The organism is Pseudoalteromonas sp. BMB (genome assembly GCF_001709235.1).
Lineage (GTDB): Bacteria > Pseudomonadota > Gammaproteobacteria > Enterobacterales > Alteromonadaceae > Pseudoalteromonas > Pseudoalteromonas maricaloris.
In genome coordinates this window covers 1-46860 of the sequence record NZ_MBQA01000202.1, presented here as the reverse complement: position 1 = coordinate 46860, position 46860 = coordinate 1, and the positions used below count along the sequence as shown (strand labels likewise).

At 43.9% G+C, this 46860-nt stretch carries 36 protein-coding genes and 4 tRNA genes; 27 read left to right on the top strand and 13 right to left on the bottom strand.

Features of this window, described 5'->3' with window-relative positions; translation table 11 throughout:
• Positions 1-142 precede the first annotated feature (142 nt).
• Positions 143-1309, bottom strand: coding sequence for an FAD-dependent oxidoreductase (locus BB427_RS20480; protein ID WP_069022928.1), 1167 nt, complete (start codon positions 1307-1309; stop codon positions 143-145).
• 230 nt (positions 1310-1539) lie between these two features.
• On the opposite strand from BB427_RS20480, the gene miaB reads away from it, so the two are divergent.
• Genes miaB through lnt form a run of 5 tightly spaced genes read left to right on the top strand, consistent with a single transcriptional unit; the run spans position 1540 to position 6980 of the window.
• A complete protein-coding gene (gene miaB, locus BB427_RS20475) occupies positions 1540-2973 on the top strand; it encodes a tRNA (N6-isopentenyl adenosine(37)-C2)-methylthiotransferase MiaB (protein ID WP_010607359.1) in 1434 nt (477 codons plus the stop codon).
• Between the two features lie 54 nt (positions 2974-3027).
• Complete coding sequence (locus tag BB427_RS20470) at positions 3028-4062, top strand: PhoH family protein (protein ID WP_010370423.1); 1035 nt, start codon at positions 3028-3030, stop codon at positions 4060-4062.
• A 3-nt stretch (positions 4063-4065) separates the two neighbouring features.
• Positions 4066-4524 (top strand): rRNA maturation RNase YbeY, encoded by a 459-nt coding sequence (gene ybeY, locus BB427_RS20465; RefSeq protein ID WP_069022926.1) that lies wholly within the window; start codon positions 4066-4068, stop codon positions 4522-4524.
• Positions 4525-4546: 22 nt separating this feature from the next.
• Positions 4547-5425 (top strand): CNNM family magnesium/cobalt transport protein CorC, encoded by an 879-nt coding sequence (gene corC, locus BB427_RS20460; protein ID WP_010370418.1) that lies wholly within the window; start codon positions 4547-4549, stop codon positions 5423-5425.
• Positions 5403-6980, top strand: coding sequence for an apolipoprotein N-acyltransferase (gene lnt / locus BB427_RS20455; protein WP_069022924.1), 1578 nt, complete (start codon positions 5403-5405; stop codon positions 6978-6980). The genes corC and lnt overlap by 23 nt, the downstream gene beginning before the upstream one ends.
• Before the next feature lie 354 nt (positions 6981-7334).
• Here the strand turns inward: lnt and BB427_RS20450 are convergent, their stop codons facing one another.
• Positions 7335-9491 (bottom strand): tetratricopeptide repeat protein, encoded by a 2157-nt coding sequence (locus tag BB427_RS20450; protein WP_069022922.1) that lies wholly within the window; start codon positions 9489-9491, stop codon positions 7335-7337.
• 101 nt (positions 9492-9592) lie between these two features.
• On the opposite strand from BB427_RS20450, the gene BB427_RS20445 reads away from it, so the two are divergent.
• Entirely contained in the window at positions 9593-10252 is a 660-nt protein-coding gene (locus BB427_RS20445; protein WP_069022921.1) for a hypothetical protein, read from the top strand.
• Between the two features lie 18 nt (positions 10253-10270).
• Here the strand turns inward: BB427_RS20445 and BB427_RS20440 are convergent, their stop codons facing one another.
• Together BB427_RS20440 and BB427_RS20435 are read right to left on the bottom strand one after the other, a co-directional pair.
• Positions 10271-10999 (bottom strand): SIR2 family NAD-dependent protein deacylase, encoded by a 729-nt coding sequence (locus tag BB427_RS20440; RefSeq protein ID WP_039491926.1) that lies wholly within the window; start codon positions 10997-10999, stop codon positions 10271-10273.
• 29 nt (positions 11000-11028) lie between these two features.
• Entirely contained in the window at positions 11029-11547 is a 519-nt protein-coding gene (locus BB427_RS20435; protein ID WP_069022919.1) for a winged helix-turn-helix domain-containing protein, read from the bottom strand.
• Positions 11548-11809: 262 nt separating this feature from the next.
• Here BB427_RS20435 and BB427_RS20430 point away from each other — a divergent pair, with 262 nt between their 5' ends.
• Complete coding sequence (locus tag BB427_RS20430) at positions 11810-12181, top strand: hypothetical protein (protein WP_069022917.1); 372 nt, start codon at positions 11810-11812, stop codon at positions 12179-12181.
• A gap of 333 nt (positions 12182-12514) precedes the next feature.
• On the top strand, positions 12515-13108 hold the full coding sequence (locus BB427_RS20425; RefSeq protein WP_069022915.1) for a porin family protein: 594 nt from the start codon (positions 12515-12517) through the stop codon (positions 13106-13108).
• A gap of 64 nt (positions 13109-13172) precedes the next feature.
• Here BB427_RS20425 and uvrB read toward each other — a convergent pair whose 3' ends face one another.
• Together uvrB and BB427_RS20415 are read right to left on the bottom strand one after the other, a co-directional pair.
• Entirely contained in the window at positions 13173-15176 is a 2004-nt protein-coding gene (gene uvrB, locus BB427_RS20420; RefSeq protein WP_069022914.1) for an excinuclease ABC subunit UvrB, read from the bottom strand.
• Positions 15176-16552 carry an MATE family efflux transporter gene (locus BB427_RS20415; protein ID WP_045965927.1) on the bottom strand — a complete coding sequence of 459 codons (1377 nt, stop codon included), beginning with the start codon at positions 16550-16552 and terminating at the stop codon, positions 15176-15178. Before BB427_RS20415 ends, uvrB begins: the two co-directional genes overlap by 1 nt.
• 1261 nt (positions 16553-17813) lie before the next feature.
• Between BB427_RS20415 and BB427_RS20410 the strand changes: the two genes are divergently transcribed.
• The 12 genes from BB427_RS20410 (at position 17814) to nth (ending at position 28048) form a co-directional block, all read left to right on the top strand.
• Positions 17814-17890 (top strand) — tRNA-Asn (locus BB427_RS20410).
• 19 nt (positions 17891-17909) lie between these two features.
• Positions 17910-17986: transfer RNA gene (locus tag BB427_RS20405), tRNA-Asn, on the top strand.
• Positions 17987-18020: 34 nt separating this feature from the next.
• Positions 18021-18097, top strand: a tRNA-Asn gene (locus BB427_RS20400).
• Between the two features lie 48 nt (positions 18098-18145).
• Positions 18146-18222 (top strand) — tRNA-Asn (locus BB427_RS20395).
• 187 nt (positions 18223-18409) lie between these two features.
• Positions 18410-20353: an EAL domain-containing protein gene (locus tag BB427_RS20390; RefSeq protein ID WP_010370387.1), complete on the top strand. Its 1944-nt coding sequence runs from the start codon at positions 18410-18412 to the stop codon at positions 20351-20353.
• Positions 20354-20951: 598 nt separating this feature from the next.
• Complete coding sequence (rsxA, locus tag BB427_RS20385) at positions 20952-21533, top strand: electron transport complex subunit RsxA (protein WP_010370383.1); 582 nt, start codon at positions 20952-20954, stop codon at positions 21531-21533.
• Positions 21534-21535: 2 nt separating this feature from the next.
• Positions 21536-22090, top strand: coding sequence for an electron transport complex subunit RsxB (rsxB, locus tag BB427_RS20380; RefSeq protein ID WP_010370380.1), 555 nt, complete (start codon positions 21536-21538; stop codon positions 22088-22090).
• A gap of 9 nt (positions 22091-22099) precedes the next feature.
• Positions 22100-24928, top strand: a complete 2829-nt coding sequence (rsxC, locus tag BB427_RS20375) for an electron transport complex subunit RsxC (RefSeq protein WP_069022912.1) — start codon at positions 22100-22102, stop codon at positions 24926-24928.
• Positions 24925-25986 (top strand): electron transport complex subunit RsxD, encoded by a 1062-nt coding sequence (rsxD, locus tag BB427_RS20370; protein WP_069022911.1) that lies wholly within the window; start codon positions 24925-24927, stop codon positions 25984-25986. The genes rsxC and rsxD overlap by 4 nt, the downstream gene beginning before the upstream one ends.
• Positions 25983-26618, top strand: a complete 636-nt coding sequence (rsxG, locus tag BB427_RS20365; RefSeq protein WP_069022909.1) for an electron transport complex subunit RsxG — start codon at positions 25983-25985, stop codon at positions 26616-26618. Before rsxD ends, rsxG begins: the two co-directional genes overlap by 4 nt.
• On the top strand, positions 26615-27313 hold the full coding sequence (locus BB427_RS20360; protein ID WP_010370368.1) for an electron transport complex subunit E: 699 nt from the start codon (positions 26615-26617) through the stop codon (positions 27311-27313). Before rsxG ends, BB427_RS20360 begins: the two co-directional genes overlap by 4 nt.
• 99 nt (positions 27314-27412) lie before the next feature.
• Positions 27413-28048 carry an endonuclease III gene (gene nth, locus BB427_RS20355; RefSeq protein WP_069022907.1) on the top strand — a complete coding sequence of 212 codons (636 nt, stop codon included), beginning with the start codon at positions 27413-27415 and terminating at the stop codon, positions 28046-28048.
• Positions 28049-28185: 137 nt separating this feature from the next.
• Here nth and BB427_RS20350 read toward each other — a convergent pair whose 3' ends face one another.
• A complete protein-coding gene (locus tag BB427_RS20350; RefSeq protein WP_069022905.1) occupies positions 28186-29181 on the bottom strand; it encodes a YncE family protein in 996 nt (331 codons plus the stop codon).
• Positions 29182-29481: 300 nt separating this feature from the next.
• Here BB427_RS20350 and BB427_RS20345 point away from each other — a divergent pair, with 300 nt between their 5' ends.
• The gene (locus tag BB427_RS20345) at positions 29482-31386 is read left to right on the top strand and encodes an aminotransferase class V-fold PLP-dependent enzyme (RefSeq protein ID WP_069022903.1); all 1905 of its coding nucleotides are present in this window, start codon (positions 29482-29484) and stop codon (positions 31384-31386) included.
• Between the two features lie 101 nt (positions 31387-31487).
• Here BB427_RS20345 and BB427_RS20340 read toward each other — a convergent pair whose 3' ends face one another.
• Positions 31488-32462, bottom strand: coding sequence for a PD40 domain-containing protein (locus BB427_RS20340; RefSeq protein ID WP_069022901.1), 975 nt, complete (start codon positions 32460-32462; stop codon positions 31488-31490).
• 421 nt (positions 32463-32883) lie between these two features.
• Between BB427_RS20340 and BB427_RS20335 the strand changes: the two genes are divergently transcribed.
• The 3 genes from BB427_RS20335 to BB427_RS20325 all read left to right on the top strand — a co-directional run bounded on the left by BB427_RS20335 (position 32884) and on the right by BB427_RS20325 (position 35246).
• Positions 32884-33474, top strand: a complete 591-nt coding sequence (locus BB427_RS20335; protein ID WP_010605979.1) for a DUF2726 domain-containing protein — start codon at positions 32884-32886, stop codon at positions 33472-33474.
• Positions 33475-33582: 108 nt separating this feature from the next.
• On the top strand, positions 33583-34290 hold the full coding sequence (gene mtnN, locus BB427_RS20330; protein ID WP_069022899.1) for a 5'-methylthioadenosine/S-adenosylhomocysteine nucleosidase: 708 nt from the start codon (positions 33583-33585) through the stop codon (positions 34288-34290).
• Positions 34290-35246 carry a cobalamin biosynthesis protein gene (locus tag BB427_RS20325; RefSeq protein ID WP_069022897.1) on the top strand — a complete coding sequence of 319 codons (957 nt, stop codon included), beginning with the start codon at positions 34290-34292 and terminating at the stop codon, positions 35244-35246. Before mtnN ends, BB427_RS20325 begins: the two co-directional genes overlap by 1 nt.
• Positions 35247-35531: 285 nt before the next feature.
• Here BB427_RS20325 and lpdA read toward each other — a convergent pair whose 3' ends face one another.
• The 4 genes from lpdA to pdhR all read right to left on the bottom strand — a co-directional run bounded on the left by lpdA (position 35532) and on the right by pdhR (position 42558).
• Complete coding sequence (gene lpdA, locus BB427_RS20320) at positions 35532-36956, bottom strand: dihydrolipoyl dehydrogenase (RefSeq protein ID WP_010607389.1); 1425 nt, start codon at positions 36954-36956, stop codon at positions 35532-35534.
• A 211-nt stretch (positions 36957-37167) separates the two neighbouring features.
• Positions 37168-39060: a pyruvate dehydrogenase complex dihydrolipoyllysine-residue acetyltransferase gene (aceF, locus tag BB427_RS20315; protein WP_069022895.1), complete on the bottom strand. Its 1893-nt coding sequence runs from the start codon at positions 39058-39060 to the stop codon at positions 37168-37170.
• An 11-nt stretch (positions 39061-39071) separates the two neighbouring features.
• The gene (gene aceE / locus BB427_RS20310; RefSeq protein WP_069022893.1) at positions 39072-41738 is read right to left on the bottom strand and encodes a pyruvate dehydrogenase (acetyl-transferring), homodimeric type; all 2667 of its coding nucleotides are present in this window, start codon (positions 41736-41738) and stop codon (positions 39072-39074) included.
• Between the two features lie 70 nt (positions 41739-41808).
• Positions 41809-42558: a pyruvate dehydrogenase complex transcriptional repressor PdhR gene (pdhR, locus tag BB427_RS20305; protein ID WP_010370324.1), complete on the bottom strand. Its 750-nt coding sequence runs from the start codon at positions 42556-42558 to the stop codon at positions 41809-41811.
• A 237-nt stretch (positions 42559-42795) separates the two neighbouring features.
• Here pdhR and BB427_RS24540 point away from each other — a divergent pair, with 237 nt between their 5' ends.
• Entirely contained in the window at positions 42796-42939 is a 144-nt protein-coding gene (locus BB427_RS24540) for a hypothetical protein (RefSeq protein ID WP_165384109.1), read from the top strand.
• Positions 42940-43131: 192 nt separating this feature from the next.
• Here the strand turns inward: BB427_RS24540 and BB427_RS20300 are convergent, their stop codons facing one another.
• Entirely contained in the window at positions 43132-43884 is a 753-nt protein-coding gene (locus BB427_RS20300; RefSeq protein WP_069022891.1) for a substrate-binding periplasmic protein, read from the bottom strand.
• A 229-nt stretch (positions 43885-44113) separates the two neighbouring features.
• Here BB427_RS20300 and BB427_RS20295 point away from each other — a divergent pair, with 229 nt between their 5' ends.
• Together BB427_RS20295 and BB427_RS20290 are read left to right on the top strand one after the other, a co-directional pair.
• A complete protein-coding gene (locus tag BB427_RS20295) occupies positions 44114-45232 on the top strand; it encodes a DUF1570 domain-containing protein (RefSeq protein ID WP_069022889.1) in 1119 nt (372 codons plus the stop codon).
• A 638-nt stretch (positions 45233-45870) separates the two neighbouring features.
• A partial coding sequence (locus tag BB427_RS20290) for an IS110 family transposase (protein WP_069022887.1) occupies positions 45871-46860 on the top strand: 990 nt, incomplete at its 3' end.

The window sequence follows — 46860 nt, the reverse complement described above, 5'->3', positions numbered from 1 at the left end:
ATTCGCCTTGTTTTCCCTAAATCTTGCTGGCTAGACAAGGAAAAAACTAAGTTGTGCTTTAGCAACAATGAGTTGGAACATTCCTTATCCAAACCTCAGGTTAAGTAAATTGGTGTAACACGCTCAGTGTAGAGAACAAAGATTAAAAACCAACTCCTCCCATGGCGTGCTTAAGCACTTCTTTTTTTAACGGTCCAGCTTTATTCGCCACATTCAGCGCCAGATTTCTCAAATGCTTTAACGGTGTTACTTGATTCGAAAAGCCAAAATAACACGCATCCATCATACTCATCATCAAGAGGTTGTCTTTCCTACGCTTTGACTCGTAATGATGTAGTGCGCTGCTATCACCAATATCTTCTTTTGCCTCAATCGCTTCAGCAAGTGCCGCTACGTCTTTAAAGCCAAGATTTACTCCCTGCCCTGCTAACGGATTAATGGTATGAGCTGCATCTCCTACTAATACCACTCGTTCGCTCACGTATTGGTTAGCATGTTGCCTTGCTAAAGGAAAAACCGCCACTTCTTCAATCTCAAAGTCACCGGGTAGCTCAAAAAATGCAGCTTTTACTTCTTGTTTTAGCGCCTGCTTATCTAGTTGCTTAAGTAAATTGAGTTTATTGCCGTTGTCATACCAAATCAGATTGGCATACGGATACTGCATAGGTAAAAAGGCAATGGGACCTGATGGCTTAAATTGCTGCCATGTTTTTTCTTGCTGCGGCGCGTCGAGTTTAATCAGCAGCCCCATACAATGTTGCTCATATTGCCAACCAGTCACGCCTATGCCACTCATTTGTCTGACGATAGAACGGCCACCATCAGCAGCAATTAACAAATCAGCGGTAAAGGATGCTGCTTGATACTCAATCGTCACGGAATCCTCATTATGAACAATGCGCTTTGGGATCCCCTCTGGTGAAACCACTTTGATATCAAATTCCTCAAACTGTTGCCACAATGTAGCTTGGATGAGGTTATTCTCAATTAAGTGGCCTAAGTGCGAGGCGTTTAGCGCTTCACAATCAAATATCAATTGTCCTGGCTTATCCTCATAGGCTTCTAGCTGCTTGTAAACCGCGGCTCTGGTGCTTCTTAACACAGGCATAGCACCAAGCTCATCTAGTAACTGCTCGGAAAAGCGATTGATAGCAGAAACGCGAATATCTACCTTATCACTTGCGAGTATTGCATCAGCTGAGATGGGAGAATGTTCAATAATGGTTACGTCAACACCTTGCTTCGCTAGCTTAACAGCACACGCTGCACCAACCATGCCACCACCGACTATCAGAGCCTTGTTTTTCATGCCATATTCCACTTAATTGAGTCTTTGCGCATTGTAACGCATATAAAAACAGATGTTTGCTTAAAACACCCTGTATTGATCCACATTTTGAAAGTTAAAATCTATACTTGGCTAGACAAGATAGGTCATATAAAATACGCGTCCTTTAGGCATAATGATATCAATTCAGCATCGCCTGCACGAGAAACGCGTAGTGCTAAACACCGAGTTGTAAACGAGGCAATATTTAAATGAGTAAAAAACTGCATATTAAAACCTGGGGTTGTCAGATGAACGAGTATGACTCCCAGAAAATGGCGGATCTTTTGGATTCAACAAATGGCTATCAGCTTACAGAAGAAGCTGAGCAAGCTGATGTGATCCTACTCAATACTTGCTCGATTCGTGAGAAGGCACAGGAAAAAGTATTCCACCAACTTGGTCGTTGGAAACTACTAAAAGACACAAACCCTGATCTTGTTATCGGTGTTGGTGGCTGCGTAGCATCACAAGAAGGCGACACCATTCGTCAGCGCGCTCCATTTGTTGATATCGTGTTTGGCCCACAAACATTGCACCGCCTACCAGAGATGATCAAGCAGGTGCAAAGCAAAGAAGGTGCTGTCGTTGATATTTCATTCCCTGAAATTGAAAAATTTGACCGTCTCCCTGAACCAAAGGCTGAAGGCCCGAGTGCATTTGTTTCAATTATGGAAGGTTGCTCTAAGTACTGTACGTTCTGTGTAGTACCGTACACGCGTGGCGAAGAAGTAAGCCGTCCTTTAGATGATGTGATCCTTGAAGTTGCTCAGCTTGCGGAGCAAGGTGTGCGTGAAGTGAACTTACTCGGTCAGAACGTAAATGCTTACCGTGGTGAAATGCACGATGGTGAGATTTGTTACTTCTCTGACTTAATTCGCTACGTTGCAGCAATTGACGGTATTGACCGTATTCGTTATACAACATCTCACCCGGTTGAGTTTACACCAGATATTATTGAAGCCTATGCGGATGTGCCAGAGCTTGTTGACCATTTACACCTACCGGTACAAAGTGGTTCAGACCGTATTCTAAACCTGATGAAACGCGGTCATACTGCGCTTGAGTACAAGTCAACGATCCGCAAGCTACGTAAGATCCGCCCAAACCTAAGCATGTCTTCAGATTTCATCATTGGTTTCCCAGGCGAATCAAACGCAGACTTTGAAGCAACGATGAACCTGATTAATGATATCGGCTTTGATATGAGCTTTAGTTTCATCTACTCGGCGCGACCTGGCACGCCAGCAGCAGACTTACCTGACGATGTGGCAGAATCAGAAAAGAAAGAACGCCTGTATCTGCTACAGAACCGTATCAACCAAATGGCGCAGGATATCAGCCGCAAGATGCACGATACCGAGCAGCGTATTTTGGTTGAGGGACCATCGAAGAAAAACCCAATGGAACTGCGTGGTAGAACCGAAAATAACCGCGTTGTAAACTTTGAAGGTCCACACTCAGTGATCGGCCAATTCGTCGATGTACGTATTACTGAGGCGTTACCAAACTCGTTACGTGGTGAACTTATCCGTACTGAAGCAGAAATGGATTTACGTCGTGACGTAAAACCGTCGGATATCTTAAATAAAGCACCTCAAGAACCTGAAATTAATGAATTAGGTGTTGGTACTTTTACCCCCTAGCATTTTTAAATTGTGCGCTAGCTTCGGCTAGCGTCATTTTTATAGGAAGACATTTTGAGTAATCAGATAAAGAATATAGAAATTTACTTAGAACCCGCAGATAACCACCGCCTTTCTTCACTTTGTGGTCCGTTCGACGAAAATCTAAAACAAATAGAACGTCGCCTTGGAGTTGAAATCGCGCACCGTGACAATTGGTTTAAAGTGACCGGACAAGCGGTAACGGCAAAAGCAGCTGTGGATATTCTAAAGTCTCTATATGTTGATACTCAGCCTGTGAAAGGAAAAATGACAGAAATCGAACCGGATCAGGTTCATCTGGCCATCACAGAAGCGAACGTACTTGAACAAGACGCCCCAACCGTGTGGGACAAAGAAGTCTATATTAAGACTCGTCGCGGTGTGGTTAAGCCTCGTAACCCAAATCAGAGCCAATATGTCGCTAATATCTTAACTCACGATATTACCTTTGGTGTTGGTCCTGCGGGTACAGGTAAAACCTATCTTGCTGTTGCAGCAGCGGTTGATGCGCTAGAACGTCAAGAAATACGTCGCATCCTCCTCACTCGTCCAGCGGTTGAAGCTGGTGAAAAGCTGGGCTTCTTGCCGGGTGATTTAACACAAAAAATCGACCCTTACCTTCGTCCACTTTATGACGCCCTATTCGAGATGCTTGGTTTTGAAAAAGTTGAGCGCTTAATCGAAAAAAATGTCATCGAAGTTGCACCGTTGGCGTATATGCGCGGTCGAACACTCAATGACGCGTTTATTATCTTGGACGAAAGCCAAAATACCACGACTGAACAAATGAAGATGTTTCTTACCCGGATTGGCTTTAATTCAAAAGCGGTGATCACCGGTGATATCACCCAAATCGATTTACCTCGTGGTGCGCGCTCTGGACTTCGTCATGCGATAGAAGTGCTCAATGATGTAGAAGAAATTTCATTTAACTTCTTTAAATCTCACGATGTAGTTAGACACCCTGTGGTTGCTCGTATCGTCGAAGCATACGAGAAGAAAGAAGAACAAGAGCGTCTCGCTAAAGCTGAAAAGCATCAGGCGAAACAGCAACCTTCTGAGGAATAAACCATGGACTTAATGCTAGATTTGCAATTGGCTTGTGAGTTTGAAAACTTGCCTTCCGAAGCACAATTTCAATTATGGGCAGAACATGCATTAACGCAATTTCGCGAAGAAGCGGAATTAACGATTCGCATCGCTGACGAGCACGAAAGCCAAGAGCTCAATAGCCAGTACAGGGGCAAAGACAAGCCAACCAACGTGTTGTCTTTCCCATTTGATGCGCCACCGGGGATTGAGTTGCCACTTATTGGTGATTTAATTATCTGTCCCCAAGTGGTATACCAAGAATCCGTAGAGCAAGAAAAGACCTTTCATGACCACTTCGCCCATATGGTTATCCATGGTTGCTTGCATTTACTTGGATTTGACCATATAAATGAACAAGACGCGGTAGAAATGGAAACAATAGAGAAGCACATTCTCGCTTCTTTGAATATCGCAGATCCTTACAGAGACGATTGTTAAATTAACGGAGCAGACACAACTAATGAGCGACGATAACTCGCAAAGTAGTCAGGGTTCTTCTAGCAAGACCTGGCTGGGACGCATCACACAGATGCTGCAAGGGGAACCCCAAAATAAAGAAGAACTGGCTGAAGTCATCGCTGATGCGCAAGAGCGCCAGCTGATTGATCCAGAAACCAAAGATATGATGGAAGGTGTACTCAGCGTTTCAGAGCTGAAAGTACGTGACATCATGATCCCACGTTCGCAAATGATTACACTTGATGTAGATGAGCCGCTCAGTGCTCAACTCCCTATGATGGTAGAATCTTCACACTCGCGTTTCCCTGTGATTTGTGAAGACAAAGACCACGTAGAAGGCATCTTACTTGCCAAAGATCTCTTACCTTTGATTTTGCGCGAAGAGAGCGATTTGCCAAGTATCCGCGAATATCTTCGTCCCGCTGTGGTCGTGCCTGAAAGTAAGCGTGTCGATACCCTGCTCAACGAATTCCGTCAAAAACGTTACCATATGGCTATCGTGATTGATGAATACGGCGGTGTATCTGGACTGGTTACTATCGAAGATATTCTCGAAACCATTGTTGGTGAAATCGAAGATGAACATGATGACGACGAAGAACAACAAGATATTCGTCAGCTGTCTAAACATGTTTATACTGTGCAAGCACTCACGCCCTTGGATGAATTCAACGAATTCTTCAAAACCAACTACGACACCCAAGAAGCAGATACCATTGGCGGTATTATTCTTCATGCATTTGGCCATATGCCAAGCCGTGGTGAAACTATAGATATAGATCCCCTTCAGTTTAAGGTAACTAACTCCGATAACCGGAGGATCTTACAAATTCAAGTAAGTGTACCTAAATCTGAACATGTTGAAGACTCTAGTATCTAACCTGAGTAACCTCGCAAAAGATAAGTTTGCATGGCTGGCACTCATTTCTGGCTGTGCGCTTACTTTTGCTTATTCCCCTTTTGGTTTTTGGCCTATCGCGTTTGTCAGCTTGATTATAGCGACTTGGCTTACCGATAAACCTAGTCCAAAGCTCGCGGCTAAATATGGCTTTTTATTTGGCTTTGGCTGGTTTGCCCTTGGCATAAGCTGGGTGCATGTCTCTATCGCTGAATTTGGTGGTTTGCCCTTACCTGTCTCGGTGCTGCTGATGGCATTACTATGTGCTTACCTTGCCATCTACCCGACATTGGCATTTGCTTTTGCCAGCTACTTTACTCGCACACCGTGGCAACGGGTGCTGGCACTTGTTGCGGGGTTTGCCATTACCGAGTGGCTGCGAGGCCATATGCTCACAGGCTTCCCTTGGCTTAGCTTTGGTTACACGTTAACTGACTCGCCATTGAGCAGTTTAGCCCCTTGGATCGGTGAATTTGGCTTAACGTTGCTAGTTATTCTAGCGACAACAAGCCTTTACTATCTACTTAAACAACGTGCGATTTATCTCACCATAGTCAGCTTTGCCGGCATTGCCGGTCTATACAGTGTGCCAATCATTCAAGGCCCACTAAAATACTCGGGAGATGAAATCACCACCTTACTTGTACAAGGTAATATCAAGCAGAGTCTGCGCTGGGAGCCTGAGCAATTTTGGCCTACCATGTCTAAATATCGAGATATGACCAGACCTAACTGGCAAGGCGTTGATTTAGTGGTGTGGCCGGAAGCCGCTATTCCTGAATTTGAAGATATCGCCTACCCATTTTTAGAAGGGCTGGACAAAGCCGCCGCGTTTAATGGCACGGCGCTGATAACGGGCATTCCCGATTATCAGTTTGATACCAGAACCGCGTACAACACGCTGATCACGCTTGGTAAAAAGGAAAAAGAAGACAGCGAAGGGCAATATCACTATCTGCACAAAAACCGCTACCAGAAGCACCAATTGTTGCCTATTGGTGAGTTTGTACCGTTCGAAGACCTATTGCGTCCTATAGCCCCTCTTTTTAACTTAGCGATGTCGTCATTTACTCGAGGTGATGCGGTACAACCAAACCTACTTGCGAACGGTTTGCATGTGTTACCCGCTATTTGCTACGAAATCGCGTTTAGCGAGCTTGTCAGAGGTAACTTTACCTCTGAGTCAGATATTCTTTTTACTGTGAGCAACGACGCTTGGTTTGGAGATTCCCACGGCCCGCATCAGCATATGCAGATCGCTCGCATGCGTGCCTTAGAATTACAGCGCCCATTAATTCGAGTAACGAATAATGGTATCACTGGTGTTTACGATCCACTTAGCAAAATTCAGCATGCCATTCCACAATTCAAAGCCAACATACTGAAAAGTGATGTAAAACTCATTAGTGGAATAAGCTGGTATGCAGAGCATGGTAATCGCCCCATCTGGTTTATTGTCGCTTTTACTATGCTGATACTCACCGCTGCAAAGGTAAAGCCCATAGTGCTTAAGCGATTTGAACGCAACTTTTTGTAGTTGCGGTGTTGTACCTATCGCGATGTGAAATCGCTCCTACATGCTATAAGTAACCTCTGATGGGAGCCGTTCTACGCGGCGATTTTTTACTATATCGCGATGTAAAATAACACCTACATGCAATAAGTAACCTCTGGTGGGAGCCGCTTTACGCTGCGATTTTTTACCATATCGCTATGTAAAATAGCACCTACACACAATATATAACGTCTGGTAGGAGCCACTTTACGCGGCGATTTTTTACCATATCGCGATGTAAGATCGCTCCTACATGCAATATATAACGTCTGGTAGGAGCCGCTTTACGCGGCGATATCTAATGCCATATCGCGATGTAAAAGCAGGTTTGTGTTATTACTCACAAGGTATAATAACACTCACTTTCAACCCACCTAATTCGCTATGCGCGACGGCAATGCTGCCACCATGCAATTCAACCAGTTTTTGACAAATAGATAAACCTAAGCCGGAGCCACCAAGATCTCGGCTACGTGATTTATCACAGCGGAACAAACGTTCAAACAATCTCCCTAAAGCTTCATCGCCCACACCTGGGCTTGAATCTTCAATAACACATTGGATTTGCTGGCTTTGGTAGCTAATATCCACGCAGACTTCTCCTGGCTTGTCGGTATAATTCACACTATTACGAGCCAAATTATTGAATACCTGAGCAAATCTAGTTACATCAATATCGATTTCCAGTTCATCTGGTAATTCTATATTGGCATTAAACTCAAGCCCTTCATCCGTCACAAAGTCATCAATATCTTCAACAAGACCAATAAACGCTTGTTTGGCATTGACACGCTCTAACGCCAAGTTAAGGCTGCCAGTATCTGCCTGCGCGAGTTCATAGATATCTTTAATTAATGTGTTAAGAGTATCGAGACGGCGGTTAAGCACTTTGTAGCTCTGCTTTGGATTTTCCACCAAATTATGTTCCAGAGATTCAATATGCAGCTTTAGTACGGTAAGCGGTGTTCTTAATTCATGAGAAATATCTGCAAGTAGTTGCTGCTTTAAATCCAAAGTTTTGTTGAGAAGCTGCTTCTCGAGTTCAAGTGCCCGACGTTTGTTTCTCGCAAGTAATAAGAACGCGCTCAGTAGAACGACCAAAACTCCCACCACTGCTGCCGTTACTATTTGTTCTACGCGCTGTTCAGCCAGTTCTACATCACGCTGTGTTTTTAGACTTTGTAGCTCATATTGATTTTTCTGGTACTCGGTATCCATCTGATAAGCCAAGGCTTTTTGACTGGCTTCTTTTTCAAGCTGAGAAACCTTAGATTCCGCATATTGCAAGTGATAATTAAGCGCAGACTCAAAGTCACCTTTCGCGCTATAGGCGTCCTTTAACACTCGTAATGCGGTTTCCTTGAGGCCAAGATAAACCTCATCTTGAGCAATAATTTGCTCCATACTTTGAATAAAAAAATCAGCTCGTTCAGGTAAAACAATTTGCGCATAGGTAGTCATCGTCTCTTGATAAAGCACTTTACTTTGTACCGGATCAATTAACTCTAACGCCTGTTCAACATACTCTTTAGCCTTAGCTTTTTCATTTGCTTTTAATTTAACTTCAGCCAAATTGCTCAGCGCCCAGCCCTGATTTCTGGTGTGCTCATTCTCCTCAAAAATCGTAAATGCTTTTTCAAATGACGCTTGTGCATTGTCATATTGGCTGAGTTTCATTTGTTCACGACCAATGCGGATCAACGTGTAAGCTGAATAAACGATATTGCCCGCTTTAATGTCATAGTCATATGCGGTTTGATAGGCTTCAAGCGACTTTTCATGGTCGCCAATCACTTGATGTGCACCACCTAGGTTATAGTAAACTTGTCCAAGTAAAACCGTATTTTCCTGTTTTTGGCTTTTTAGTACAGCTATCGATTGCTGCAGTAATTCAAGTGCCTTGTCCGGTAATGAAAGATCCGAGTAAACATCTGCTAACTGAGTGATCGCAGACACTTGCAAATCTGGGAGTTCATACTTCTTTGCCACTTCAATTGAGAGTTCATAACTCTCTATCGAGTCTTTATAACTGCCATTGCTTTTGTAAGCAGCAGCCCGAAAGCGATAGGCGTGGCTTAACAATCGATGCATATCAAGCGCAGATAGCTGAGATACGGCTAGGTTTAAATAACTAATCGCGTCGCTAAATCTCCCCTCTTTGAGCATGAGGTCACCATACGTTAAAGAGTATTTAGCTTCATATTCGGGTAAATGATGCGAGAGTAATACCTGTTTAAAGCGCTCCGCCCATTTATATGCCTCTTCGAGCTGGAAACCGTTTTTTAATGCAACCGTGGTCTTATGGTGAACGTCTGCAATTTCTTCCGGCGTTAAGCCCGACTCTAATACTTGGTCGACTTTTTGAAGTGCGCTATCACGTGTTTCTTGTTGCTGAATTTCTTTAATAAAAGCATCGTATAAACGCTCATTGGCATAAACTAGGGGGCTTAATAGTAGGCAACAAGTAAGCAGTATTATCTTAAAGTGCAACACGTAATCGTCTCTTTGTTATTATCGTTATAAATTGAGCAAAACAGCAGGCGAATAGGCTATCATATTGCGTGAGCATTAAATAATAAATTGTGGTTCTATGTATGTCGAATAATAGTCTAACTCAGTTTTTGCTAGCGTTAAAAAGCGCGGATATAGAAAAAATAAAAACCGTGTACGCACACGCTCCCAAAGACGAGCAGATTGAAGTCCTCAAGTTTCTTTTTCAAAGTGCGCAGAGTAACACTACACTCTATGGCCACTATCAAGATATAGCGAGTATTTGCTTACAAGCAGCATGCTTTCCAGAAGCGATGATAGCTGCGATTAACTCTTTAGAGAAGTTTGCCTTTTTCTCCACACCTTTGATCCAAGCTGAGCAAATCAATAACCTTAACCCGCAAGGAAATAACATACTACATATTCTTTTATCGCAAATGCCTGCGAAAGATAACGGTCTAAATTATCTTAGAACCTTATTGCACTTTGAAAGCAAAGAGCTACTTCAAAATGCACTGAGTCAAAGAAACGCAAAAAAGTTAACACCTCTAGAATGCTACTTAGCTTTTAATAGCCATACTGCGCCACTGAGTATTCAAGAATTAAGCGCTTTACTTGGCTTGATGGAAATCGAAAGGCGACATACAAGCGCAGTGGAAAGCCACAACGCCAAAGTGATTGAATCACACCTCCTACAACAACACCGGCTCAGTGAATATAAACAATTTCTGCTAGCCACTTACTATCAAAGCAATGCAGGCTAACTTTCCTCAGGCTTTAAATTAAGAGGTTGGCAAACTGGCGATATATTCTCTTGCCGTCATGCGGTGATAGGTGACTTGTTCGTAAAGTAAGTGCGCAGGGTTTGGGTCAACCACTTCTATCGGAATTGCTTTGTGCCTTGCTATTTCCAAGGCCATTTGAGTGATATTGACACTAAAGGAAGTGCCCATAAAAACTATTCGATCCGCGGCATACATTCGTGACTGTGCTTCGCTAATACGATACAGATCGGTGTAGTATTCGTCGAATAACAATACATATGGCTTAAGTGACACGCCTTTTTCAGGCCCGCGTCGAGCAATCTTGAAAAGTGCTAACAACGACTCAGCTAATCGACTTTCATCTACCTCATCCCAAGGGGCAGTAAAGCACTCCGTGGGCTCACCTTGGGTATGAAAGGGAGTCACCTGATCAACACGTCCATGGATCGCAATAAAGTGGTTATTACCCGCTTTACCATCTAAACCGTCAATATTTTGCGTGATCACATTTTTATCACTAAGCCATTGATGAACTTGATTGGGGCCGTGATTACGATAAGTCACAAAACGATGGTAATACCATTTTAAGAATTCTGCCGGTTGCGATTTATACATTGCGCGCGTTGCCATTTCTTGAGGAGTGTAATTAGCCGAACCTATCGTCCAAAAGCCATCCTCTCCCCGAAAAGTTGGAATACCACTTTCGGCACTCACCCCTGCACCTGTGATATACAACGTTTGCAACATGACACAACCTCAACTCAAGTAAATTTGACTCACGATAACGTAAAGTAGATACCCAAGGCTAGCAACACAAGTGCACCCGCAAGCCCAAACATAGGCAGTTTGCGACCAATAGATTCTGGTCTTTCGAGCACTTCAGAAGGCGATTCAGTCACTACAGCCTCGTCCTCCTCCGGTTGTACACCCACTTTGGTCGACTCATTGGTCGCTGTTTGAGGTGAAGCCTGCGATGAAGCCTGAGCTTCCGCGGTCCCTTCAAAAGCCGTACAAGGGATCTGCCATTGATATCCTTTTCGTGAAAAGGTTTTGATGGCATCATCGCCGAACAAAGCTCGTAAATGGCCAATATTTTGAAATACGACCTGATCTGTGACTTTTCGATCTGGCCATACTTTCTCTAAGATGTCTTCTTTACTGTGGATAGTTTGAGGAGCGGATAAAAATAGCTCCAATATCTGAGCAGGTTTTTGTTTTAAATTTAGCTTTCTGTCGTCTTTATAAAGCTTTAGCTCTTTGCTATCAAACAAAAAATCCTTAAAAGCGAATTTCATTTCCCTAGTTCCCAACTTGGTCTTAATTACTATAATAATTATTGTTTTATTCGAATTTACTACGACATAACATTGCATTTATAGCGAAACATGCCGCGAAAATATAGGGCAATGTTACATCGGTTTACAAACTATTGATAAAATCGGCTTTTAGTATAGAGCGATCACTCAGAAAATCACTACCTAATCCTTAGAATAATTCGAATAGACTCAAAACCTAAGCGTATATAAACTGCGTTTTCCGTAATTGTTAGGCAGGCTCATGTTACTTGCTTTTATCTACTCCATGGTGTTGATAAAAACCTCATTACTCGGGTTAGGAGTAGTCAGTATTGTGCTCTCGGTAGCCTTTATCGTCGCGTTACGCCTCAACCTCCCAGCCCTGCCAGTCAATGCAAAAAGCAAATTTATTAAATCCTTTAAGTTTGTTCTCTTCGCGCACCAGCTCGGTTACTCGCTACTAGTGAGTAAACTTTTGTTAATTGATGGTTGGCAAGACGTGCCAATGTTCATTGCAAGTCATTTGATCATGCATCACATATGGAGTGGGCTTATTGCTGCGATTTTGACATTGACGACCATACTAAAATACCAAACGTTCATTGCAAAACCTAAGACAGCTAAAAGCACTTAGCAAGTGCAACTATTTAACCTGAGGTTTGGATAAGAAATGTTCCAACTCATTGTTGCTAAAGCACAACTTAGTTTTTTCCTTGTCTAGCCAGCAAGTTTTAGGGAAAACACCGCTTCCGCGTCCTGCTCTCGCTGAGGTACCTACATCCTGTAGGCAAGGCGCTAAAACTGGCTGCTAGAAAGACATTAATTATCCGCAGCTCAGGTTATTTATATTTGTAAAATAATAAGAACCAAATTCGACGCCTTCTTACACTTTATGACAGCCCCCCAACAGACCTTGACACCCCCGCTATTTATACTGTTCTCAAGTTAACCACAACGGACATTGATTATGAAAATTAAAGCGCTCTTATCTCTTGCATTACTCACAACAAGTTTATCGTCTTTTGCAGAACAAAATAATGAGACGCATCGCGTTGGTTTAGACATCTCTGGCGGTGGCGCTTCTTATAAAAGCTCAAGTAAAGATGGTGATGGTGTAGGCCAAGCCTACCTGTATTACAACTATCACTTTACACCAATTTTGGCACTTGAATTAGGTTATAACAGCGGTGAAGACTTAGATGATTGGAAGTGTGAAGACGAAAATGACCGCAAGTTTACCTGTACGCAAAACAACAAAACCTTGTTTGGCCTTGGTGCTAATAACTTAGAATTTGATAACTTTGTCGTTGCGGCAAAAGGCTACTATCAAATTTCCGACAACAGCTACTTTTACGGCAAATTAGGGGCGAACTACTACGATTACGAAATCACTCGTGGCCGCAGCAAATTAGTTACCGACGACGGTATCGGCTTTGTCGCTGAAGCCGGTTGGCAATATGACTGGGATAACGGTATGGCAGTCAACCTTGGCTACAAGTACCTTGATATGGGTGACTTGGATACATCGAGCCTATCTCTAGGTGTCAGCTACCGCTTCTAAAGCGACCTCCCCAACCAATAAAAAAGCATGTGGCCTACACATGCTTTTTTATTCTTTAAATCCTCTAGGCTTTAATCAAACGCTTTTGTAAGATCTGAACTTGATCGCGCGCTTGAGCTGCTTTTTCAAACTCAAGCTCTTTGGCAAACTTCATCATTTGTGCTTCAAGTCGGTCTATTTCTTTGGCAATTTCTTTCGCATCCATTGCAGGCATACCTGGTTTAAATTTGGCATCGATATCAACCACTTTGTCATCAGCCACTTCCTCACCGAGATCCATTACATCCGTGATCTTCTTATTGAGCGCCGTTGGTGTAATGCCGTTAGCCTCATTATACGCCTCTTGCTTTTCTCTACGTCTTTGCGTTTCATCTATAGCTTGGCGCATCGAGTTGGTCACCCTATCACCATATAAAATAGCTTTACCATGTAAGTGACGTGCCGCCCGGCCAATTGTCTGAATTAGAGAGCGAGTCGAGCGTAAGAAGCCTTCTTTATCTGCATCAAGTATGGCAACCAATGAAACCTCAGGCATATCCAAGCCCTCTCGTAACAAGTTGATGCCGACTAGTACATCAAAAACGCCTTTGCGTAGGTCTCGAATGATCTCCATACGCTCAACGGTATCGATGTCAGAGTGTAAGTAACGCACCTTAACGTTATGATCGTTAAGATAATCGGTCAGATCTTCTGACATGCGTTTTGTTAGCGTAGTAACCAACACACGCTCATTCACTTCCACCCGTTTGTAGATCTCAGAGAGCAAATCGTCAACTTGAGTTGCAACTGGACGCACTTCTACTTCTGGATCTAATAGCCCTGTTGGGCGGATCACTTGCTCAGCAACATCACCCGCTGATTTATTCAATTCATAATCACCGGGTGTCGCCGAAACATAAATGGTCTGCGGCGAAATCGCTTCGAACTCTTCAAACTTTAGTGGCCTATTATCTAGCGCAGACGGTAATCTAAAACCATATTCAACTAAGTTTTCTTTACGACTGCGATCGCCTTTGTACATTGCCCCCACCTGCGAAACGGTAACGTGAGACTCGTCGATGATCATAAGCGCATCATCCGGCAAATAATCTAACAAAGTTGGTGGAGGCTCACCTGGTGCACGTCCAGATAAATATCGACTGTAATTTTCAATACCAGAGCAATAGCCAAGCTCGGTCATCATTTCAATATCGTACTGTGTACGTTGAGCGATGCGCTGCTCTTCGACTAAGCGATTTTTATCCAATAATTGATTACGACGATCTTTAAGTTCCATCTTAATGCGCTCAATGGCATCAAGGATCTTTTCTCTTGGCGTTACATAGTGAGTTTTTGGATAAATAGTCGCGCGAACCAGGTGTTTTTCAACGGCGCCAGTCAAGGGATCAAATAAACTGATCCGCTCTATTTCATCGTCAAACATCTCAACCCGTACCGCAATGGTTTCCGATTCCGCAGGAAAAATATCAATAACTTCACCGCGAACTCGGTAGGTACCACGACTAAAGTCCATATCATTACGCGTGTATTGTAGTTCTGCCAAGCGCCTTAACATGTCGCGCTGATCAATGGTTTCACCGACTTTCAATAACAGCATCATTTTCATGTAAGAGTCGGGATCACCAAGGCCATAAATCGCTGAAACAGAGGCGACGATGATAGTGTCTCTGCGCTCAAGCAACGCTTTGGTCGCAGATAAACGCATTTGTTCTATGTGATCGTTGATAGACGCGTCTTTCTCAATAAAAGTGTCGCTGGCAACGACATAGGCTTCGGGTTGATAATAGTCATAATAAGAGACGAAATACTCAATCGCATTATGAGGAAAGAACTCTTTCATTTCGCCATACAATTGCGCCGCCAGCGTTTTGTTATGCGCCATAATAATCGTTGGGCGGTTAAGGTTATTAATGATGTTGGCCATGGTAAAGGTTTTACCCGTCCCTGTAGCCCCCAGCAAGGTTTGATGTGCAAGGCCTGATTCTAAACCATCGCACAGCTGAGCAATCGCTGTTGGTTGATCACCGTTTGGCTGAAACTCAGAAACTAGCTGAAACTTATCTTCCATTACGCCTCCTTTTGAACCTCGCTTGCTGCAATTTCATTAATGACTTTCTTAAACCAATTGTAAGCAATGGCTGCGGTAAATAAATTCCCCAAAGCAGCGCCTGCAAATAGCCCTGGCAACCCAGCCAACTGTGAGCCTATATAAGCAATAGGTACATAAAATATGAACAGTCGGATCACACTTAGAATGAGCGCATTCATCGGTTTATGCAACGCATTAAATGATGAATTAGTTAATATGATCACACCTTGAAGACCGTATCCAAGCGGCATGATATAAATAAATAGCTGTATGGTTTCAACAACAGCAGGCTCATTACCAAAAGTATGACTGATGTAGTAAGCGCTCAATACCAGTAATAAGTAGACAGCAAATTGAAAACCAAGCACAAATTTAAGTGTTTGGGTATAGGCATCAGACACACGCTGGTATTGTTTTGCACCAAAGTTCTGACTTACAAAAGGAGGCAAAGTCATAGAAAGCGCCAAAACCACGAGACTTGCGATAGACTCGATACGGCTCCCAACGCCAAATGCGGCCACAGCTTCTGGTCCATAACTGGCAATAAGTGCGGTCATTACCGCCATTGCCAACGGCGTCAGCATATTTGCGCCAGCTGCAGGCAGGCCGATGGTGAGAATTTTTTTTGCCGCATTTGTGAAGCTGGTGTATTTTGCAGACAGTGAGATAAGACGTTTTTTAACTATCAGCAAATATAAAATAATAGTTACCCCAAGACTCCAAGATAACACACTGGCCACTGCAGCCCCTTTTACACCCATTGCATCAATTGGCCCAAATCCGAAGATTAATATCGGGTCCAGCACCGCATTTACTAATCCCCCGAGTCCCATGACTAAACTTGGCGTTTTGGTATCACCACTGGCACGCAGCACTGAATTACCAATCATCGGCGTTATCAATAAAATCGAACCAATGAACCACACCGACATATAGTCGTGGATAAATGGCATAACCGCTTCACCAGCACCGAGGAGAATAAAGATCTCATCGACAAAAATGAAACCAAGAATAGACAGTAATGAAACGAATATCGCAGAGATAATAATAGCTACTGCGGCATCAAATTTGGCTTCATCGAGCAAATTGCTACCCAAGGCCTTCGCGATAACGGCGGATGTGCCAATACCTAACCCGATGGCTAAGCTAATTACAGTAAAGGTAACAGGAAAGGTGAAGCTGATTGCTGCGAGCGGCTCGGTGCCAAGCATACTAATAAAGAAAGTATCAACGAGATTAAACATCATCAGCGTGATCATCCCGAATATCATGGGGATCGTCATTCGCTTTAAAGTCGCCCCAATATCACCAAAAAGGATATCGTTGCCATTGGAATTTGACTTAGCTTGAGTCATAACAACCTATTTCTGATACTTTAAGCGGCTCATTGTATGCTATTCAAGATGTTGACGCTATGCGGTAAACGTTAAGAGTCGTTATAAAGTCTAAATTAGCAACAGTTACCTATAAAAAGCTTGTATTACGCTACAGGATTAAGGTTTAGTGTTGAAAATAACGATTCAGTATGTTTTGACAAAAAAGTTACAATCCAGCTTGCAAAGTAGCATGTTTTTTGCACAGCCCAAATGGTAAAAAGTTCATAAAAGCTTCACACTGAACAACAAATAAACAAAAATAATCAACCAAATATAAACCATTGATATTATTGAAATTAAATATTTATCGAATTTTACTTGAAACGGCTGCAGCGCCCTAATTTCATAGTCTTGCAATACTTCTCAAATAATAATAAACAATGTTATCCACAGATTCCGTGGATAAGTCGCTCCAAGCCAATAGAATAAAGGTTTTCAGCTTGGAGTAATTTTGATCAATAGCGTGTTTAGTGTGATCATTCTTAAAACAACAACTGGATCAATTTAGATCTCTAGACTAACCTTGCTTCTGGAAGTAAAAAGCATCTAACGACTAAAAATAACAAGGAACACATACCCAACTGTTTTAATTCAACTTTTTATTAAATCATTGATTATCGCTTTAATGATAGTAACTACTTACTGTTTGTCACGCCGCGTTTAAATAGAGATTATCAATACCACACTATTTATGCTCATTGATCTCATTCACGTGATAATTGCAATGATTTAAAGATCTCAAGAAAACATCATAAAATGAGCAGTTAGGGATATAATTCAAACAAAACGTTCAAAAAATACATTAAGCAGAATATAGCACTGTATAGATAAACAGTAAATACTGTATATGTTAATTTTATTCGACATCCCTACACGATGATTTAGGTATTTTATACAACAGCCCTATCTTTCATATTTTGCAGATCTTCATCATGTAGGCATATTGAAATCAAAACTCACTAAGAGTCATTATATGAACGATGGATAAATTACGTATTGCTCAACTTTTGCTTAGATTACTAGGCGGCAAGTCGAGCGCCGCGATCAAAACCCACTCAGGGGAACCAAAATCAAACAGCAAAGGTCAACAGGCCCTATATCAAGAATTCAAAACTAGCTAAAAAGCCAACAAATAGCGCATTAATTCATCGCTTAGTAGAGTTTTTTACGTTTCTGTGATTTTAGTGGTTGACACCTTGCAATGTCGTCATTAATATTTCGCCCCGTTGAGAGATACGCTTCCCCCTTAGCTCAGTTGGTTAGAGCGACGGACTGTTAATCCGCAGGTCCCCCGTTCGAGTCGGGGAGGGGGAGCCAAATTCTCACACTTGACTATTCCCCCTTAGCTCAGTTGGTTAGAGCGACGGACTGTTAATCCGCAGGTCCCCCGTTCGAGTCGGGGAGGGGGAGCCACTCCTTTATCGGAAAGTCAAAACCTTATTGTAGTTCCCCCTTAGCTCAGTTGGTTAGAGCGACGGACTGTTAATCCGCAGGTCCCCCGTTCGAGTCGGGGAGGGGGAGCCAATCAATAAGATATTGCTCAAAAAGAGCATTCTCAAAGTTCAAAATTGTTCCCCCTTAGCTCAGTTGGTTAGAGCGACGGACTGTTAATCCGCAGGTCCCCCGTTCGAGTCGGGGAGGGGGAGCCAATTCCACGAAAGCATTAGACTTTTTCCAGTATTTACACTACTCTACAAGCAATATTCTCACTGCATTTGCTCAAATAACAACCTTCTCTGTAATTTATCGACCAGACAAAAATCAAACCGATGAATTTGATAAAGAAATTGGCAATGCACCCGATACTATGGAATAACCCTCTTTAAGAAGCGTACTATGGCTGGTTTTAAAAAACTTATCGTACTCCAAGTCACCTCTTGGCTATTATTTTCTTTGATTGGTAGCTTTTTTTTCGCAACAAGTTTTGACTCTGCAATCAACAAGGCACAACAAAGTGCCCACACCATGGTGACAGAGTATATAAAGGATAAGAAACTCACTGAAGTTACTCCTGAACATATCCGCCAAGCTTTAAATAGCGGAGATGTTTTCTCAACTTTTATTGTACGAGACTTTGACGGTCAAACCGTTTTGCAAGTCAATACACCGAGCAACCTCCCCTTTATCGCCGAACTCATAGAATCAAATATCAATGCTATTCGCCCCCAATTTGCTGTTAACGATAGCAAAGACATCAAAATCGAATTCTTGATCAATGCACAAAGTCAGGCACAATTACTACAACAAGCCCTACTGCTACTTATCATTATTTCAGCGTTAGTTGCCTTTATTCCTGTTTTCTTTATGCAAGGCGTGTATAAAAAGCTGAATCGCAACGTTAGTATGACAGTGGCCAATGCGGTAGATTCATATATCACTCAAAATCAAGTTACCGACAATATTGAATTTGACTTTAACGATGGCAAAGTTGCAGAACTCGGCCAAGATTTAATCCCCTCTTTTAAACGCTTAGCCAGCTTTTTAAAGTCAAAGCAAGAAGACATCAAAAATGCCGCCCACTCTATCAAGCAAGAAGCGTATAAAGATGTGGTCACCGATCTTGGCAACCGTAATATGTTTGTTGAGTACTACGAGCAATATATCGAGTCGTCTGCCAAAAAGGCATTTGGCTCACTGGCGATGATCCGCTGTTCTGAATTGCAGGTCATTAACCAAACCCGCGGCTATCAAAAAGGCGATGAATACATTAAGTCAGTATCGGATATCATCAAGCACGTCACCGGCACTTATGCTGGCAGCCAGGTGTTCCGTTTAAATAGCTCGGATTTTGCAGTGATATTACCCAATGTGCCAAGTAAGGAAGCGGAAGAGTTTGGTGAAACACTGCAAGCCCGCTTTACTCAGTTCCAGCAAAACCAAGAACTATCATCGGTTGCAAACACTGGGATCGTGCCTTATGAGAACGGTAAACCACTTGGAGAACTACTCTCGGTCGTCGATAATGCGATGAGCATGGCGCAAAGCAAACAAGCCAATGCTTGGCATATTCAACGTGAGTCTGACTTAGTGAATAATGTCAGTGCTGGATTTGGCAATCAAAACTGGCGTCGCGTGATCCGCGATGTGATCAACAGCAAGCGTGTTAGCTTGATGATGCAAAATATCATGCCAATTGGTAAAAACTCTAAGGCCTATGCAGAGATCCAATCCCGCTTCAAAACCGAAGAAGGACAAATGCTACCAACAGCGTCCTTCCTTGCCATGGCGGAAAAGCTAGAAATGGCCATCGAGATTGATCAGCTGATCATCGACACCTCGCTAGAACTTATCAAAACGCGTAACTTTAATGAAAAGTATTTTGGGATCAACGTTACCGCATCGAGTGCTCATAATGATCAATTTGTGATCTGGTTAGAACGCCGTTTGTTAAAAGAAACCAATTTAGCCTCTAAACTGGTATTTGAAGTTAGCGAGTTTGGCTTACAGCAAAATATTAAAGCCAGTAAGCGCTTTATTGATATGGTTCATCGTGCCGGCGCTCGTATCACCGTTGAGCGTTTTGGCGTGGGTTTGACGTCGTTTAAGTTCTTTAGAGACTTAAAGCCTGACTATATCAAAATGGATGCAAGCTATACTCGTGGTCTTGAAGAAGACAAGAATAATCAATATTTTATGCGTTTAATGGTAGACCTTGCGCACCGCATCGGTGTCAATGTATTTGCCGAAGGTATCGAGAGCCAAGAAGAGAAACATATAGTCGAGACGCTCTGTTTGGACGGTGTACAAGGCTATTACATCGAAAAACCAAAAGAAATTTAGGAAACCTGAGCTTGGATAATTCTCCCCTTATCCAAGTTCAACGAAAGTGCCAAGGGCAACTGGTTTGCCCTTCCCTTTCCCGCAGCCATTGCGCTGACTTTCGTACACTATCATTTGCCACACCAGTTACAATCTGTGTTACTATTGGCAGGAATTATCATTCAAATTTATCCATGTGATCTAAGAAGTTCACAAAGATAAGCTTGAAGATTATTTCGGCGCTAGCGGTAATCCAAGATCTAGCAATAAACATCACTCTATCACCATGATTTTATTGCTAAAAGCTCATATATTTAGCCTGATAAGCAAACTCTGAATTTGGATTACTTGCTAATAACTGAATGAAAACTGTCAGCATTACATGACAAGCTACAGCCTCACACTATTTGAGAGGCTAGCTTAAATGATAGCAAGGCACATGTTTTCACTTAAAAAATTCAAAGCGGAACGGTGCTATCGGTTTAATTCTACTAAAAAGTATTTTTAGCAGAATTAAATCCAGTCAAAACTTGCACCTAGTAAGTTCTTTAATACAGTTAACTATCACCTCGATTTGACGGGAAAACCCGCATAAAGTGAATAAGTTATAGAGGCAGGAATGACCGAATACATTTTGTTGCTCATTGGCACAGTGCTGGTGAATAACTTCGTTTTAGTCCAATTTTTGGGCTTATGTCCATTCATGGGGGTATCTGGAAAATTGGATACCGCAGTGGGAATGTCGTTAGCGACCACCTTTGTTCTTACGCTAGCCTCAGTCACCAGCTACTTGGTCAATCAGTATATTTTATTGCCTCTCGACCTCACTTTTTTAAGAACGATGAGCTTTATTTTGGTTATCGCGGTAGTGGTACAATTTACGGAAATGGTGGTGCGTAAAACCAGTCCAACCTTGTATCGGTTACTGGGGATTTTCTTACCTTTGATCACCACCAACTGCGCTGTACTAGGCGTCGCACTACTTAATATCAAAAAAGACCACACCTTTTTAGAGTCTGCAGTCTATGGTTTTGGCGCTGCGGTTGGCTTTTCTATGGTTTTGGTGCTATTTGCCGCTTTGCGTGAGCGTTTAGCCGTCGCTGACGTGCCGACACCGTTTAAAGGTGCATCGATAGCAATGATCACCGCAGGACTTATGTCGCTTGCGTTTATGGGCTTTTCTGGATTGGTTAAGTTTTAGATATGACATTACTTTACGCATTACTTGCGCTGGGTGCGCTGGCGCTTATTTTTGGTATTGTGCTTGGCTATGCCGCAGTGAAATACCGAGTTGAAAGCAACCCAATTGTTGAACAGATAGACGCCATTCTGCCACAAACTCAATGCGGCCAGTGTGGCTATCCCGGCTGTCGACCCTACGCTGAAGCGATTGCGAATGGCGATGACGTAAATAAATGCCCTCCCGGCGGTGAAGCAACAGTGAAAAAACTGGCGGACTTAATGGGCGTAGAAGCAAAGCCACTAGCTGGCGGAGAAGACGCAGAGCCGGTCAAGAAGGTGGCTTACATTCGTGAAGACGAATGTATTGGCTGTACCAAATGCATTCAAGCTTGCCCCGTTGATGCCATTGTTGGTGCAACCAGACAAATGCACACCGTGCTCATCGACGAGTGCACAGGCTGCGATCTGTGTGTCGAGCCCTGCCCGGTCGATTGTATTGATATGATCCCGGTTGCACAGACCAAGCAAACGTGGAAGTGGCAGCTAGACGCCATTCCTGTGACACAGATTGATTAAGAGGTTTAAGTGGAAACATTACTTGAACAAATAGAAAGCGGAAAACTGTGGCAGTTCCCAGGTGGCATCCATCCACCAGAGCAAAAGACATTATCCAACCAGCAACCGATTGCTCGTTTACCTTTGCCTGATAAACTAATCCTGCCACTAAAGCAGCACATTGGTGCCAATGGTAGCCTGTTAGTTAACTCTGGCGAGCACGTGCTTAAAGGGCAAGCATTGACGGCTCCCGGCACGAACTGGTCGCTGCCCATCCACGCTCCCACATCTGGCACCATTGAAGCGATAAAGCCGATGCCGTCGGCGCATCCATCCGCGCTACCAGAGCTCAGTATTATTTTGCGCCCAGACGGTGAAGATAAGTGGACACCACTGAACCCAATTAGCGACATTAGCACGCTTGATAACAAACAGCTTATCGATATTATCCACCAAGCTGGTATTGCCGGTATGGGCGGTGCGGGATTCCCAACCTATGTCAAAGCAGACAGCCCAAAGCCCATTGAGTTTTTAGTCGTCAATGGCATTGAGTGCGAACCATATATTACAGCCGATGATCGTTTGATGCGTGAGCACGCCAAAGAAATCATCGCAGGCGTCGAAGTGCTACAAAGTATATTGAAGCCACAAAAAGTGTTATTTGGCATTGAAGATAATAAACCTGAAGCCATTGCGGCGATCACCGCAGCAGCTCAGCATAATCAGGATATCTTAGTCCGTAGTGTGCCAACCAAATACCCTTCTGGTGGTGAAAAGCAGCTGGTCAAGCTATTAACTTCCAAAGAAGTACCAAGTGCTGGAATACCAGCGGATATCGGCGTACTGGTGCAGAACGTTGGAACACTGTTCGCAATTTGGCAAGCCATTTTTGAGGGTAAACCCCTTATTGAGCGTGTAGTTACCGTGACCGGTAATACCATTGGTCAGCCAAGCAACGTGTGGGCTTTACTCGGCACTGAAATAAAGCACCTGCTAGACTCACAAGGCTTTTTGCCGGTAGAGGCGCAGCGTGTCGTCATGGGTGGTCCAATGATGGGCTTTACTTTGCCATCGGTTAGGATCCCTGTAGTCAAAACCACCAACTGTATACTCGCGCCAGACAACCAAGAACTTGCGATCCCGGGTGATGAAAAGGCATGTATTCGCTGTAGTGCCTGTGCAGATGCCTGCCCTCAAAGCTTATTACCACAGCAGTTACAATGGTTTGCTAAAGGCAAAGAGTACCAAAAGTTAGAGGACTACAACCTCTTTGACTGTATCGAATGCGGTGCGTGCTCTTATGTTTGCCCGAGCGAAATCCCCTTGGTGCAATACTATCGTGTAGCCAAAGCCGATATTCGCGAACAAAAGCTCGAACAAGTTAAAGCAGAGCGTGCTAAAGAGCGTTTTGAGGCAAGAAAAGAGCGCTTAGAGCGCGAACAAGAAGAACGCCAAAATAAACATAAACGCCGTTCGGCGGGCGCTGCACCAAAAGCCGCAGATAAAGAAAAAGTGCAAGAAGCACTCTCACGCGTTAAAGATAAGCAGTCAGATAAATCCGCGGTCCAAGCTGCGATTGCACGCGCCAAAGCCAAACGAGGTGAGAACGGCGAATTAGAGCCAGATAACAGCGCTATTGCTGAAGAGCGTGCAAAACGCAAAGCGCAAGCGCGTAAATATAAAGAAGAAAAAACTGACCAGCCTGAAAGCACAGATAAAAAAGATGCAGTAGCCGCCGCCATTGCTCGCGCCAAGGCGAAAAAAGCCGCGGCCCAAACTGCGCCTGAATCTGAGCCAGCCGCAGCAGATGATAAAAAGGCAGCCGTAGCTGCTGCAATCGCCCGGGCTAAAGCCAAAAAAGCAGCCGCAGAAGACACAGCTGAGCCTGAAGCCAATGCAGCGCCAAGCGATAAAAAGGCTGCCGTTGCTGCCGCAATTGCCAGAGCTAAGGCCAAGAAAGCTGCTAAAAAGGCTGAAGAAGCAGGCAATAGCACAGTCGAGCAAGCAGAAGCCGCTCCAACGGAAAGCGCCGAGGAAGATCCACGCAAAGCCGCCGTTGCTGCCGCAATCGCCAGGGCTAAAGCCAAGAAAGCTGCTAAAGAGGCGGAAGAAGCAGGCGAGAGCACAGTCGAGCAAGCAGAAGCCACTCCAACGGAAAGCGCCGAGGAAGATCCACGCAAAGCCGCCGTTGCCGCCGCAATTGCCAGAGCTAAGGCTAAGAAAGCTGCCAAAAAGGCTGAAGAAGCTGGCGCAAGCGTGAGCGAACAAGCAGAAGCCGCCTCAACGGAAAGTGCTGACGAAGATCCACGTAAAGCTGCCGTTGCCGCCGCAATTGCCAGAGCTAAGGCCAAGAAAACTGCTAAAGAGGCAGAAGAAGCTGGCGAGAGCACAGTCGAGCAAGCAGAAGCCGCTCCAACGGAAAGCGCTGAGGAAGATCCACGCAAAGCCGCCGTTGCTGCCGCAATTGCCAGAGCTAAGGCCAAGAAAGCTGCTAAAGAGGCTGAAGAAGCTGGCGCAAGCGTGAGCGAACAAGCAGAAGCCGCTCCAACGGCAAGCGCCGAGGAAGATCCACGCAAAGCTGCCGTTGCCGCCGCAATTGCCAGAGCTAAGGCCAAAAAAGCCGCTAAAGAGGCACAAGAAGCTGGCGAAAGCGTGAGTGAGCAAGACAAAGAAGCAAATGAGCCAAAGGCGGGATCAGAAACAGACTCCAGCGGTACAGAGCAAGGTGCTGAGGGCGCATCTGAGCAGCAACAAGCACTTAGCCCTGAAGCACGTAAAAAAGCCGCCGTTAAAGCCGCAATTGCGAGAGCAAAAGCGAAGAAGCAAGCGAAAGAACAAGAAGGAAATGAACCGTCATGAAACTAACCATGGCCTCATCCCCGCACAATCATAGCCATAAGTCGGTCAACAAAATCATGATGACCGTCATGGCAGCCTGTATTCCCGGGATCTTAGTCCAAACCTACTATTTTGGTTTTGGTGTATTGATCCAGTTGGCTTTGGCGCTTATTACCGCAAGCCTTGCTGAAGCGCTAGTGCTAAAGCTAAGAGGTCGAGCGATATGGCCCAGCCTCAGCGACGGCAGTGCTTGGCTCACCGCTGTGCTGCTGGCCATCAGTATTCCGCCGCTAGCCCCTTGGTGGATAACCGTCATTGGTGCATTTTTTGCCATCGCTATTGTAAAACAGCTATACGGAGGCCTAGGCTTTAATCTTTTCAACCCGGCCATGGCGGCCTATGTATTGTTGCTGATCTCCTTCCCTGTACAAATGACTTCGTGGTCACCTATTCAAGCGCTCACGCTAGAGTCGCTAAGCTTTGTCGACCAACTCGCAATTATCTTTACCGAGTCCACCAGCCAAGGTGTTACACTTGACGTATGGCGTGCAGGGGTGATTGACGGTGCGACTGGTGCAACGCCATTAGACTCGGTAAAAACCGCTGTCTCACAAGGCTTAACCGTTAATGAGGCGATGAGTAAGCAGGGTTTTGGAGCGCTTGCAGGACTTGGTTGGCAATATGTTAACCTCGCCTTTTTGCTAGGTGGTCTTTATCTGCTAAAAGCCAAAGTGATCAACTGGCATATTCCTGTAGCCTTTATTGCCAGTCTTGGCCTTGCTAGTGCGATTGGCTATATCATTGCTCCTGAGTCAGAGCCCGGCACCCTATTCCACTTGTTAAGTGGCGGCGCTATGCTTGGTGCCTTCTTTATTGCCACGGATCCGGTGTCGGCCTCCACCACTAACTTAGGTCGCCTGATTTACGGCACGGCAATCGGCTTTACTGTCTATGTTATTCGTCAATTTGGTGGCTACCCAGACGCCGTTGCATTTGCAGTTGTGATCATGAATATGGCAGTACCACTTATCGATCATTACACTCAGCCTCGTACTTATGGTCATGGAGCCAAATCATGATAATTCAATCGATGCAGAAAAATGGCCTCATCCTCGCGGCATTTGCACTGGCAACAACAGGAGCGGTCGCACTGATTAATGACCTCACCAAAGATAAAATTGCCAGCCAAGAGCAGCAGCACCTGATGCAACTACTTTCTCAGGTTATTGCAGCAGATAAGTACGACAATACTTTGTATTTGGATTGCACCACCAGCAACGCCTTAGAACTTGGCCCAGGCGGCCCGCACACAATTTACAGAGCCAGACTCAATGGTGAACCCTCAGCTCTTTTAGTGAGACATATCACCCCGAAAGGCTACAGTGGCAATATTGATGTCTTAACCGCTGTCGATAGACAAGGTCTGATCTCAGGTGTGCGTATAACGCGCCATGAAGAAACCCCAGGCCTTGGTGATAAGGTAGAGCTGGCAAAGTCGGCTTGGGTAACGACTTTCAACGGTGTTCAAGTTGAAGGGGAAGCAGACCCTAAAATGAATGTGAAAAAAGACGGCGGTCAATTTGATTCATTTACCGGTGCAACCATTACCCCACGCGCTGTGGTAACCTCGGTAAATCAGGCCGCATGGTTTGCCAAAACTCATTTTGATGCGCTATTTAACGCGCCTAATACTTGCGAGGTGTCGCAATGAGTCAGTTAAAATCGCTCTTTCAAGAAGGTACATGGCAAAATAACCCAGCACTGGTACAGCTTTTGGGCCTATGTCCGCTCCTTGCGGTGACTTCAACGGTAACCAATGCGTTAGGGCTTGGTATTGCCACATTACTGGTACTGGTTGGTTCTAACTTTACCGTATCGGTGGTGAGAAACTGGGTGCCAAAAGACATTCGTATTCCTGTTTTTGTGATGATCATCGCCGCCTTTGTTACGGTTATTCAACTACTCATGAACGCTTATACCTTTGGTCTGTATCAATCCCTTGGTATATTTATTCCGTTGATCGTGACCAACTGCGCCATTATTGGTCGTGCCGAGGCATTCGCTTCGAAGAATAGTCCGCTGTTATCGGTTTGGGATGGTTTAATGATGGGACTGGGTTTTGCACTGGTGCTATTTGTACTGGGTGCAATGCGCGAATTGATTGGTCAAGGAACACTATTTGATGGTGCCGAGCTACTCCTTGGCAACTGGGCAAGTGTATTGCGTATTGAGATCTTCTCATTCGATCATCAATTTTTAGTTGCAATCCTGCCACCAGGCGCCTTTTTGGGCCTTGGTTTTTTGATTGCCGCTAAAAACATTATCGACGCTCAGCTCAAAGCCAAAGCAGCGCCAACAGCCGAAGAAGTAAAAGGTCCTAGAGCACGGGTCACTAACTTAAACTAATGCGGTAATAATAATGCCAATTTGCAGCGATACCGTCACTATCGCTGCTTAATGAAAGTAACTGCATGCTACCGTCATCGAATTTAGCAAGTAAATCTTATGAATAAACAAAAACGTATAGAAATACTCACGCGACTTAGGGACGAAAATCCGCACCCAGAAACTGAGCTAGAATACTCGTCACCATTCGAGCTTTTAGTTGCCGTTACCCTCTCAGCACAAGCCACTGATGTTGGAGTGAACAAAGCAACGCGCAAACTCTTCCCTGTTGCCAACACACCAGAAAAGATCCTTGAGCTTGGCCTTGAAGGCTTAAGAGACTATATCAAAACCATTGGTTTATTTAATTCAAAAGCCAATAACGTCTATAAAATGTGTCAGATCCTCGTCGACAAACACGGCTCCGAAGTTCCTGAAAACCGTGAAGCACTAGAAGCACTGCCGGGGGTCGGTCGCAAAACCGCCAACGTGGTACTAAACTGCGCTTTTGGCTGGCCGACAATTGCCGTAGACACCCATATCTTCCGCGTCTCTAACCGCACCAAGTTTGCCATGGGTAAAGATGTGGTGGCTGTCGAGCAAAAGCTAGAAAAGGTGGTACCAAAAGAGTTTAAGGTAGATGTCCACCACTGGTTAATCCTTCATGGCCGCTATGTGTGCACCGCGCGTAAACCTAAGTGTGGTTCATGTATTATTGAAGATTTGTGTGAATTTAAAGAGAAGACTGATAGTTAATTTTTGTTTTAGCATAAGCACAACTTTTATTTGTGAATTTGTTGTTTCGTAAAATTGTTCAAGCGATATGAAAGCACAGATCGCTGCGTAAAGCAGCTCCTACTTCACGCCACATTCGTATCGACGTGATGGTTAGCCTAAGGCAATACCACTGCTGAATACCCTATTCCATCTGGTCCGTTACCAGTAGGGAGTTCAAATAAGGTTTTGCCAGATACAATATCTATAACAAGGACTTTATTTTTTTGGTAAGCGGATAAAAATAAAGTGCGATCGTCTGGATGGAGGATCACGCCTTTTGGTCCTGTTCCCGGCTCAAACTTTATTTGACGCAGCTTTTCTTTGTGCATTGCATCGATCACATCAAGGGTGTGATTCCTATAGTCTGGGATCACAGCAAACTGCTCATCGCGGGTAAGTAACACACGGTATGGAAAGCTATAGCCTTTCCATTGCTTAATTATACGCTCATTTGCTACATCAAACACGGTAACTAAGCCATCATCGTTGCTACCAACCCAGAGCTCTGAGCCACTTTTATTTATGGTGATAGCCTCTGGTACTTTTGGCATTGAAATTTTGCGAAGTAAGGCACCTGACTTTACATCTAATTCAGACACTGAATCTGCGCGCATATTTGTTGTGTAAACACGCTCGCTAGACGCCGGCAGCGCCACCATATGAGAGCCTCTTTGCTCTGTTGCTATTACTTTATCAATTTTCCCCGACTCTATATCAACGATTACCACACTGTCGGAGCCTTCAGACGATACTGCAACACGTTTTTGGTCTTTTAAAAACAACACGCCATGTGGCCTTGGATAACGAGAAAAATCAATGGTTTTAATTTTTTTTGCTTGCCGAACGTCAAAAACACTTAGACTATTGCCACGTGCATAATTAGTGACAACAGCTGTATGCCCGTCGGCACTCATTGCTAATTCATGTGGTCCTCTGCCGGTTGCGAGCGTCAGCTTAATTTTTCGGCTGCTAAGATCGATGAAATCAACCGAGTCCCCCTTTTTATTTACAACAACCAATGTTCCAGACAAGTTATTTGTATCAGCCCATGAAGGGAAGCTGATTAAACACCCAAATAAGAACACATACACAACATAATTAACCAATCTCATTTTGACTCCTATTGATCTGTTAGCTAATACTGTTGTTTTTATAGCTACTGTATTTATCATTGAAAAGCAATCGTAATACAGCCTTCAAAAACACCCTATCCCAAATTTAACTCAGACACGCCTGATACTCGAAACCTTCCTGTTTCCTATGTTGAATAGCACACTTTCCATCACTCGCAACAACTTCCTCGCCCACATCCGTTTTACAATTTCTAGAACATTTTCAAAGTATTGATTTCACAAATCACTACGCTTTCTTTATGCTAATGAAAGTCTTTAAATTTTAATGCGAATATCATTATGCTACCTGTCCTTCGTATCTTGTTAATAGAACAAGAGCCAGCTGTATTGCAAGCGCTCTCAAGCAATCTGTCAAAAACGATCCCTAATTTTGAGCGAGAGGATGTTCAAATCGATATTATTGAATGTCTCGAACTTTCAAAAGCCTTGGAGCATGTCACTGAAGATGGTGATATTCAAGCTGTCGTGCTGAGTTGGGATGTGCACAACAAAAGTGGCGAACAAACCTATAGTTGCTTTATCGAGCAATTAAAAAGTATTCGTCTAGAATTACCAGTTTATGTTATTGGTGATGACACTAAAGGGCTTGAGATAGTCAACGAATCCGAGGAAATCGAGTCTTTCTTCTTTAAAGATGAAGTTATCTCAGATCCTGAAGCCATTTTAGGGTATATGATCAACGACTTTGATGACAGAGCCGAGACGCCATTTTGGACGGCATATCGCAGTTATGTCGGCGAAGCGAACGACTCCTGGCATACTCCAGGTCACAGCGGCGGTTCGAGCTTTAGAAACTCTCCTTATATCAAAGATTTTTATCAATTCTATGGCCGTAATGTCTTTGTCGGTGACTTGTCTGTATCGGTTGATTCGTTAGGTTCACTGTCAGACAGCACCAATACCATTGGCCGCGCTCAGGAGTCCGCTGCAGCAACGTTTGAGGTTAAACGCACCTACTTCGTGACTAATGGCTCGTCCACCTCGAATAAAATTATTTTGCAAACCCTCCTTCGCAAGGGCGATAAGGTGATCATCGACCGCAACTGTCATAAGTCTGTGCACTATGGCATTTTGCAATCGGCCAGTTTCCCTATCTATTTATCGAGTATCTTAAATCCAAAATATGGCATATTCGCACCGCCTTCACTGGCTGACATCAAGCAAGCGATTGAACAAAATACCGATGCAAAACTACTGGTACTCACCGGCTGTACCTATGATGGTTTGCTGAGCGACCTGAAACAAGTTGTAGAATTTGCCCATCAGCATGGCATCAAAGTCTTTATTGATGAAGCTTGGTTTGCTTACTCGCTATTTCACCCTAGCTTGCGCCATTACTCCGCCATTCATGCTGGTGCCGATTATGTCACTCATTCGGCGCATAAAGTCGTATCGGCATTTTCACAGGCGTCTTATATCCATATTAATGACCCCGATTTTGATGCTGATTTTTTCCGTGAGATTTACAGTATCTACGCCAGCACCTCGCCCAAATACCAGCTTATTGCGTCTTTGGATGTGTGCCAAAAGCAGTTAGAGATGGAAGGCTATAAGTTACTCAATGCGCTGCTGAACCATGTTGCAGAGTTCAAACAGCAGATGGCCTCGCTCAAACATATTAAAGTGCTTGATAAGCAAGATTTTATGAACATATTCCCACATTTTAGTGGCGATAATATGGGTCATGATCCACTTAAAATTCTCATCGATATTAGTGAACTCCCATACTCATTAAAGGATATTCATAAGTTTCTGCTAGACGAAATTGGGCTGGAGATTGAGAAATACACCCACAGTACTATCTTAGTCTTACTAACCTTGGGTGGTACACGCTCAAAGATCATTCGCTTATACAATGCCTTAAAGAAACTTGATGGCGGCAAGGTAAAACTATCGAAGTCAACGCGACGCTCGCGCTTGCCTGAGAATTTACCCGCAATTGACCTTGCTTGTATTCCTAGCGATGCCTTCTACGGCGAGCGTGAATCTGTACCTATTAGCAAGAGCAACAACCGTATTTGTGCCGGTTTAGTCACCCCATATCCTCCGGGTATTCCGCTTTTAGTGCCGGGTCAACATATTACCCAAGAGCATATTGAATATCTCAAGGAGCTGGCAGGGCAAGGATTGACCATTCAAGGTAGTTTTGATGGTGAGATCTACGTGCTTAAAGAAGACAAATAACGCGAGCTAGTATCATTATCCAGTACTAGGCTGCCCTGTTTTAAAACACGGCTGCCTAGCGCTTTTAGAGCTTTACGTTTTCCTGCAATTACGCTAGCATTTTAGCCCTTCTCGCGAAGATATTGGTTTAGCTCGGTTATATCAACGCTATAAATATTCATAAGGCCATTATGGATCCTTTCCTGTCGCTGAAGCAATTCATCATAATTGTTTACAGCTTTCACATCTGGGTTTTTATCACTTGAGAAAAACAAAGTATTACCGTCAGCTGATAGGATCGGATCTGAATCCATACGACGCGAATTGATTTTATCACCTAGATTTATCGGTTTCCCCCACTTGCCATCTTTTTGTTTAACCGATACATGCAAATCATAGTGGCCTAAACCGCCCGATCTCATTGACGTGAAAAATAGCAATTTTCCGTCCGATGAAACCTCGGGATCAGCATCACTTGCTGTGGAGTTGAGCTCTGAAATCTCAATTGGCGCTTGATATCCATCAGGGTGGTACTTAGAAAGAAAAAGATCTACGCTGCCCGTAGCTCCTTTTATGATAGATGAGAAGTAGATATCTTTATTAGTGTGTATAGTTGGGTAGATCACAGTATGATCTCCGTTAATTTTGCCAGGCACTAACTCAGGTTTGCCAAATTTATCACCATCATAGCTGACTTGCCACATCTGAAAGATGCCATTTTCCACATTCTCTACCGGCCTTCTGGAAGTAAAATAAAATGTGTTACTGTCTTTGGAAAAGTACGGATTTGTATCGTGAAATTCACCGCTAAAAGGAAGCAATGTTGGGGTTTGCCAAGTGTCCCCTTGTTTGTGAGAAATGACTAAAGCACTGTGTGAAAATCGGGCTAAAGCTCTAACAAACGCAAACTTTTTACCATCTGGAGACAAACTAGAACCGTACTCAAATTGATTAGTCGATACTATGTTTGGCGCAAACAAGCTTGGCTCTAGGTTGTTTAAAATCACCGCTAACTTGTCATCAGCTTGTACTGACCATTGCGCAGAAACTGCTGAAATCAATAACCCTATTTTAGCGACTGTTTTACGCTGTATCATATAAATATCCTTTTTTGTTATAGTACACTTTGTTTACTTTTTGATAATTGTATGTGTGTTGAATCAAACTGCTTGAAAAGTAACTTTGTCGCCAAATGATATTATCAAAACATAACTGAAATTAAAAAAGCAACAATCCCACATGACTTAGTGATATATAGAAGCTTAATAAAAATTACTTTATAGGGCATGTTGATTTTAAAAGTCGGGCTGGTTTTGCAGTAATTTATGATGTTTTTAAGCGACATTGCGCTAATACAATGTGTTATGCCACATAAATCAGCAGAAAGATATCATAAGTGCTTATCCCCAGTGGCTTACTCACCGCCCTAATGTTTATCTCCTACTTATTTAAGCTCTCTTCTGGCACAGCTATTGCTTATAAAACCACAGATGTCATTTTTTTGATTTGGAGTTTTGTATGGAATTTGCGTTACTTGCTATTTTGGCTCTAGTGGTCGTTGCTTCCATTGTCGCTTCTAAGTACACCGATGTGGGTGGCAATCCTTATCCGTTTAATCGTAAAGAATCTGTTTTTACCACCGTTGAAGCATCGTTTCTACACTTATTAGAACGTGCAGTTGGCGATAGATATAAAATCGTAAGCCGCATTAAACTCATTGATGTGATTGAGTGCAAGCCGGGGATCTCTCCAAAAGCGCGTCGTGCCGCGGTAACTAAAGCTAAGAATAAGCAGTTGGATTATGTTTTGGTAGACAAAGAGACACTGAAAATTGTTGCCGCTGTTGATTTGGTCAATAACGCCAATAAAAACGGCCACAAAGCACAAAAAGACTGGTTTGTCAGTGGCGCTCTGGAATCTGCGGGTATTCCACACATTCGCATGAAAATCAAAAGTGGCTACCAAAGTGCGGAGGTTCGTGCGGCAATCTTGTTCAAGCTTGGCCAAAAAGTGGAGATGCCAAAGAAAACCAGAAACCGCACCTACAAACCTGCGGTACTGTCACCTTCACAGGCAAAAGCACAGTCAACTCAGTTGGCAGAAATCTAGCAAAACGGGCGTCAGCCCGTTTTTTGTTTTACCTATCAAAACCCCTTTCGTATAATAAAAGCAATTTTGACACTGGGGCTTTCCCCACCACAAATTAGGAATCTTTTGATGAAAGTAGGCATTATCGGCGCAATGGAGCAAGAAGTTACCATTTTGCGTAACACCATGGAAAACCCGCAAACATTGACCAAAGGTGGCTTTACTTTTTATACCGGCAAACTGGCTGGTCTTGACGTAACGCTTGTACAGTCTGGCATTGGTAAAGTGGCAGCGACGGTTGCGACAACTTTGCTTATCGACAATTTTGCGCCAGATTGCGTGATCAACACGGGTTCTGCTGGTGGTTTTGAACCATCACTAAACGTCGGCGATGTGGTGATTTCAAATGAAGTACGTCATCATGACGTAGATGTTACTGCATTTGGCTATGAAATTGGTCAAGTTCCGCAAATGCCTGCTGCGTTTACTTCGCACACAAAATTAGTTGAAGCTGCAGAGCAAAGCGTACATGAGCTTGAAGGCATTCAAACTATGGTTGGTTTGATCTGTACGGGTGACTCATTTATGTGCGACCCAGTACGCATCGACAAGGCACGTGCAGACTTCCCTACGATGTTAGCAGTAGAAATGGAAGGTGCGGCAATTGCGCAGGCTTGTCATTCTTTAAACACGCCATTTGTTGTGATCCGCTCGCTATCTGATATCGCCGGCAAAGAATCACCGCAATCATTCGAAGAGTATCTAGAAGTCGCTTCTGTTAACTCTTCAAAGATGGTGATGGCACTACTTAATAAGCTGGATAAGGTTACGCTTTAGTGCTCGACAGCTTGCTTCAGGCCCATGAGGGCCTGATCATTTTCTTACTGGCGATTTTTGCTAGCCTAGGGGTAAGGTTATCAACACTTTACCACCCTAATCTTATTCTTAGCCTTATTTTTAAAGCGATTGCCGAAAAAGTTTATCGCCCTAAGGCCGCTTCTAGCTATCAACTTTTATCCGGTACACTCGGCTTCCTCCTGCCAATATTAACTATCACTGTATTAACTTATGCGATTATAAGCTTTGCTTTTTATCCTAATTGGCTCGGTGGGCTGGTGTTGTTTTTATGCTTAGATATTAGCCATGAAAGCCGTGCTAAGCGTATTTCCACATTGATAAAATCAAAGCAAAAAGTGACTGCAAGAGCCGTGTTGCAAGGAATGGTAGCAAGAGATGTAGAGAAGCTAACAGAGCTTGGTATTTGTAAAGCCACCATAGATAGCACCGCATTAAATACCCTGCGCCATTTTTTTGTCATTGCTTTACTGTATCTAACAGCAGGCCCCTATCTCGCGCTATTTTATAAACTGTTACTACTGTGTGACCATGCTTGGCGGCAAGTAATGCTCCCCTCAAGCCGTTTTATGGCAAGCCTTTCCCGCATGATTTGGCTCGTTGAGTTTGTGCCTATTCGATTATTAATTACCTGCTTTTCGTTGCTACTTAGACCAAAGCAAACTTGGCACTACATTAAATACTACGGCCGTCACTTTAGCCAAACGAATACCGGATGGGCACTGAGCTTTTTTGCAGCAAATTTACATACACAACTCGCAGGGCCGCGCTTTTATTTTGGTGAACGTTATGAGGTGATGCGGGTAGGTGCAAAAACGCAACCCTCAGCTGAGCATATTCAGCATTTACTCGGACTACTTAATCAGATGCGCTGGCTATTTATTGCCACTTCCGCCTTACTACTTGTAATTATTAATTTTCTCAGGCTGATGGCTTAGCTTGGAATCCTTAACCTGAGCTTCGGATAATTAATGCCTTTCTAGCAGCCAGTTTTAGCGCTAACTGCGTTGAATTCACTTCCAATAGCAAGCTATTGGTGCGTAAATTCGCCTAATTACCCCTAAAACTCTCTGGCTAGACAAGGAAATAATTTAATATTATTTTAAAAACAATGAGTTAGTTCATTTCTTATCCAAACCTCAGGTTACTTAGAAATAAGCTCCCCACTTAGCCAAAAACAAAAAACCCAGCACAAGGCTGGGTTTTTGAATGCTCAGAAAAACTTACTTTTTCTTCACTGCTTTTTTGTTTGGAAGGTCAGTGATTGAACCTTCGAAGATTTCAGCAGCAAGACCGATTGACTCGTTCAGCGTTGGGTGAGCGTGGATAGTAAGCGCTAGGTCTTCACCGTCAGCACCCATCTCTACTGCTAGACCGATTTCACCAAGCATTTCACCTGCATTGATACCAACCATAGCACCACCGATCACGCGGCCTGACTCTTTATCAAAGATAAGCTTAGTTGAACCTTCAGTACGTGCAGAAGCGATTGCACGGCCAGAAGCTGCCCACGGGAATACCGCAGTTTCAATGCTTAGACCTTGCTCTTTTGCTTCTTTCTCAGTCACACCAACCCAAGCGATTTCTGGATCTGTGTATGCAATTGAAGGAATACACTTAGGATCGAAGTAATGCTTCTTACCAGAGATAACTTCAGCAGCAACGTGACCTTCATGAACCGCTTTGTGCGCAAGCATAGGTTGACCTACGATGTCACCGATAGCGAAGATGTGATCAACGTTAGTCTTCATTTGCTTGTCAGTGCTGATAAAGCCACGCTCATCAACATTTACGCCCGCTTTGTCAGCGTCAATTAGCTTACCATTTGGTGTACGACCAACAGCAACTAGTACTTTGTCATAACGAACTTGGCCTTCAGGTGCTTGCTTGCCTTCGAAAGATACGTAAATACCGTCTTCTTTCGCTTCAACAGCAACCACTTTAGTAGAAAGCATTACGTTAAACTTGTCTTTAACGTACTTTTGGTAAATCTTGATAACGTCTTTGTCAGCCGCTGGTACTAGTTGATCAGCAAACTCAACTACGTCGATCGCTGAACCTAGTGAACGGTAAACTGTACCCATCTCAAGACCGATGATACCACCGCCTAGTACAAGTAGCTTTTCAGGCACGTCTTTAAGCTCAAGTGCACCTGTAGAGTCGATGATACGCTCGTCTTCAGGAATGAAAGGAAGGCTTACAGGCTGAGAACCCGCTGCAATGATTGCGTTATCAAAGGTCACTGTTTTCGCACCGTCAGCACCTTCAACAGCGATAGTGTTAGAACCTGTGAACTTACCGTAGCCGTTAACTACAGTTACTTTACGCATCTTAGCCATTCCGCCAAGACCACCTGTAAGTTGACCGATCACAGACTCTTTCCATGAACGGATTTTGTCTAGGTCAATTTGTGGAGCACCGAAAGAAACACCGTGAGAAGCCATTTCTGCTGCATCATCAATTACCTTTGCAACGTGAAGAAGGGCTTTTGAAGGGATACAACCAACGTTCAAGCACACACCACCTAGCGTGTCGCGAGATTCGATTAGTGTAACGTCTAAACCTAAGTCTGCTGCACGGAATGCTGCAGAGTAACCACCAGGACCACCGCCTAGTACAACAACTTGAGTTTTGATTTCGTTGCTCATGTTATTACCTTAACTGTTATTTGAACGGGTTTACTCGTCGAGAGTAGCCGACCCAAAGTGCCTGCCAAACACCCGATTCGGGGCACAGGGCAGAGAGAGTTATTATTGCTCGAAAGTGTATCATTCACACTCTCTATTGTCCCGCCTAATTATCAAGCGGAACAACAAAATACAAGAAAACCGCATCACCTAAGTCATGCGGTTTCTATTCTTACATTACTAGCTGGCGAATATCGCTTAGGTAGTTTGCAAGTGTCACAGTAAAGCGAGCTGCTAGCGCGCCGTCAATGACACGATGGTCGTATGAACAGCTTAGCGGCACCATTAGGCGCGGCTCGAACTCTTTACCATTCCATTTCGGTTTGAAGTCTGACTTAGAAACACCCAAAATCGCAACTTCAGGAGCATTAACGATTGGCGTAAACGCCGTACCGCCGATACCGCCTAGGCTTGAAATAGTGAAACAGCCGCCCTGCATATCAGCAGACGTCAGTTTACCATCACGTGCTTTCTTGGAAATTTCCATCAACTCGCGTGATATCTCAATGATGCCTTTCTTGTTCACGTCGCGAACAACAGGAACCACTAGACCATTTGGTGTATCAACCGCGATACCGATGTGAACATATTTCTTCAAGATTAAGCTCTCACCATCTTCAGATAGTGAAGAGTTAAACGTTGGGAACTCTTCAAGTGCTTTTGCAGCCGCTTTCATCACGAATACTAATGGCGTGATCTTCACACCCATTTTCTTCTTCTCAGCTAGCACGTTCTGTTCTTTACGGAACGCTTCAAGCTCTGTGATATCTGCTTCGTCAAACTGCGTAACATGTGGGATTTGTACCCAGTTACGGTGAAGGTTTGCACCCGATAGCTTGTTGATGCGAGAAAGTTTCTTCTCTTCTATTTCACCAAACTTGCTGAAGTCTACTTTTGGCCAAGGAATAAGACCAAGCTCACCGCCGCCAGTGTTGCCACCTTTTGCGATTTGACCAGACTCAACTTGCTTAACCAGCTCTTTCACGTAGTTTTGTACGTCTTCTTTTAGTACACGGTTCTTACGACCTGTACCTTTAACGCGAGCTAGGTTAACCCCAAACTCACGCGCTAAACGACGTACCACAGGTGAGGCGTGGGCATACTGATCATTCGCCACAAAATCATCTTTTTGTGCAGAGGCTTTTGGTGCTTCAGATTTTGCCGCTGGAGCCGCTGATTGAGCTGATTTTGCTTCTGTTTTAGCTGCTGCCTGAGGTGCAGGTGCCGCGCCTTTCACTTCGAATACGAAGATTAAAGAACCCGTTGATACTTTGTCGCCAGCATTAACTTTGATGGCTTTAATCGTACCTGCAAACGGAGCTGGTACTTCCATTGAGGCTTTGTCGCCTTCAACCGTGATAAGAGATTGCTCTTCTTCAACGCTGTCGCCAACAGCAACCATGATTTCAGTGACTTCAACTTCGTCGCCACCGATATCTGGTACATGCACTTCTTTTTCAGCTGATGCAGCAGGTGCTTGCTCTTCAGCTGGCGCTTCTGCAGCTTCGGTAGTCGCAGGAGCATCACCGCTACCTGCCACTTCGAAGATGAAGATCAATGAACCGGTTGACACTTTGTCACCCGCGTTGATTTTCACTTCTTTGATAGTACCTGCAAATGGTGCTGGTACTTCCATTGAGGCTTTGTCGCCTTCAACCGTGATAAGCGATTGCTCTTCTTCAACAACATCACCCGCAGCTACTAAGATTTCAGTGACTTCAACTTCATCGCCACCAATATCTGGTACGTGAACTTCTTTCACTTCTGTCTTGCCAGAGGCGCTTGCTTCTGGCTTAGCTTCTTCTGCTGGTTGCTCTGCCGGTGCTTCTTCACCTGCCGCTTCAAAGATCATAATCAAAGAGCCAGTCGATACTTTATCGCCTTCCGCTATTTTGATTTCTTTAACTGTACCCGCCACTGAGGCAGGTACTTCCATTGATGCTTTGTCGCCTTCAACAGTGATAAGCGATTGCTCTTCTGCAACCGTGTCACCTACGCTTACTAGGATCTCGGTTACTTCAACCTCATCGGCACCAATATCTGGAACATGAATTTCGATTGCCATCACTCGTCCTCTTATGCGTAAAGTGGGTTAGTTTTGGTGGTGTCGATATCAAATTTCTTGATAGCGTCAGTCACTACTGATTTTTCAACTTTGCCTTGCTTAACTAGCTCGCCAAGTGCAGCAACTACCACGTAACCGGCATTCACTTCAAAGTGACGACGTAGGTTTTCACGGCTGTCTGAACGACCGTAACCGTCTGTGCCAAGTACTTTGTAAGATGCGCTCGGCATAAATGCACGTACTTGATCAGCGTAGTTTTTCATGTAATCCGTAGCAGCGATTGCTGGCGCATCACCAAGTACGCTGGTGATGTAAGCCACTTTTTGCTCTGCTTCTGGGTTAAGCATGTTGAAACGCTCTGCATCTTGACCGTCACGAGCAAGCTCGTTAAATGACGTTACAGAGAATACGTCTGAACCGATACCGTAGTCGTCGCTTAGGATCTGCGCCGCTTTACGTACTTCGTTCAGGATAGTACCCGAGCCCATTAGCTGAACCTGTGCTTTGTCGCCAGTGTAGCTTTCAAGCTTGTAAATACCCTTACGAATACCTTCCTCAGCGCCCTCAGGCATTGCTGGCATATGGTAGTTTTCGTTCATTAGCGTTAGGTAGTAGAACACGTTCTCTTGCTCTGGACCGTACATACGACGAATACCATCTTGCAGAATAACCGCTACTTCGTAAGCAAACGTTGGGTCGTAAGAAATACAGTTAGGCACTGTACCTGCTTGAATGTGTGAGTGACCGTCTTCGTGCTGCAGACCTTCACCATTTAGCGTTGTACGACCAGCAGTTGCACCTAATAGGAAGCCACGCGCTTGTTGGTCGCCCGCCATCCACGCCATATCACCTACACGTTGGAAACCAAACATTGAATAGTAGATATAGAACGGGATCATTGGTAGGTCGTTCGTGCTATATGACGTTGCTGCTGCAACCCATGAAGACATCGCGCCTAGCTCATTGATACCTTCTTGTAGTACCTGACCTGACGTTGCTTCTTTATAGTAAGAAACGATATCGCGGTCTTCTGGACTGTAGTTTTGGCCGTGCGGGTTGTAAATACCGATTTGACGGAATAAACCTTCCATACCAAAAGTACGCGCTTCATCAGCAATAATTGGAACAACGCTCTTGCCGATATTCTTGTCTTTTAACAAGATATTAAGTGCACGAACGTATGCCATTGTGGTTGAGATATCACGCTTTTGTTCTTCTAGAAGCGGTTTAAATGCATCTAGCTCAGGTAGCGTAAGCGTTTCTGTGAAGTTAGGTAGACGCTTAGGTGTATAACCGTGAAGCGCGTTACGGCGTGCATGTAGATATTCGTGCTCTTTTGACCCTTCTTCTAGCGTCAAGTAAGGTAGATCTTGTAATTGCTCATCAGATACCAAGTCATCTAAACCTAGACGTGAACGTAGGTGCGCTACGTGTGTCATGTCCATTTTCTTAACTTGGTGAGCAATGTTTTTACCTTCAGCCGCAGCGCCCATACCGTAACCTTTTACCGTTTTAGCTAGGATAACCGTTGGACGACCTTTGGTGTCTTGTGCCGCTTTAAATGCAGCAAATAGCTTAGATGGCTCATGACCACCGCGCTTCAACGCGAAGATTTCGTCGTCAGTCATATCAGCAACAAGCGCTGCTGTTTCTGGGTAACGACCGAAGAAGTGTTCACGTACAAAGGCACCATCTTTTGCTTTGTAAGTTTGATAATCACCGTCAACTGTTTCATTCATCAGTTGCAGCAATTTACCCGTAGTGTCTTTGGCAAGTAGCTTATCCCAACCAGAACCCCAAACGACTTTGATCACGTTCCAACCAGCACCTTTAAATAGACCTTCTAGTTCTTGGATGATCTTACCGTTACCCATTACTGGGCCGTCAAGACGCTGTAGGTTACAGTTGATTAGGTAGCATAGGTTGTCTAGTTTTTCACGAGCAGCGAATGAAATCGCACCACGTGATTCTGGCTCGTCCATTTCACCATCACCAAGGAAGGCGTAAACGCGTTGCTCAGACGTATCTTTTAGACCACGGCCATCTAGGTATTTAAGGAAACGCGCTTGGTAGATAGACGCGATTGGACCTAGACCCATAGAAACCGTTGGGAACTGCCAGAATTCAGGCATTAGCTTAGGGTGTGGGTATGAAGAAATACCGTTACCGTCTACTTCCTGACGGAAGTTATCTAGCTGCTCAGCGCTTAGGCGGCCTTCAACAAATGCACGAGCATAAATGCCCGGAGAGATGTGACCTTGGTAATACACTAAGTCACCACCGTCTTTCTCGTTTGGTGCACGGAAGAAGTGGTTGAAACACATTTCATAGAATGCAGCTGACGACTGGTAAGAGGCCATATGCCCGCCCAGCTCAAGATCTTTCTTCGAAGCACGAAGTACGATCATGATCGCATTCCAACGGATGATAGAGCGAATACGACGCTCAAGGTTCACATCCCCTGGATACGCAGGTTCTTGATCTGCTGGGATTGTGTTGACATAGTTAGTCGTAGTGCCTGTTGGCATATCTACGCCATCAAGACGCGCTTGCTCTAATACTTGCTCTAACAAGAACTGAGCGCGCTCTACGCCTTCTTCTTTTACTACCGACTCAAGCGCCTGTAACCATTCTTGGGTTTCTAGCGCGTCTACGTCAATTTTATTGACTTCAGACATATGGAGTGTTCCTTATGTTTAAAATACGAATTTATTCTATTTGTGCCAATTCTTACTGAATCAAGTCCGATTACTGCTGTTTTGTTCTACGCAGTGAACGTTCTATTCGCGAACGCTCTTTACCGGCTTCTAATAACGCTTCTTCGATAAACGCTAAGTGGGCGTTACTAGCAAGTCTTGCTTGTTCAGGGTTACCATTGATCACCGCATCTAATAACAACTTTCTGTGCTCACCGAGCTGCTCACTCACATCTGATTTTTGCACCAAGACCGTTAAGTTTTGCAACACGTTTTGCTCAAGCAGTGACTGCATCCCTTTTACAAGATGAAGCAGGACGACGTTATGTGACGCTTCTGCAACGGCAAAGTGAAAAGCATTAATTGCCCTTGCCTTTTGCATCAGGTCATCACCTATCTCTGCAATATTGTCAAAGCTTTGTTGTACCTTTGCAAAGTCATTCTCTGTGCCCCTGAGTGCCGCATAGTAGGCGGCGATGCCTTCTAATGCATGACGAAACTCAAGTAAATCGAACTGAGATTCTGGATGCTTACTGATCAAGTCGAATAACGGATCAGTCAGCCCTTCTTCTAGCTGATTCTTAACATACGTGCCACCACCTTGCCGACGGGTAACAAGCCCCTTAGCTTCCAATTTCTGGATAGCCTCACGAAGTGATGGACGCGACACTTCAAACTGCTTAGCTAGTTCACGCTCAGGCGGCAACTTTGCACCGGGTAATAACGAGCCCTCGAGGATCATATTCTCAAGCTGTTCTAGTATTACGTCGGATAATTTTGCTGCTTTAATCTTTAAAGACATTGAAATAACGCCAATTTTTTATGATGTGACCTAGCCAGATCGCTGACTTATTTTAATCAATTTGGTAAGAATTAACTTCATAGGTAAATTGGTCATACCAAATTTACACAATACGTTATCAAAATCCATGACAACTGTCAAAATTCAGCCCAATTCAATAATTAGCTGAGTGTAAAAACAACAGTTGGCGTGCATAAACTTTAACCAAGAATCGGGCAAATTTAAAAGGTGATTTAAATGGTCAGACCAGATACGCATTTACCATTTAACGTAAAATCAAGCTGCCAGAAAGGCGGTTTGGATAAGGCAAGTCTTAATCTAAAGCAGCCAATGACGATTCAAGATAGTCTTTACGATTGTTGTCTGCAAAGCATGCTCTAAAATCCCACTGAATACACTATTAGGCTTTACGTGTAATAACATTCTTTGTACTTTATATACCGTCAAAATAGGCAACAGGCTATGAAAAACATTAAAAACATTAAAAACATTAAAAACAAATTTGGATTCTAACTTATGAATGATTTCGCAACGGATCAGGACATTATTTGATTTAGCAAAACCAAAAAGCAATCAATCGGTAAACACACGAGAGCAGCGAGCACGATACTGAGCAACATAGTCGTCATCCGCCCATAGTTTTTTAAGCCCTTCGTTATACAACTCGACATATTCACTATGATGCTTATTGATAAGCAAATAGCCTTTTTGGATAAAAGCAGGGATCGCTTGCGCAGCTAATAACTCCGCTTCTTCCGCTGGCAGTTCCTGCTGATAAGACTTCGCCGATTTTTCGTCCATAATCATAATATCCGCACGGTTTCGTAGGATCAGTGCCACATTTTTACTGGTATACGTGGCATATGAAGTTTTGATTTCAAGCGTCTCTATCGCCTCTAGCAGAGAAGGCGGATAAGTTAACCCTTGATTGAGCAACAATCTAAATGGCTTAAGATCTGCGTAACTCGTATAGGTAAACGCTAAATCTCGATGGTGATAAAAGCGTGCCGTTTCTTCAGTAAGTGGGTGTTGAGTGTAAATATAGTCTTTGCTCCTTTGCTCACTGTAATACCAATAAGCACTACCAATGTAAGCCGCCTTCATTCCCTCTTGATAGGCGCGTTCCCAAGGCATAAATAAAAATCGGACTTTGATATCAGAGAGCGCAAAGACATCTCGGATCACCGCAGCCACACAGCCTTGATCTTGTTTCGCTTGATCTAAGTACGGCGGCCATTGCCCCGTCGTAATATTCACCTGAGTATCAAGCGCGCTCGCACTCCCGCCCACACAACACAGTAAAATCAACGGCCAAACTACTTTCATCTGTATGCTCTGTTATTTTTTCAAAAAGTATAGGCAACGAATTAGATTATGGGTACATTGTTGTAGAAAAAAGAATGGCAAATAATGCAAACGATACGCTATGACACACTAAAGTAGCTGTTATTTAATGCCATGGGAGTAAGCAGATAATCAAATTACCCATTGCCAAGTTTACCGATAATCGAGTATAACCAGAGTCTCTGGGCATGTATTACACAAGGATATCACTTTGGTTTGGCGAGTCTTTGTCCTACTACTTATCATCACGCTGATATTGTTTGCGCTTTATTTTATCTACCCAAGTGCAGCAGCAAACTCGATAAGGTCTATCAAACCTTTATTGACGGAATTTGGCATACAGCTAGACACCCATACCGAAAAACGTTTAAGTCAGCCAGACACCACTACTCACCTAACGGTTGCATCACCAAAAGCAACAAGACAACAGCTACCTGAAATACCAGAAAAAACCTTTTATAACCTAAACGGGCACAGTGATATTGTTAATATGTTCAGCGATATCTCAACACCTACCTGCGGAGCACTAAAGCGCGAAGTATTTTCCTTGCAAACGCAATTCAACGACATTGAAAATTTTAAACTTAATCTAACGGGTGAACCCGTGAGCCCTTATGTTGAGTATCAGGCGCAGCAAGCCCTCAACGTAGTGTATATGATGTTTAAGCACTTTTTTAACCAGCTAGCACACCAAAAAGCCTTACCTCCCATCCAGTTGAACATGCATATTGCCACCAATGACGCTGACTACAATGAGTTAATCCTCTCTCGCGATGCAGAACCCGCAGGCACCTTGGGCATGTACTTCTTGTTTCAAAACCAAGGCTTTATCAATGGCGGTCGCACTGAAGAAGAAACGCTAAGAACGCTCATTCATGAGTCCGTGCACGCCCTCGTTTTTTACTATTTCGGCGTAACCCCTCGATGGGTAACGGAAGGCTTAGCCGAGTATTTTGAGCACCTAAGAATTACCGAAACAGGTCAATTTTCAGTTTACCTCTCTGACGAAGATTGGTTGACGAAAGAAGGGATTTTGAAATCGCGCTTCGCCAAGCTTGATATTAACACCCTATTCAATAGCGAAAATCAGTGGCAAACCATGCAAAGTGCCACCTTATATGCCAATAGTTACCTGTTTACCGGATTTATGGTCGAGCACAACAGCAACGCTTTTTTCGAGTATTTACGACAAGAAAGCAGCAACCCGTGCAATATTGTACCTGCACAAAATATCGAGCAGCTCTTTCGTAATTTTAATGAAAACGTCGAATCACAATTTGAGGGATGGCGTAACACACCTCGCCAAATTCAACGTGGCGCATGGCAATAACTCTCCCTATGAGGGTATAGCAATTAAGCTGTTTGTAACAATGACAAAAAACTATCAGCATAGCCTCCTAATTAGCATTGCAGATAGTTTTGTAGGGAGGCGGTTCACCCGCCGAGAAGTGTGCTTTTCGGGTAGTCGTAGCCCACGGATAGGCGTCGAAACCTCTCAGGAGGACGGGCTGAATTCACGATAAATTTCGAGAAATCAGCCGTTAGCAAAATAAACCTCCATGTTTAATATCAAAGCGTATCCATGCGCTTCTCGTTCATTCTTTTTAAACGACGAAAAAGAACGAACCAAGAAAACGTCGCCCCAACATCACACTTAATCCTCAAATCCTAAGCCGATATAGTGCAACCGTCTTGTAAGGCACGTCCCTGTACCAGACAAGACTTGGCCGACATCCTGTCGGCACATTGCATATCGACTTAGGATTTTCGGGTGTGATGGAGGGGGAATAAAGTTGCTTGTGGAATTTCCACTTTCTCAGTAGCAATAGAGTAGTTTATAAGCTCAAAAGCGGCTCCAGCCTCACAGTGTAAATAGTGTTGTGGGAGATGTATGGACTCCTCCCCCTTAACGGGAGAGTACGGTATAAAGATATTGCAAAACACTTTTACCAAATAAGGAGTCCATACATGGCACAGTCTAATTTAATTGCTATCGACTTGGCAAAAAACATTTTCCAAGTAGCGCAGCTGAAAGGCAATAAACTCAAGTTTAATAAGCCAATGAAACGCGAACCTATGCTTGAGTTGCTAGCAAAAGCCGAGGGTTCAAAGGTTGTGATGGAAGCTTGTGGTAGCGCCCAGCATATTGCTCGCAAAGCGCTGTCACTGGGGCATGATGTCATGTTGCTTCCCCCTAAATTTGTTAAAGCGTTTAGGCAAGGCCAAAAAACTGATGCAAATGATGTCCTCGCCATTGCCAGTGCAAGCCAAGCATACAACGTGAAGCCCTGTAAAATCATGACAGTTGAAGAGCAAACATTGCAATCATTGAGCCAAGCGAGAACCTTAGTAGATAAACAAAAGACCCAGCTTTCAAATCAAATACGTGGCTTGCTATTAGAGTTTGGTATTGTCATTAATCAAGGCGATGCAGCGTTAACACAAGTCGTTCCAGATATTTTAGAAGATGCTGAAAATGCGCTACCTATCGCATTAAAACAAGCACTCGCGGTGAGTTATGACCTATATAAAACACAATGCGATGCTAAAGCACAGCTACATAAACAAGTTGAAGCGATAACCAAGCAAAATGACAGTTGCCAGCGTTTAATGGCATTAGAAGGCGTTGGCCCAATTACCGCGATAGAGCTGTTATCATTTTTAGGCAATACTTCACAATTTAGTGATGCCAGAGGGGCGGCGGCATGTGCAGGTGTTACACCGACCCAGCACTCATCAGGCGGAAAAGCCAAGATAGGTCATATCCCCAAAAGACGAGGCAATACATTAAGGAAAAACCTGTTTCTCGGTGCAAGAACGGTAGTCAGCAGGCTAAAACATAAAGAAGCGACCACAGAGAAAGAACGCTGGATAAAAAACCTACTCGCCAAGAAAAGCGTGAAATGTGTTGCCATTGCATTGGCCAACAAAACGGTTAGAACTGCCTATGCCTTACTT

Bases quoted from the DNA above. Each gene is read 5' to 3' on its own strand.
- BB427_RS20480 (WP_069022928.1), bottom strand. From the start codon at position 1,309: ATGAAAAACAAGGCTCTGATAGTCGGTGGTGGCATGGTTGGTGCAGCG.
- miaB (WP_010607359.1), top strand. From the start codon at position 1,540: ATGAGTAAAAAACTGCATATTAAAACCTGGGGTTGTCAGATGAACGAG.
- ybeY (WP_069022926.1), top strand. From the start codon at position 4,066: ATGGACTTAATGCTAGATTTGCAATTGGCTTGTGAGTTTGAAAACTTG.
- corC (WP_010370418.1), top strand. From the start codon at position 4,547: ATGAGCGACGATAACTCGCAAAGTAGTCAGGGTTCTTCTAGCAAGACC.
- lnt (WP_069022924.1), top strand. From the start codon at position 5,403: ATGTTGAAGACTCTAGTATCTAACCTGAGTAACCTCGCAAAAGATAAG.
- BB427_RS20445 (WP_069022921.1), top strand. From the start codon at position 9,593: ATGTCGAATAATAGTCTAACTCAGTTTTTGCTAGCGTTAAAAAGCGCG.
- BB427_RS20440 (WP_039491926.1), bottom strand. From the start codon at position 10,999: ATGTTGCAAACGTTGTATATCACAGGTGCAGGGGTGAGTGCCGAAAGT.
- BB427_RS20435 (WP_069022919.1), bottom strand. From the start codon at position 11,547: ATGAAATTCGCTTTTAAGGATTTTTTGTTTGATAGCAAAGAGCTAAAG.
- BB427_RS20430 (WP_069022917.1), top strand. From the start codon at position 11,810: ATGTTACTTGCTTTTATCTACTCCATGGTGTTGATAAAAACCTCATTA.
- BB427_RS20425 (WP_069022915.1), top strand. From the start codon at position 12,515: ATGAAAATTAAAGCGCTCTTATCTCTTGCATTACTCACAACAAGTTTA.
- uvrB (WP_069022914.1), bottom strand. From the start codon at position 15,176: ATGGAAGATAAGTTTCAGCTAGTTTCTGAGTTTCAGCCAAACGGTGAT.
- BB427_RS20415 (WP_045965927.1), bottom strand. From the start codon at position 16,552: ATGACTCAAGCTAAGTCAAATTCCAATGGCAACGATATCCTTTTTGGT.
- BB427_RS20390 (WP_010370387.1), top strand. From the start codon at position 18,410: ATGGCTGGTTTTAAAAAACTTATCGTACTCCAAGTCACCTCTTGGCTA.
- rsxA (WP_010370383.1), top strand. From the start codon at position 20,952: ATGACCGAATACATTTTGTTGCTCATTGGCACAGTGCTGGTGAATAAC.
- rsxB (WP_010370380.1), top strand. From the start codon at position 21,536: ATGACATTACTTTACGCATTACTTGCGCTGGGTGCGCTGGCGCTTATT.
- rsxD (WP_069022911.1), top strand. From the start codon at position 24,925: ATGAAACTAACCATGGCCTCATCCCCGCACAATCATAGCCATAAGTCG.
- rsxG (WP_069022909.1), top strand. From the start codon at position 25,983: ATGATAATTCAATCGATGCAGAAAAATGGCCTCATCCTCGCGGCATTT.
- BB427_RS20360 (WP_010370368.1), top strand. From the start codon at position 26,615: ATGAGTCAGTTAAAATCGCTCTTTCAAGAAGGTACATGGCAAAATAAC.
- nth (WP_069022907.1), top strand. From the start codon at position 27,413: ATGAATAAACAAAAACGTATAGAAATACTCACGCGACTTAGGGACGAA.
- BB427_RS20350 (WP_069022905.1), bottom strand. From the start codon at position 29,181: ATGAGATTGGTTAATTATGTTGTGTATGTGTTCTTATTTGGGTGTTTA.
- BB427_RS20345 (WP_069022903.1), top strand. From the start codon at position 29,482: ATGCTACCTGTCCTTCGTATCTTGTTAATAGAACAAGAGCCAGCTGTA.
- BB427_RS20340 (WP_069022901.1), bottom strand. From the start codon at position 32,462: ATGATACAGCGTAAAACAGTCGCTAAAATAGGGTTATTGATTTCAGCA.
- BB427_RS20335 (WP_010605979.1), top strand. From the start codon at position 32,884: ATGGAATTTGCGTTACTTGCTATTTTGGCTCTAGTGGTCGTTGCTTCC.
- mtnN (WP_069022899.1), top strand. From the start codon at position 33,583: ATGAAAGTAGGCATTATCGGCGCAATGGAGCAAGAAGTTACCATTTTG.
- lpdA (WP_010607389.1), bottom strand. From the start codon at position 36,956: ATGAGCAACGAAATCAAAACTCAAGTTGTTGTACTAGGCGGTGGTCCT.
- aceF (WP_069022895.1), bottom strand. From the start codon at position 39,060: ATGGCAATCGAAATTCATGTTCCAGATATTGGTGCCGATGAGGTTGAA.
- aceE (WP_069022893.1), bottom strand. From the start codon at position 41,738: ATGTCTGAAGTCAATAAAATTGACGTAGACGCGCTAGAAACCCAAGAA.
- pdhR (WP_010370324.1), bottom strand. From the start codon at position 42,558: ATGTCTTTAAAGATTAAAGCAGCAAAATTATCCGACGTAATACTAGAA.
- BB427_RS24540 (WP_165384109.1), top strand. From the start codon at position 42,796: ATGGTCAGACCAGATACGCATTTACCATTTAACGTAAAATCAAGCTGC.
- BB427_RS20300 (WP_069022891.1), bottom strand. From the start codon at position 43,884: ATGAAAGTAGTTTGGCCGTTGATTTTACTGTGTTGTGTGGGCGGGAGT.